The sequence below is a fragment of the Pseudomonas sp. SLFW genome (genome assembly GCF_009905615.1).
Classification (GTDB): domain Bacteria; phylum Pseudomonadota; class Gammaproteobacteria; order Pseudomonadales; family Pseudomonadaceae; genus Aquipseudomonas; species Aquipseudomonas bambusae.
This window is the reverse complement of the sequence record NZ_JAAAKW010000001.1, coordinates 576,379-634,049: the sequence shown is the minus strand read 5'-3', so window position 1 is coordinate 634,049 and position 57,671 is coordinate 576,379. Positions and strand designations below refer to the sequence as shown.

Sequence of the window (57,671 nt, the reverse complement as noted above, 5' to 3'; positions counted from 1 at the left end):
AGCCCGATGGGCACGGCGGTACTGGCCAACTCAGCCTATCCATTGAATCGCGAGCGCATGGCCGAGCTGCTGGGTTTCGACGGGGTACGTGAAAACTCGCTGGATTCCAGCCAGGTTTCCACCTACGACATTCCCATCGAGGCGGCCAACGTGGCCTCGTCATCCGCGATTCGGATCGGTGCGCTGATCGGCGACATTCACACGCAATATCACCAGATTCGTCCTTGGTTGTTGCTGGACGAGGAAAAGACCTACACCAGCAGCGCCATGCCGCAGAAACGCAATCCGGGTCTTCTGATGCGTGCGCGTGAAACGGCGTCCGATGTTGTAGGCCTGGCACAGACCGTGACCTTGCGCGCCCATAACGTCACCACCGGCATGACCGACTACAAGTTCGCCTTCGACTCGCTGGGCGTCTTCGATTCCACCAAGGACATGTTCGGCGCGATGGATGCCGTGCTCGATGCTTTGCAGGTCAATCCGCAGCGCGCGCGGGAAGAACTGGAAAACGAATGGACCACTTCCATGGAGCTGGCGGACACACTGGAGCGCACGCAGAAAGTGCCATTCCGTATCGGCCACAGCTTCGCCTCGCTGATCGTCGAGCAGGCCCGCGATCAGGGGCTGACGCCGAAGACCTTCCCGTACGCCGACGCGCAGAAGCTCTACACCAAAGCCGCCGACAAGTACCAGTGGAAACCGAACACCCTGCCGCTGGATGAGGCCACCTTCCGCGGGTCGTTGTCGCCGGAGAACATGGTCAAGACCCGCAAGGGCACCGGCGGCCCGCAACCGGAAGAGGTCAAGCGCATGCTGGCGGAGGCGCACAAAAATCTGGAAGGCGATCAGACCTGGCTGCGTGAGCGTCGGGACAAGCTGACTCAGGCGGAAGGCAATCTGGATCGGGCTTTCGAGAAGCTGTTGTCGTCCAAGGGCTGAGGTCGGCCTCTGAAAACTGCCTGATGGATTGACCAAGATCCTGTGGGAGCGGGTTTATTCGCGATTCGTTGTCTTGGGCGGTAGAGAATTGCCGCCCATGCCGCCGTCTCGCGAATGAATTCGCTTCCACAGGTTTAGTGCATTCTGCCACCGCGCAATTGCCAGGCAGGCTACGCAATTGCCCAGCACGTTGGTGAGTACGCGGCACTTCATCAATCGCTCCACACCCAGCAGTAAACCCACGCCCTCCACAGGCACGATGTGCAGCAGATTGAGCGTGGCGATCAGCGTAAAGAACGCCGAGCCAGCCATGCTGGTCGAACCCAGCGACGTCACCAGCGAAATCAGCAGTAGGGTCAGCAGATCCGAACCTGTCAGTTCGATGCCCGACATCTGAGCCAGAAACAGGACTGCCGTGATCAAGTAGATATTCGAGCCGCTCAGGTTGAAGGTGTAACCGGTGGTAAGCACTAATCGGGTCAACTGTCGGTCGCAACCTAACGTCTGCATTTTTTCGATCAGGCCGGGGAGGGCGGCGACGGACGACCCGGTGAAGGTCACCAATAGCAATTCATCCTTGACGTGTTTCACCAGCGACCAGAGCGACACGCCGGACAACTGCGTCACCGGAATCAGCACCAGTACAACAAAGGCGCCACTGGCCAGATACATCACCGCGACGAACTTCAGCAACGGCAGCGCTGAAGCAGGACCAAATTTCCCGAGGGTAAATGCGATGGCGCCAAACGCGGCGAGGGGTGCGAAACGCAGAATGATCCTCAAGCCCTTGAACAGCAGCTCTACCAGCTTTTCCAGCAATGCGTGCAAGCGGTCAGCCTGGCGATGGCCTCTGGCGCGCATCATCAAAAAGCCTGTCACCAAGCCCGCGAGCATGACCTGCAAGATCGGGTTTTGAGTGAGCGCGCGGAACAGAATGGAACCGACAGCGGACCAGGAAAAGCCTGACGTCGCTGGAGGAATGTGTCCGAGGTACAGGGGAGCGTTCGAGGTGCCAAGCGGCGCGCCCCCGCCGGGATGAGTGAGTGCCGCGATCAGGCAACCGAGGCACAGCGACACCAGCGCCATCGCCTGAAAGTAAATCCACACCTTGCCCGCCAACCCGCGTTGCCTGACCTTGAGACCCGCAACGCCCGAAGCGATCAGCAGGAACATCATGAACGGCATCAGCCAGCCAATGACCCTGATAAACCCGTCGCTTAGCGGTTTCATCTCAACGGCGAGCTTCGGATCTAAGACACCCAGCAGCGCGCCACAGAAGATGGCCAATAGAAGTTGCAACGTGGCACTGCTCAAAAGCCTTGTCGGCATCGGCGTTCCGGAGATGTTGTATTTATTGTCATGAGCGTGGCTTGTCAGCACGGTGGCGATTGGGCACGCTTGCCGGCCTGCTGTCGCAATGACCGGGCGGCAATCATAAAACCTCGCTGCGGGATAGACCACCATGGAGCTTCGTCATCTGCGCTATTTCGTCATGGTGGCCGAAGAGCGACATTTCACCCGTGCGGCTGCGCGATTGAACATGCAGCAGCCTCCGTTGAGCCAGCAGATCCGGGCACTGGAAGACGAGTTGGGGTTTGAGCTGTTCAAACGCCATCCCAAGGGAGTGGATCTCACGGCAGGCGGGCAGGTCTTCCTGCAGGAAGCGCAGGACATTCTGGCGCGGGTCAAAGAAGGATCGCTCAAGGCTTCCCGCGCAGCCCACGGCATTGAGGGACAGTTGGGGGTGGGATTCACCAGTTCGGCCGCAGCCCATCCATTGATCCCGCGCATCATTCGCGCCTACCGTGAGCGCTTTCCTGGCGTTGCCGTGATGCTCAAAGAAGGCAGCGCTCAGCAACTGACCGAAGCGGCCATTGAAGGCAGCGTCGACGTCGGGATTCTGCGTGCGCCGGTAGGGCGGCATCAAAGCATCGAGTTCCACCGTTTGCTTAACGAGGAGATGTTGCTGACATTGCCGGTGGGTCATCGTCTATTGGCGGGGCGCGATACGGGCAATGGGGCGCCTTCCATTTCGCTCAACGATCTGGCCGACGAGCAGTTCATTCTCGTCCGTCGTCCCGGAGCGCCGGGGATGTACGCCAATCTCATCAAGGCCTGCCAGAACGCGGGCTTCAATCCGAAGATCGCCTTTGAGGTTGAGCGAATGCTGACCAACGTCAGTCTGGTGGCCGCGGGCGCGGGGATTTCCATCGTGCCCGCGTCAATGAAGGACGTGCACAAAGAGAGCGTTGTCTATTGCCCGATCGTCGACGCCAAGCCCCGACTGCATGCGCCGATCACGCTGGTGTGTCGCAGCTTCAATCAGCTGCCACCGCTGCAGAACTTCATCGGTTTGTCCCGAGAGTTGAGCGGGAGGCGCCACCGCCGATGATCAACCTGTCCGTTTGTAGCCGTTAGCGCCGTGGAGATTCACAGGCATAAAAAAACCGGCACATGGCCGGTTTTTTTGCAGCATCAACGCTTAGCGCTTGAGCGACGCAGGCACGAACGGTGCGATCGAGGTCAGCACGGCTTTGAAGCACTTGGTGTTGCCCGCAACGATGTGGCCTTTTTCAAGGAATTCGTGGCCGCCGTTGAAATCGCTGACCAGGCCGCCGGCTTCCTGAATCAGCAGGGCGCCCGCGGCCATGTCCCACTCGGATAGACCCGACTCCCAGAACGCGTCGAAACGACCGGCTGCAACATAAGCCAGGTCCAGGCTTGCGGCGCCTGCGCGACGGATGCCTGCGGTCTGGCCGACCAGCGAGCGGAACATGTTCAGGTAGTTGTCCAGGTTGTCGAGCTGGTTCTCGCGGAACGGGAAGCCGGTGCCGAGCAGGGCGCCTTCCAGGCTCTTGCGCGGGCTGACACGCAGGCGGCGGCCGTTCAGCTGAGCGCCACGACCACGGGAGGCGGTGAATTCTTCCTGGCGAACCGGGTCGAGAACCACGGCGTGTTCCAGGCGACCGCGATATTTGCAGGCAATGCTGACTGCGAAATGCGGCACGCCGCGTACGAAGTTGGTGGTGCCGTCCAGCGGGTCAATGACCCACAGGTAATCGGCGCCTTCGCCAGTGCCTTCTTTGAGGCCGCTTTCTTCGCCAAGGATGCCGTGATTCGGGTAAGCCTTAAGCAGCGCTTCAATAATGGTTTTTTCAGCGGCGCGATCGATCTCGGTTACGTAGTCTTTCGCGTCTTTTTCGTCGACCTTGATGGTATCCAGGCGCTCGATGGAGCGGAAAATCAATTCGCTGGCGCTGCGGGCGGCGCGCAGCGCGATATTCAGCATGGGCTGCATGGATGTAATCACCTAGGTCGTTAAAGAGAGCCGGGCATTCTAGGGGTTCTTGTCGATGATTTCCAGCGCGAAGACGGCCTTTCCTCCGCGTCTCGTCGCCTCATGCGCGACGGGCGGTCGCGAATTCGTGGCGGTTTCAGGGCCTATCCAGGGGCGTTGGCGCAAGGGTTCATAGCCTTGGGCCGGGCGCTTCTGTAAGATTCGTCCCCCTTTCCAGCTGCTAGCGAGACTGCCCCAGTGCTGCAAAACATTCGTGTCGTTCTGGTCGGAACCAGTCATCCGGGGAATATCGGTGGTGCGGCGCGTGCCATGAAGAACATGGGGCTAACGCGGCTGGTATTGGTCGACCCTGCGCATTTTCCCCATCACGAAGCCGATGCCCGTGCCTCCGGGGCCGGCGACATTCTGGAAAGCGCCCAGGTGGTCGCGACACTCGAAGATGCGCTGGTGGGCTGCAATCTGGTCATGGGCACCAGCGCCCGGGATCGTCGTATCCCCTGGCCCTTGCTCGACCCTCGTGAAGCGGGCGTCAAGACCATCGAACACGCCGCTCAGGGTGAAGAGATCGCTCTGGTATTTGGCCGTGAATATGCCGGCCTGACCAATGAGGAGCTGCAACGCTGTCATTACCATGTGCACATTCCGTCCGACCCTGAATTCAGCTCGCTCAACCTGGCGGCCGCTGTTCAGGTGCTGAGCTACGAGGCACGCATGGCGTGGTTGGCGGCGGAAGGGCAGGCGAGCAAGGTCGAGAAATACGAAGTGACGTCCGTACGCAGTAACGAGCTGGCGACCATGGATGAGATGGAAAAATTCTATGAGCATCTGGAAGCGACATTGGTCAGCATTGGCTTCCTTGATCCCGAGAAGCCTCGTCATCTGATGGCGCGGTTGCGCCGGCTTTATGGCCGCTCTGCTGTCAGTCGCTCCGAAATGAACATTTTGCGTGGCATCCTCACCGAGACCCAGAAAACGGCCAGCGGCGAGCCCTACAAGCGGAAGGATCAGTGATGTTCGAGCGTTTGCGAGAAGACATTCAAAGCGTGTTTCACCGTGACCCGGCAGCCCGTAACGCATTCGAAGTGTTGACCTGCTACCCCGGCATGCACGCGATCTGGCTGCATCGGTTATCAGGCTGGCTGTGGGGCAAGGACCTGAAATGGCCTGCGCGCATGGTCTCGAACTTCGGGCGCTGGTTGACGGGCATCGAAATTCATCCGGGGGCCAAGGTGGGGCGACGCTTCTTCATCGACCATGGCATGGGGATCGTCATTGGCGAGACCGCTGAAATCGGCGACGACGTGACGCTCTATCAGGGTGTGACGCTGGGCGGCACCAGCTGGAATAAAGGCAAGCGCCATCCGACGCTGGAATCCGGTGTTGTGGTAGGGGCGGGCGCGAAGGTGCTTGGCCCATTCACCGTCGGTGCGGGTGCCAAAGTCGGTTCCAATGCGGTCGTCACCAAGCCGGTACCGGCAGGCGCGACGGTGGTGGGCATTCCTGGGCGCATTATCGTCAAGGCCGATGAAGACGATACCCATGCCAAGCGCAAGGCGATCGCCGAAAAGATCGGCTTTGACGCGTATGGCGTCAGTGAGGACATGCCGGACCCAGTGGCCAAGGCCATCGGCCAGTTGCTCGATCACCTTCAGGCGGTCGACGTGCGCATGGAAGACATGGGCAAGGCGCTCAAGAGCCTCGGTTGCGAGTATCGCGAACAGGAGCTGCCGGAGCTGCGAAAAGACGTGTTCGACTGCATTGAAGAGCGCAACGCGACCAAAGTGGGTCAAGGAATTTGACGCAAACGACTCTAAAAGGGTCGTTGGAACATGCCATTTGACCTCTGAACTTGCTATTATGCCGCCCGCTCTTTGCGGGTAATCCCGACTGCTTTGCTAGGTCTTATAGTTGACTTAAATACTCGGAAATAGCATACTCGCCCTCATTCCGAACCTCCGCGGTACACGTCATGCGACTGACTACAAAGGGCCGATACGCCGTCACTGCCATGCTTGATCTGGCGTTGCACGCGCAGCATGGGCCAGTGTCTCTGGCCGATATCTCCGAGCGGCAAGGGATTTCCCTTTCCTACCTCGAACAACTGTTCGCCAAGCTGCGTCGCAGCAATCTGGTGTCCAGCGTGCGTGGTCCAGGTGGCGGCTACCAGTTGTCCCGCGACATGCAGGGCATCCAGGTGGCGCAAGTGATCGATGCAGTCAACGAATCGGTCGATGCGACGCGCTGTCAGGGGCTCGGTGATTGCCATGCTGGCGATACCTGTCTCACCCACCATCTGTGGTGCGACCTCAGCCAGCAGATTCATGAATTTCTAAGCGGTATCAGCCTGGCCGACCTCGTCACTCGCCGTGAAGTGCAGGAAGTCGCCCAACGTCAGGACCTGCGTCGTTGCAATACCAAGACGCAGTTTCTGGACAAGATTGAAACATCCGCCGTTGAGTGAACGCAGATGAACGCGCGGCGCGCCTGCCCGATAGGAGATATTCAATGAGATTGCCGATTTACCTCGATTATTCCGCGACGACCCCGGTCGATCCGCGTGTTGCGCAGAAAATGAGCGATTGCCTGCTGGTGGATGGCAACTTCGGTAACCCGGCGTCGCGCTCCCACGTTTTCGGCTGGAAAGCGGAAGAGGCGGTTGAGAACGCTCGTCGTCAGGTCGCTGATCTGGTTCATGCTGACCCGCGTGAAATCGTCTGGACCTCCGGTGCCACCGAGTCCGACAACCTGGCCATCAAGGGCGCCGCGCATTTCTATGCGACCAAGGGCAAGCACCTGATCACCAGCAAGATCGAACACAAGGCTGTCCTCGACACCATGCGCCAACTGGAGCGTGAGGGTTTCGAAGTCACCTACCTGGACCCGACCGAAGACGGTCTGATCACGCCGTCCATGATCGAAGCCGTGCTGCGTGACGACACCATTCTGGTCTCGATCATGCACGTCAACAACGAAATCGGCACCGTCAACGACATCGCTGCGATTGGCGAACTGACCCGTTCGCGCGGCGTGCTGTTTCATGTTGACGCCGCTCAGTCCACTGGCAAGGTCGAGATCGACCTGTCCAAGCTGAAAGTCGACATGATGTCCTTCTCGGCGCACAAGACTTACGGTCCTAAAGGCATCGGCGCGCTGTACGTCAGCCGCAAGCCTCGCGTCCGTATCGAAGCGACCATGCACGGTGGCGGTCACGAGCGCGGCATGCGTTCCGGCACCCTGGCCACTCACCAGATCGTCGGCATGGGCGAAGCATTCCGTATCGCGAAAGAAGAGATGGCTGCTGAAAACGTTCGCCTCAAGGCGCTCAGTGACCGCTTCTACAAGCAGGTCGAGCATCTCGAAGAGCTGTACGTCAACGGCAGCCTGACAGCACGCGTACCGCACAACCTGAATCTGAGCTTCAACTACGTCGAAGGCGAGTCGCTGATCATGGCGCTCAAGGATCTGGCGGTGTCGTCCGGTTCTGCGTGCACCTCGGCTTCCCTGGAGCCTTCCTACGTTCTGCGTGCCCTGGGTCGCAACGACGAACTGGCACACAGTTCGATCCGTTTCACCTTCGGCCGCTTCACCACCGAAGAAGAGATCGACTGGGCTGCGCAGAAAGTCTGCGAGGCTGTCACCAGGCTGCGCGCTCTGTCGCCGCTGTGGGACATGTTCAAAGACGGCGTCGACATCTCGAAGATCGAGTGGGCCGCACACTAATTTCAAGTCGCCACATGAATGCGGCGCTTTGAAAACCGGGTTTTTGAAGTGTCGCCAGAGCGACAAACTGATGAGGATTGCACCATGGCTTACAGCGAAAAGGTCATCGACCACTACGAGAACCCGCGCAACGTCGGCAAGATGAACGCGGAAGATCCTGATGTCGGCACTGGCATGGTCGGCGCTCCGGCGTGCGGTGACGTCATGCGCCTGCAAATCAAGGTCAACGAGCAAGGCATCATCGAAGACGCCAAGTTCAAGACCTACGGCTGCGGTTCGGCCATCGCCTCCAGCTCCCTGGCTACCGAGTGGATGAAAGGCAAGACTCTGGATGAAGCAGAGACCATCAAGAACACTCAGCTGGCTGAAGAACTGGCCCTGCCGCCGGTGAAAATTCACTGCTCCGTACTCGCCGAAGACGCCATCAAGGCCGCCGTTCGCGATTACAAGCAGAAGAAAGGCCTGCTCTGAGCAGTCCTCATCCCGCTTGCACGTAAGGAGTCACGATGGCTATCAGCATGACCGAAGCGGCCGCCAATCACGTACGTCGTTCCCTTGATGGGCGCGGCAAAGGTGATGGCATTCGTCTGGGCGTTCGCACCACAGGCTGTTCCGGCTTGGCGTACGTACTTGAGTTCGTCGACGAACCGGAAAGCGAAGACACCGTTTTCGAGTACCACGGCGTCAAGGTGATCATCGATCCCAAGAGCCTGGTTTACCTCGACGGCACCGAACTCGATTTCGTCAAGGAAGGGTTGAACGAAGGCTTCAAGTTCAACAACCCCAACTCGCGCGGTGAATGTGGCTGCGGCGAAAGCTTCAACGTCTGAGGCTTGTCGTGGGTACTCCTTGTCATTTCGCTCTATTCGATCTGCAGCCGGGTTTCCGTCTGGATCTTGACCTGTTGGCTACGCGTTATCGCGAGCTTGCCCGTGGCGTGCACCCCGACCGCTTCGCTGACGCTTCCGAGCGTGAGCAGCGCGTTGCGCTGGAGCGCTCGGCGAGCTTGAACGATGCCTACCAGACGCTGAAGAGCGCGCCTAAACGGGCGCGTTATCTGTTGGCGCTCAAAGGTGAGGTGCCGCTGGAGGTCACGGTTCACGACCCCGAGTTCCTGATGCAGCAGATGCAATGGCGCGAAGAGCTCGAAGACCTGCAAGACGAGGCGGATCTGGACGGTGTCGCGACCTTCAAGCGTCGGCTCAAGGTGGCGCAGGAAGAACTGAACGATAGCTTCGCAGCCTGTTGGGACGATGCTGCACAGCGCGAACAGGCCGAACGCCTGATGCGTCGCATGCAGTTCCTCGACAAGCTTTCCTACGAAGTGCGCCAGCTGGAAGAGCGCCTCGACGATTAACCCCGCGCCGCCTTTTGGGCGGCGCGCCAGTGATATCAGAAAAGCAATGGCTCTACTGCAGATCGCCGAACCCGGCCAAAGTCCAAAACCTCATCAGCGTCGTCTGGCCGTCGGGATCGATCTCGGCACCACCAACTCGCTGGTCGCTGCCCTGCGCAGTGGCATCAGTGAGCCTCTTCCCGATCAGAACGGGCAGGTCATCCTGCCGTCGGCGGTGCGTTATCACGCCGATCGTGTCGAAGTCGGCCAGTCCGCCAAGGACGCCGCCGCCTCTGACCCGCTGAACACCATTATCTCGGTCAAGCGTCTGATGGGGCGCGGCATCTCCGACGTGAAGCATTTGGGTGAGCAGCTGCCTTACCGCTTCATCGGCGGCGAGTCGCACATGCCATTCATCGAGACCGTTCAGGGCGCGAAAAGCCCGGTTGAAGTCTCCGCTGACATCCTCAAGGTGCTGCGTCAGCGCGCCGAAGCGACATTGGGTGGCGAGTTGGTGGGCGCGGTAATCACCGTGCCAGCGTATTTCGATGACGCACAGCGGCAAGCCACCAAAGACGCCGCCAAGCTGGCGGGCCTGACCGTGTTGCGCCTGCTCAATGAGCCCACGGCGGCGGCAGTGGCTTACGGCCTGGACCAAAACGCCGAAGGCGTTGTCGCCATTTACGACCTCGGCGGTGGCACCTTCGATATCTCGATTCTGCGCCTGACCGGCGGCGTTTTCGAAGTCATGGCAACTGGCGGCGACAGCGCGCTGGGGGGCGACGATTTCGACCATGCGATTGCCAGCTGGATCATTGCCGAGGCCGGTCTGTCCGAAGACCTCGACCCTTCGGCCCAGCGCCGTCTGATGCAGACGGCTTGCGCAGCCAAAGAAGCCCTCACCGATACCGATTCCGTGGACGTCGTTCACGGCGCCTGGACTGGCGTGCTGACCCGCGCCGCGTTCGACGCCCTTGTCGAGCCGATGATTGCCCGCAGCCTCAAAGCCTGCCGTCGTGCCGTACGCGATTGCGGCATCGAGCTGGACGAAGTGGAAGCGGTGGTCATGGTTGGCGGTTCCACTCGCGTGCCGCGTGTGCGCGAAGCGGTCGCCGAGCTGTTCGGTCGTCAGCCGTTGACTGAAATCGACCCGGATCAAGTGGTTGCCATCGGCGCGGCGATTCAGGCCGATACACTGGCGGGCAACAAGCGTGACGGCGGCGAACTGTTGTTGCTTGACGTGATCCCGCTGTCCCTTGGTCTTGAGACCATGGGCGGGTTGATGGAGAAGGTGATCCCGCGCAACACCACGATTCCGGTGGCTCGCGCCCAAGAGTTCACCACCTATAAAGACGGCCAGTCGGCCATGATGATTCACGTCCTGCAAGGTGAGCGTGAACTGATCAGCGACTGCCGTTCGCTGGCGCGTTTCGATCTTCGCGGCATTCCCGCGATGGTCGCGGGTGCGGCGAAAATTCGTGTCACCTTCCAGGTCGATGCCGATGGTCTGCTGAGCGTTTCCGCTCGCGAGCTGGCGTCGGGCGTGGAATCGAGCATTCAGGTCAAGCCTTCCTATGGCCTGACCGACGGTGAAATCACCCGCATGCTCAAGGATTCGTTCCAGTACGCCGGTGACGACAAGGTCGCGCGTGTGCTGCGCGAGCAGCTGGTCGACGCCCAACGCCTGGTCGAGGCCGTCGAAGGCGCGTTGCAAGCTGATGGCGAGCGTTTGCTCGACGCCGAGGAACGCGTGGTCATCGAGATGCAGGTGGATGAACTCCGTGAATTGATCAAGGGCACCGACGGTGCGGCCATCGAGCAGCAGACCAAGCGTCTGTCGCAGGTGACCGATGCGTTCGCGGCCCGCCGCCTGGACTCGACGGTGAAAGCCGCCCTGTCAGGACGCAACCTGAATGAGATTGAGGAATAATTGATGCCGCAGGTGATTTTTCTCCCCCACAAGGAGTTTTGCCCGGACGGGTTGGTGGTCGAGGCTGCGCCAGGCACATCCATCCTCGAACTGGCTCATGAGCACCATATCGAGATGGAAAGCGCGTGCGGCGGTGTGTGCGCGTGCACCACGTGCCATTGCATCATCCGCGAGGGTTTCAATTCGCTGGAAGAGGCCGACGAGCTGGAAGAAGACTATCTTGATCGTGCGTGGGGCCTGGAAGCGACTTCCCGCCTGGCATGTCAGGCCAAGGTCGGTACCGAAGACCTGACCGTCGAGATTCCGAAATATTCGCTTAACCATGCCGCCGAAGCGCCGCACTGACTGAGGGATTGTCATGAGCTACGGTTGGAATGACGTACAACGCATTGCCGAAGAGTTGGCCGAGGCCCATCCGGGGCTCGATCCTTACTCGGTAGGCTTCGTCAAACTGCAACAGATGATCCAGCAATTGCCTGATTTCGACGACACGTCGGGTCGGGTCGGCGAGAAGGTACTGGAAGCGGTCCAGACCCTTTGGGCCGATGAAATAGACTGATCATCTCTGCACGTTAGGCAATACACCAGAACCCGCGTATAATTCGCGGGTTTAATTTTTCGCAATAATCACCGTTTCTGGAGTTACACCATGGCTGTTCAACGTACTTTCTCGATCATCAAGCCTGATGCTGTTGCTAAAAACGTAATCGGCGAGATCACCACCCGCTTCGAAAAAGCCGGTCTGCGCGTCGTCGCTTCGAAACTGAAGCAACTGTCCAAGGCCGAAGCAGAAGGTTTCTACGCTGAGCACAGCGCCCGTGGTTTCTTCGGCGACCTGGTTGCTTTCATGACTTCCGGTCCGGTTGTCGTTCAGGTGCTGGAAGGCGAAAACGCCATCCTGGCAAACCGTGAGCTGATGGGCGCTACCAACCCTAAAGAAGCTGCTGCCGGCACCATCCGTGCTGACTTCGCCGAGTCCATCGACGCCAACGCCGTTCACGGTTCGGACTCCGAAGCCGCTGCTGCTCGCGAAATCGCTTACTTCTTCGCTGCTACCGAGGTAACCACTCGCTAAGCTGCTGCTGCGAGTGAGGGTGAATCCATGACTGATACGACTGGCAAAATCAACCTGTTGGGTCTGACCCTGCAGGAAATGGAAAAATTCTTCGAGTCCATCGGGGAGAAACGCTTCCGTGCCGGTCAGGTCATGAAGTGGATTCACCACTATGGCGTCGATAATTTCGAAGCCATGACGAACGTCGGCAAGGCGCTGCGCGAAAAGCTTGAGCGTCGTGCCGAAATTCGGGGTCCCGAAGTCGTCAGCGAGGACATCTCAACCGACGGCACCCGTAAGTGGGTCGTGCGCGTGGCGTCTGGCAGCTGCGTCGAGACTGTTTACATCCCGCAGGGCAAACGCGGCACCTTGTGTGTCTCTTCCCAGGCGGGCTGCGCGCTGGATTGCAGTTTCTGCTCCACCGGCAAGCAAGGCTTCAACAGCAACCTCACCGCCGCCGAAGTCATCGGTCAGGTGTGGATTGCCAACAAATCTTTCGGCAGTGTCCCGGCGACCGTCGACCGTGCCATCACCAACGTGGTGATGATGGGCATGGGCGAGCCATTGCTGAACTTCGACAATGTCATTGCCGCCATGCGTCTGATGATGGACGACTTCGGCTATGGCATCTCCAAACGTCGGGTGACGCTGTCCACCTCTGGCGTGGTACCGATGATCGACGTGCTGGCACAGCACATTGACGTGTCGCTGGCGCTTTCGCTGCACGCGCCGAACGACGCGCTGCGCAACCAGTTGGTGCCGATCAACAAGAAATACCCGTTGAAAATGCTGCTCGAATCCTGCCGCAACTACATGTCGGCATTGGGTGAGAAGCGCGTCCTGACCATCGAATACACCCTGCTCAAGGACGTCAACGACAAGCCTGAGCATGCCGTGGAGATGATCGAGCTGCTCAAGGACACGCCGTGCAAGATCAACCTGATTCCATTCAACCCGTTCCCGCATTCGGGTTATGAGCGTCCGAGCAACAACGCGATCCGTCGTTTTCAGGATTTGCTGCATCACGCTGGATTCAACGTCACTGTGCGCACCACGCGCGGTGAGGACATCGATGCTGCCTGTGGCCAACTGGTCGGGCAGGTAATGGACCGCACTCGCCGCAGCGAACGCTACATTGCTGTGCGCGAGCTCAGTGCCGAGACCGAAGGGGCTCAGGTCGCTGGGGCTCGCACCTGACTGCGAAATTGACTGAGAGGATCTCTATGTCCCTGCGCGCTGCGCTGCTGCTGTGTGTTGTCACGCTGCTGGCTGGCTGTGTTTCCACCGGCAACGTCGATCCGATGAGTACCGGCAAGGGACGTGAAGATGCTCGTCAGGCTTATGTGCAGTTGGGGATCGGCTATCTGCAGCAGGGGCAGATGGAGCGTGCGAAGGCGCCGTTGAAAAAAGCACTGGAGCTGGACAGCTCCGACCCTGACGCCAATGCTGCGCTGGGGCTGGTGTTCCAGGCCGAGGCCGAGCCTGAGCTTGCAGATCAGTATTACAAGAAAGCGTTGTCCTCTCGCCCCAAGGATGCTCGCATCCTCAATAATTACGGCAGCTTTCTCTACCAGCAAAAACGCTACAAAGACGCTTACGAGCGCTTCCAGCAGGCTGCGGACGACAATCTCTACGCCGAGCGTGCCCGGGTGTTCGAGAACCTCGGCATGACCTCCGTGATGCTGGGCAATCGGGATCAGGCGCTCGACGAGTTCACCAAGGCCCTCAGGCTCGACGCCCAACAGCCACGTGCGTTGCTGGAAATGGCTGAGTTGTCTTACGAAGACAGGCATTATGTGCCGGCGCGTGATTACTATGACCGTTTCAGCCAACTGAGCGAGCAGAATGCACGTAGCCTGTTGCTGGGTACGCGCCTGGCGAAGATCTATGACGATCGCAACAAGGCAGCCAGTTATGGCCTGCAACTAAAAAGACTCTATCCCGGCACGCCGGAATATCAGCAATACCTGTCGGAGCAATGATGAAAGCGGCGCATCCCGAAGTTGTAGCAGCCACTCGTACGAACCCTGGTGAAACCTTGCGCCAGGCTCGCGAGAGTAAAAACTGGTCGCTGCCAGATGTGGCTTTGAGGTTGAACCTCACCGCGACTTCCCTGGGCTATGTGGAGTCGGGCGATTTTGAGAAGCTTCCGGGCCACACGTTCGCCCGGGGCTATATCCGTGCCTACGCGAAATTGATGGGCCTTGACCAGACCGCACTGGTTGCTCAGTTCGATCAATACACCGGCACCGACGGACAGGGCAGCAACGTTCACGCCTTGGGCCGTATCGAAGAGCCTGTGCGTCTGTCCCACAATATTCTGCGTATCGTCAGCCTGTTATTACTGGTTGCGTTGATTGGTGGCGGTTTCGTGTGGTGGCAGGATCAGGCGACTTTGCGTGGCAAGGAGCCGACCAGTCTGGGCATGGAGCACGTCGAAGTCGAAAGCGCCGACGGCACCACCCAGATTCACCCGCTGGACGAGCCTGAAGATCAGGCGGTCGCAGAAGGGCAGAACAACACGGCGCCACTGCCACTGAACAACACCGATTCGTCCTCCACTGCACCGACGACCTCCGCTGCGCCGACCACGACTGCGCCAGCGACCACTGCGCCAGTCGCTCCGGTTCACGGCACTACAGCGACGCCTGCTGTGCCTGCGCACACTGTTCCGATGCCAGGTGCAACCTCCGCACCCGCCACAGCGGCTGTCCCTGCGCCAGCTCCTAATCCTGCCGATACAGCGCCGACCCCGGCTGGTTTCGGACAGGTCCAGTTGCAGTTCACCGCCGATTGCTGGTTTCAGATCACCGACGCCAACGGCAAGGTGCTAAGCACCGGCCTCAAGCACTCGGGCGACAACGTCAGCGTCAGCGGCAAGCCGCCTCTGTCGGTCCGTCTGGGCGTGGCCCGTGCCGCACAGGTCAGCTACAACGGCCAGCCGGTGGACGTCACACCTTTCACATCGGGCCAGACGGCTCGCATGAAGCTGGGGCAATAAGTCATGCACGGCGAATCTCCGATCAAACGTCGCGAATCTCGTAAAATCTGGGTCGGCTCCGTCCCGGTCGGCGGCGACGCGCCGATTGCGGTACAGAGCATGACCAACAGCGACACCAACGACGTCGCCGCTACCGTTGCCCAGATCAATCGTCTGGAAGCGGCGGGCGTGGACATCGTTCGTGTGTCCGTTCCCGACATGGACGCCGCCGAAGCGTTCGGGCGTATCAAGCAGTTGGTCAAAGTGCCGCTGGTGGCCGACATCCATTTCGACTACAAGATCGCGTTGCGCGTGGCTGAGCTGGGCGTTGATTGCCTGCGCATCAACCCGGGCAACATCGGTCGTGAAGACCGGGTACGCGCGGTGGTCGATGCAGCACGCGACCGGGGCATTCCAATCCGTATTGGCGTGAACGCCGGTTCGTTGGAAAAAGACCTGCAGAAAAAGTATGGCGAACCGACCCCGGCTGCCTTGGTGGAGTCGGCGTTGCGCCACGTTGAACACCTCGATCGCCTGGATTTCCAGGACTTCAAGGTCAGCGTCAAGGCGTCGGACGTGTTCATGGCCGTCGAAGCCTATCGCCTGCTGGCCAAGCAAATCGTCCAGCCGCTGCACCTTGGGATCACCGAAGCGGGTGGTTTGCGTTCAGGCACAGTGAAATCGGCCGTCGGCCTAGGTATGCTGCTGGCCGAAGGAATTGGCGATACCATCCGTATCTCGCTGGCCGCCGATCCTGTTGAAGAAGTGAAAGTCGGCTACGACATCCTCAAGTCGCTGCACCTGCGTTCCCGTGGCATCAACTTCATCGCCTGTCCGAGCTGCTCGCGGCAGAACTTCGATGTGGTCAAGACCATGAACGAACTGGAAGGGCGACTTGAAGACCTGCTGGTCCCGCTGGATGTGGCGGTGATCGGTTGTGTGGTGAACGGTCCGGGCGAAGCCAAGGAGGCCCATGTCGGCCTGACGGGCGGCACGCCGAACCTGATCTACATCGATGGCAAGCCATCGCAAAAGCTGACCAATGACAATCTGGTGGACGAGCTTGAACGCCTGATCCGTCAGAAAGCGGCCGAAAAGGTCGAGGCCGACGCAGCGCTGATCGTTCGCGGCTAACCCAGTTTCCAAGGAATTTTTGTGAGTAAGTCTCTGCAAGCCATTCGTGGCATGAACGACATCCTGCCGGACCAGACCCCGCTGTGGCGCTACTTCGAAGGCACCGTATCGCGTTTGCTGGATAACTACGGTTATCGCCAGATCCGCATGCCGATCGTCGAGTTCACCGATCTGTTCAAACGCTCCATTGGCGAAGTCACCGACATCGTCGAAAAAGAGATGTACACCTTCGAAGACCGCAACGGCGATTCGCTGACCCTGCGCCCTGAAGGCACAGCGGCCTGCGTGCGCGCGGTACTTGAGCACGGGATCACCGGCGGCGGCCAAGTGCAGAAGCTCTGGTACATCGGCCCGATGTTCCGCCACGAACGTCCACAAAAAGGCCGTTATCGCCAGTTCCACCAGATCGGTCTGGAAGTGTTCAACCTCGACGGTCCGGACATCGATGCCGAGCTGATCGTGCTGACGTGGCGTCTGTGGGAATTGTTGGGCATTCGCAGTGCGGTGAAGCTTGAACTCAACAGTCTGGGCACCAGCGAAGCCCGTGGGCGTTACCGCGAGGCGCTGGTCGAGTACCTGTCGGCGCGTCACGACCAACTGGACGAAGACAGCCAACGCCGTCTGAAAACCAACCCGCTGCGCGTGCTGGACACCAAGAATCCTGAGACCCAAGCCGTTCTGGTGGATGCGCCGAAGCTGGCGGATTACCTGGATGAAGAATCGCGGATTCACTTCGAGGGTCTGAAAGCGCGTCTGGATGCTGTTGGCATTCCTTATGTGATCAACCCGAAGCTGGTCCGTGGCCTGGATTACTACAGCAAGACCGTTTTCGAATGGGTCACCGATCAGCTCGGGGCTCAGGGCACCGTCTGCGCGGGTGGCCGTTACGACGGCCTGGTCGAGCAAATGGGCGGCAAGCCCACCACGGGCGTCGGTTTCGCCATGGGGATCGAGCGTCTGGTCCTGCTGCTGGAAACCCTCGACAAAGTCCCGGAAGAAATCTCCCGTACCGTTGACGTCTACGTCTGCGCGTTCGGTGAAGCGGCTGAACTGGCGGCACTGGCCTTGTCCGAGCGCCTGCGCGATCAGGCGCCGAACCTGCGTCTGCAGGTCAACGCCGGGGCGGGCAGCTTCAAGAGCCAGTTCAAGAAGGCTGACAAGAGCGGCGCATTGTTTGCGCTGATCCTGGGAGACGAAGAATTGGCCCGCAAGGAAGTGGGCGTCAAGCCGCTGCGCGGTCAAGGCGAACAACAAACTGTTGCATGGGATGCTCTTTCCGAGCACCTGGCCACCTGCATCGTGCAGGGCTGAAGCGAATAAATAGCCGGATTGGATAGGAGTAGTGGCGTGTCGAGTACCGATGATGAACAGCTGGCGGCGGTAAAGGACTGGTGGCAGCGTAACGGCAAGCCTTTGGTCACCGGCGGTCTGCTGGCGGTGATCGTGGTGTTGGGCTGGCAGGCCTGGCATCGCTATCAGAACAACCAGGCACAAGGTGCTTCGGCGTTGTACCAGCAATTGCTGGAAACGGCCCTGACGCCAAGTGGCCAGGCAGATGCCGGTCAAGTGGCGGCCATCGCTGGCAAGCTGAAAAGCGATTTCGGTGGCACGGCCTACGCTCAGTACGGCAGCCTGTTCGTGGCCAAGGTGGCGGTCGACACTGGCAAGCTGGACGATGCGGTCAGTGAACTGAAAGCGGTCAACGACAAACCGGTCAACCCGACCTTGGGTGAAATCGCCCGTCAACGTCTGGCTCGCGTGCTTGCGGCCCAGAACAAGGCGGAAGATGCGTTGAAGCTGCTCGACGGTCAGGTCGACAAGTCTTTCGAAGCCAGCCGTGAAGAGCTGCGTGGCGACCTGCTGGTTCAGTTGGGTCGTACCGATGATGCGTACGCTGCATACAAGAAAGCCAAGGCTGCGCTGTCCGAGCAATCGGCAGTGGGCGGCCTGCAAATGAAGCTCGACGATCTGGCGAAAGGGGATGCGTGACGTGATTCGTTGGAAACATGCAGCATTGCTGGCTCTGGCCGTTCTGGCCGCGGGTTGCAGCAGCAACAGCAAAAAGGAATTGCCTCCGGCCGAGCTCACCAGCTTCAAGGAAGAAGTGATCCTGCAGAAGTTGTGGAGCCGCTCGGTCGGTGACGGCCAGGGCGATATCTACAACATGCTCGTTCCAGCCATCGACGGCGACAACATCTACGCTGCCGACGCTAAAGGTCTGATCATGGCGATCAACCGCAGCAATGGCGACGTGGTCTGGAAGAAAGAGCTGGAGCAACCTGTTTCCGGCGCGGTCGGCGTAGGTTCCGGTCTGGTCATGGTCGGTACTCTGCGTGGCGAAGTGATCGTCCTCGACGAATCCACCGGCGAGCAGAAGTGGAAAGCCAAGGCGACCAGCGAAGTGCTGTCCGCTCCGGCCACCAACGGTGATGTGGTTGTCGCTCAGACTCAGGACGACAAGGTTATCGGTTACGATGCCGCCACCGGTAACCAACGCTGGATTTACGAAAGCAGTCCTGCGGTGTTGACGCTGCGTGGCACCGGCGCCCCGATCGTGACCAGTCAGTTGGCAGTCGCTGGCCTTTCGACCGGCAAGGTCGTGGCCCTAGACACCACCAACGGTGTACCGGTCTGGGAGCAGCGCGTTGCGATTCCCCAAGGTCGCTCGGAGCTGGATCGCGTGGTCGATATCGACGGCGGCCTTCTGTTGTCCGGCAGCACCTTGTACGTGGCGACCTACCAGGGGCGTGTAGCCGGTCTGGAGCTGCAAAGCGGCCGCGTGCTGTGGCAGCGTGATGCGTCGAGCTATTCGGGCGTGGCACAAGGCTTCGGCAGCGTCTACGTTTCGCTGGCCAACGGCACCGTTGAAGGCGTCGATGAGCGTTCTTCCACGGCGCTGTGGAGCAACGACTCGCTGGCCCGTCGTCAACTTGGCTCTCCGGAAGTGTTCTCCAGCTATGTGGCGGTCGGTGACTTCGAAGGTTATCTCCACCTGCTCAGCCAGGTCGACGGTCACTTCGTCGGGCGTGAAAAGATCGACAGCGACGGCCTGCGTGCGCGTCCGCTGGTCTCCGGCAACACTATTTACGTCTTTGGCAACAGCGGCAAGCTGGAAGCCCTGACGATCAAGTAGTGGCTGTCTATGCTAGAGGAGGCCGCTCGGCGGCTTTCCTCTGGCGGCCCCGCGTTGACGGGGCTTGCGGCGTGTTGAATGCCGCTCCGAACTCCGGCCGCTGCCTTGCAGCGGCTTTTGTATTTTCTGAAATAACGAAGTGGAGAGCCGCATGGTTCCCGTAATCGCCCTGGTGGGTCGACCGAACGTCGGCAAGTCCACCTTGTTCAACCGCCTGACCCGTAGTCGCGACGCCATCGTCGGCGACTTGTCCGGTCTGACCCGTGATCGCCAGTACGGCGAGGCCAAGTGGCAAGGGCGCACCTACATTGTGATCGACACCGGCGGTATTTCCGGTGATGAACACGGCATGGACGAAAAGATGGCCGAGCAGTCGCTGCTGGCCATCGAAGAAGCCGATGTCGTGCTGTTCCTGGTGGACGCCAAGGCCGGTTTCACCGCTGCCGACCAAATGATTGGCGAGCACTTGCGCAAGCGCAACAAGACCTCGTACGTGATCGCCAACAAGGTCGACAACATCGACCCTGACATGGCACGTGCCGAGTTCGCGCCACTGGGCATGGGCGACGCGATCCCGATCGCTGGCGCCCACGGTCGCGGCATCACGCAGATGCTGGACATCGCCCTGCGCGAATTCCCCAAAGACGCTGATGAAGTGGAAGAGGGCGAAGAGGAAGACGTCGCTGAAGGCGAGGAAGCCAAGCGTATTCCGGGTCCTAGCGAGAAGGACGGCATCAAGATCGCGATCATCGGTCGTCCGAACGTTGGTAAATCGACGCTGGTCAACCGCATGCTCGGTGAAGACCGCGTGATCGTCTACGACCAACCCGGCACGACACGTGACAGTATCTACATCCCGTTCGAACGCAACGACGAGAAGTACACGCTGATCGACACCGCCGGCGTGCGCAAGCGCGGCAAGATCCACGAAGAAGTCGAAAAATTCTCGGTGGTGAAAACCCTGCAGGCGATCAAAGACGCCAACGTGGTGATCTTCGTCATGGACGCCCGCGAAGGCGTGGTCGATCACGACCTGAACCTGCTGGGCTTCGCGCTGGAAGCCGGTCGCGCACTGGTCATCGCACTGAACAAGTGGGATGGCATGGTCCCGAGCGAGCGCGACTACGTGAAGACCGAGCTGGAGCGCCGGTTGTTCTTCGTGGACTTCGCGGACATCCACTTCATCTCCGCGCTGCACGGCACGGGCGTCGGGAACCTGTACCAATCGGTGCAGAACTCGTTCAAGTCGGCAGTCACTCGCTGGCCGACCAGCCGCCTGACCCAGATCCTCGAAGACGCGGTCACCGAGCACCAGCCGCCGATGGTCAACAGCCGTCGGATCAAGCTGCGTTATGCCCACTTGGGTGGTGCGAACCCGCCGATCATCGTGATCCACGGTAACCAGGTCGAGCGCGTACCCAAGTCGTACGTACGCTATCTGGAAAACACCTACCGCCGCGTGCTCAAGCTGGTTGGTACGCCGATCCGCATTGAGTTCAAGGGTGGCGATAACCCGTATGAAGGCAACAAGAACACGCTGACCGACCGCCAGGTCAACAAGAAGCGTCGCTTGATGTCGCACCACAAGAAAGCCGAGAAGAAGCGCAAGGACAAGCGTTGATTCAGTAACGGACTTTCTTCGAAAAAGGCGCCAATGGCGCCTTTTTTTATGCGCCAAGGATGGGCTATTCTGCGGGTCCCCGTGCCGTTCTGGAGCCGGGTGTGGAGCAGGAAACCCCGATGATCACCAGCAAATTGCCGAACGTTGGCACCACCATTTTTACCGTGATGTCCCAGCTTGCAGCCGATACCGGCGCGATCAATCTTTCCCAGGGTTTTCCCGACTTCGACGGGCCTGACGCGCTGCGCGAAGCCCTTTGTCGCCGCACCATGGACGGCTTCAACCAATACGCTCCGATGGCGGGCCTGCCCGCGCTGCGTCAGCAAGTGGCTGCCAAGATCGCGCGTGCGTACGGCCGTGACGTCAACGTCGACACCGAGGTTACCATCACCCCCGGCGCGACCCATGCCATCTTTTGCGCCATTCAGACCGTGGTTCGGGCTGGCGACGAAGTCATCGTGTTCGATCCCAGTTACGACAGCTACGAGCCCTCGGTGGAGCTGGCCGGTGGCCGTTGCGTGCACGTGCAACTCAAGCCGGGTGACTTCTCCATCGATTGGGAGCAGCTCACCGCCGCGTTGAGTCCGAAGACGCGCATGATCATCATCAATACCCCGCACAACCCGAGCGGTGCGTTGATCAGCCGCGCCGAACTCGACCAGTTGGCGGCACTCATTCGTGACCGTGACATTTACCTGGTCAGCGACGAGGTGTACGAGCACTTGGTGTTCGACGGCGTGAAACACGCCAGCGTCTTGGCTCACGATGAGCTGTATGCGCGAGCATTCGTGGTCAGTTCGTTTGGCAAGACCTACCACGTGACCGGCTGGAAAACCGGCTATCTCATCGCACCGCCTGCGCTGACCGCCGAGATGCGTAAGGTTCACCAATTCGTCGGCTTCTGTGGCGTGACCCCTTTGCAGTGGGCGTTGGCCGATTTCATGGCGGCCTGTCCAGAGCACGTCGATGAGCTGCCAGCGTTCTACCAAGCCAAGCGCGACTTTTTTTGCGACCGCCTCGAAGGCTCGCGTTTCACCTTCACCCGCGCCGCCGGGACGTATTTCCAACTGGTCGATTACTCACAGATTCGTCCTGATCTGAACGACGTGGACATGTCGCTGTGGATGACTCGCGAGCATGGCGTGGCGAGCATTCCCCCGTCCGTGTTCTATCAGAATCCGCCCGAAGGCCAGCGCCTGATTCGCCTGTGCTTTCCCAAGCGAGAGGAGACGTTGCGTCTGGCAGCGGAAAAACTATGCGCGATTTGAGTTCATTGCCAAACCTCAACCTGGCGTTGGTGCAGACCACCCTCGTCTGGCACGACTGTCAGGCGAATCACGCGCACTTCGAGGAGCTGCTGTCCCAAGCCCAGGGTGCCGATCTGGTGATCCTGCCGGAAATGTTCACCACCGGATTTTCGATGGAGTCCGAAGCATTGGCTGAGCCTGAAAACGGCATCACGTCGCGCTGGTTGCTCGATCAGGCCAAGCGCCTCAATGCGGTCGTGACGGGCAGCGTCATCATTCGGGCGGAAGACGGCACCCATCGCAATCGCTTGCTGTGGGCCCGTCCGGACGGCGAGCTGTTGCACTACGACAAACGCCATCTGTTTCGCATGGCGGGCGAGCACGAGCACTACAGTCCAGGCGAACGTCAGGTGCAGTTCGAACTCAAGGGCTGGCGAATCCGGCCGTTGATCTGTTACGACCTGCGGTTTCCAGTGTGGAGCCGAGGTGCTCAAGACACCGATCTGCTGCTGTACACCGCCAACTGGCCCGGGGCCCGGCGTCAGCACTGGAATCGCCTGTTGCCTGCTCGGGCCATTGAGAATCTGTGTTACGTGGCGGCGGTGAACCGCGTGGGTACCGACGGCAAAGGCTTCGCCTACACCGGCGACAGTCAGGTGCTGGATTTTCAGGGCGAAAGCCTGCTGAATATTGGTGGGGCCGACGGGGTTTTTCATGTCAGCCTGTCCGCTGAAAGCCTGGATGCCTATCGCCAGAAATTCCCGGCATATCTCGACGCCGATACATTCGAGATACACTAACGTCATAGAGTTGGAGGGGGTGGCGGTCGATAGCGTTGTACCCAAACAGGAGATCGGTATGACCACCATCAGCACTTCTTCACTCGCTTCCTACACCAGCAGTTTCTCGGTTGCCGTCAAGAAAGGCACCTCGACGGCCTCTACTGACAGCGACGCCTCCACCACTACCGCTGCGGCGGGCTCTACCACCGCGCAGGCAGGCGGAGCCGGGGCTGCGGGTGGCGCAGGGGCAGCGGGCGGCAGCTCCAGTTCTTCCAGCGAGAGCGAGCAGGCCATCGAGAAGCTCGAAGAGCAGATCAAGGAAACCCAAAAGCAGTTGCAGCAGCAAGAGCAGCAATTGGCAGCGGCCAACGCCAGCAGCGGCTCTGATGAAGAGAAAGCTCAGCGCGCCATGGCGATCCAGGGCCAGATTTCCACGACCACTTCTACGCTGGCGACCCAGCAGGCCGCGCTGGCCCAGTTGCAAAAGTCTGGCAGCATCAACACCACGGCCTGACATCTCCCCCGTAAAAGCGCTCCGTGACGAAGGTCATGGGGCGTTTTCGTGTGCGTAAAGAATGGGCTTCAGTTCTTTGTACCTTGGCCGATACAAAGTGCACAGAACAGGAGTTCATCATGACGACGATCAATACAAGCACGTTGAGTCCTTACGCCAATCCTTTTACGGTCGCGCTCAAAAACGATCAGGCCACCAAGAGCGATGTGGTGACCGCCAGCGTGAACCTGCGCGGCACGGCGTACACCGAGCCCGGTAAGAAAGCGGGAGAAGCGGAGGCGCCCCAGTCGCCACGCGAGCAGATGATCAAGCAACTGCAAGATCAGATCAAAGAGACGCAAAAGGTGCTTGAGCAACAGCAGCAGCAGCTCGCCGCCGCGTTGAACAGCAAGGCTCCAGAGCAGGAGAAGGCTGCGCAAGTCATGGCTATCCAACAGCAGATCGCCGGGACCATGGCGCAACTCACCGCTCTTCAGGCGTCATTGCTGGAATTGATGAAAGGCTCCGTCAGCACCAAGGCCTGACCCACACGCCACACATAAAAAGGCCCTGGAGCGTGAGCTTCAGGGCCTTTTTTGGGTTCAAAAAACATCATCTGTAGGAGCGAATTTATTCGCGAAAGATGTAACGGGCGACACAGATGCATCGCCTGGCGTCCTTGCATCGCGAATGAATTCGCTCCTCCAGGTCTGTCATCACCGATCCTCGGGGATCAAGCAGCCTGTGCTGCGACCTCAGCCTGAATCAGTGCACGGTTCAGCGCGCTGAACAGGGCCTTGAAGCTGGCGGTGGTGATGTTTTCATCGATGCCCACGCCGTGGACCGCACGCTCGCCGTTCACGCGCAGTTCGATGTAGGCAGCAGCCTTGGCCGTGGTGCCCGCGCCGATGGCGTGTTCGTTGTAGTCCATGATCTCCGCCTTGACCGGCAGACCGGCCACCAGTGCCTCCAGCGCGCCGTTACCGCGGCCCTTCCAGTGCAGGTTGCTTTCGCCGTCACCTTTGCCCGTGACTTCGACTTCAACGGCGCTGTGACCGTTTTCTTCCTGGAGACGATGGCTGACCAGCGCGTAGGGCTTGTTGGCTTGCAGGTATTCAGTCTTGAACAGCGAGTAGATCTGCTGCGCGGTCATCTCCAGGCCCAGACGGTCGGTCTCGCCCTGAACCACTTGGCTGAACTCGATCTGCATGCGACGTGGCAGCGAGATGCCGTATTCCTGTTCCAGCAGGTAAGTGATGCCGCCTTTGCCGGACTGGCTGTTCACCCGAATGACCGCTTCGTAGCTGCGGCCGATGTCCGCCGGGTCGATCGGCAGGTATGGCACTTCCCACAGCGCGTCTTCTTTCTGCTGAGTGAAGCCCTTGCGAATCGCGTCTTGGTGCGAACCGGAGAACGCGGTGTGCACGAGGTCGCCGACGTACGGGTGGCGAGGGTGAACCGGGATCTGGTTGCACTCTTCGACCACCTTACGAACGCCGTCGATGTCGGAGAAGTCCAGTTGCGGGTTCAGACCCTGGGTGTACATGTTGAGGGCAACGGTCACCAGATCCACGTTACCGGTGCGCTCGCCATTACCGAACAAGCAACCTTCGACACGGTCAGCGCCCGCCATCAGGCCAAGCTCGGTAGCGGCCACGCCAGTGCCACGGTCGTTGTGGGTGTGCAGGCTGATGATCACGCTGTCGCGGCGGGTGATGTTGCGGCAGAACCACTCGATCTGGTCGGCGTAGATATTCGGCGTGGCGACTTCGACAGTGGCCGGCAGGTTGAGGATCACCTTGTTCTGCGGCGTGGCGTTCCACACTTCGATCACGGCGTCACAGACTTCCTTGGCGAAATCCAGTTCGGTGGCGCTGAAGGTTTCCGGCGAGTATTCGAACTGCCACTGGGTTTCCGGCTGCTGAGCGGCGTATTTGACGAACAGCTTGGCAGCGTTGACCGCGATGGCCTTGATGCCGTCCTTGTCCTGATTGAACACGATGCGGCGGAAGGACGGCGAGGTCGCGTTGTACAGGTGGACGATGGCTTTCTTCGCGCCGCGCAGGGATTCGAACGTGCGAGCGATCAGGTCTTCACGGCCTTGGGTCAGCACCTGAATGGTGGTGTCGTCCGGGATGTGGCCGTCTTCGATCAGGGTGCGCACGAAGTCAAAGTCGGTTTGCGAAGCCGCTGGGAACGAAGCTTCGATTTCTTTCACGCCCACTTGAACGAGGGTTTTCCAGAAGCGCAGCTTTTTGACCGAATCCATTGGCTCGATCAGCGATTGGTTACCGTCGCGCAAGTCAGAGCTGCACCAGATCGGCACTTCGGTAATGGTCTTGGAAGGCCAGGTGCGATCGGGCAGGTCGATGACAGGGAACGCGCGGTACTTCTTCGAGGGATCTTTGAGCATGGTCATGAGAATAATCCTTTGTGGACTCAAGGCCGAAAGAAGGCGGCCAGCCGATTAACGAGAAACGCAGATGAAGGGTCGAGGCACCGCGATTTCAGCCTGGCAGTCGTGCACTGACGAGGCTGAGGCAGCGATGTTGACGCATCAGAATGAGGGTTTGAGAGGTTTTCATGTGTCCAACCGTAACCAATGAGGTGAAAGCTGGCAAGCAGTTGGAAAAAATTGAGAGGGAATTTCAAAAGTAGCGGTATGCAGCTATTTTTTGACGGATTGCTACGTGCTTTCAGGATTTTATTGCTGGCCCGTTTCAGGTCGTGCAACCGGGGTCAACTGTAGGAGTGAGCTTGCTCGCGATAGCGTGGTGTCAGGCACTGAGCCGCTGCGGCAACGTTGGTATCGCGAGCAAGCTCACTCCTACAGCTGAAAGCCGCGTCTAGGGCTGAAACGCGTTAATGAAAATCGCCGGATCGACCCGTGCATCGTTCAGGCTCACGTTCCAGTGCATATGCGGCCCGGTGGCACGCCCGGTCGAGCCGACGCGACCCACCACGCCGCCACGGGGTACGGCGTCGCCCACTTTCACGTCAATCTTCGACATGTGGCAGAACATGCTGATGAAGCCTTGGCCGTGGTCGACGAACACCGTATTGCCGTTGAAAAAGTAATTGCCGATCAGGATGACCTTGCCCGCTGCAGGCGACTTGATCGGGGTGCCCGCAGGTACCGCGAAATCCAGGCCTGCGTGAGGGTTGCGTTCCTCACCGTTGAAGAAACGACGCACGCCGAACTTGCTCGATAGCGGTCCGTCGACAGGCTTGTCCAGCAGCAGATTGCTCGGCGTCACCGGGCTGAACGTGCGATAGGCGCGGACCTGCACGTCCAGCTCCTGCTCGATGCGTTTCAGATCATCCGGGTTCGGATTGACCTGCCGCTGATTCTTCAGAGTGATGTGCTGCTCTGGGTATTTCTTGCTACCCACAGTGAACGGCAGATTGCGACCACCGCTGCTCACCTGTTGTGACGTGCCCGGTTTGACGGTCAGCGGAATGCCGACGATGGCCTGCCAGCGCGCATCGGAATCCTTGACCACCAGCACCGGTTTGCCTTGCCACGTGGCCTTGGGCGCCTGAGCCGCAGGGCCGAGGTCCACCACCGCAACGCCGCCTGGCACCGGTTTGTTCAGCAGCCGCGAGAGGTAGCTGTCAGCGTGGGCGGGAAGGGCGAGACACAGGGCAAACGCGGCGCCTGCCAGAGAGCGGGAGATAAAAGGCAGCATCGATCAATCCAGAAGAGAAAGGGTGACAGGCGTCAGGTGATTGTCCTCAACACGGACTTGCAGTTCGCCCTCGGCCAGCTTTGCGGTGAGGCGTTGGCCGGTGTGGGTCTGTTCGGCGGCACGGATCGCCTTACCGCGCTCGTCGAGCAAAATGCTGTAACCGCGTCCGAGGGTGGCGAGGGGGCTGACCACGTTCAGCGTCTGCATCTGACCTTGCAATTGCAGGCGCCGAGACTTGAGGTTTTCCTTGATTGCCCGAGGCAAGCGCTCGGCCAGCACGTTCAGACGTTGACGCAGAAACGCTAAGGTGCGGCCGGGGTGTTGAGCCGCCAATCGGCTTTCAAGATGGCTCATGCGTACGTGGCGTTTGTGCATGTGTTGTTCAAAGGCGCGACGCAGGCGCATGTCCAGATCGTCCAGCCGTTGCGCGCGTTGACGCAGACGCTCACCGGGATGACGCAGGCGGCGGGAAATGCCGTCCAGACGCAGTTGCTCGCGCATCAGCCGATCGCGCATCCGCGTGACGAGCCGACGCTGCAGGTTCTCGACCCGGCGGTGCAGGTCGCTGGAATCTGGAGCCAGCAGCTCGGCGGCGGCGGACGGCGTGGGGGCGCGAACGTCGGCTACGAAGTCACTGATCGACACATCGGTCTCATGGCCAACGGCGCTGACGATGGGCGTCACGCAGGCATCGATGGCGCGGGCGACGGCTTCTTCGTTGAAGCACCAGAGGTCTTCCAGGGAGCCACCGCCTCGGGCCAGGATCAGTGCATCGAAGCCTCGGGAGTCCGCGAGTTTCAAAGCGCGGACGATCTGGTTGATCGCCTCGCGGCCTTGCACTGCAGTGGGGATCAGTGTCAGTTCAACTTGCGGGGCGCGACGGCGGAACACGCTGATGATGTCGCGGATCACCGCGCCCGTCGGCGAACTGACGATGCCGATACGCTGCGGGTGCAAGGGCAGGGCGACCTTCCGCTCGGCGCTGAAGAGGCCTTCGGCATTGAGCTTTTCTTTCAGCGCATCGAAGGCCAGACGCAGGGCGCCATCGCCAGCAGGCTCGACCGTGTCGAGGATCAACTGATAGTCGCCGCGACCTTCGAAGAGCGAGACCTTGCCACGCACTTTGACGGCCAGACCGTCTTTCAACGCCTGACGAACCCGAGCGGCGTTGCTGCGAAACAGCGCGCAACGGACCTGGGCGCCACTGTCTTTCAGGCTGAAATAGACGTGACCCGATGCCGGACGAGACAGGTTGGAAATCTCCCCCTCGACCCAGATGTTCGAAAACACATCTTCCAGCAACACGCGGGCGCGGCCGTTGAGCTGGCTGACAGTGAGGACTTCCCGGTCAATGCCGAGTCTTGCGAAGGGGTCTTTGATCATGGCGGGCATGATAAAGGCATTGGGGCGTGGGTCACCACATTAATAGACCTGTACGCCGCCCCTGCGGGCGCGAATTCATTCGCGAGACGTCGGCATGACCGAAACAGATGTGCCGGGCGAATGGCCAATCGCGAATGAATTCGCTCCCCCAGGGGGCGTTTTTTCTTCCGGTGAAGCGGCAGTCTCAGGATATGCTGTGCGCCGCCGCTTATCCACGGAGGACGCAATGCTCACCACCCTCGCCGAATTGTCGGGCGTCGTCGATTCACTGGGGCTCACCCCCACCGACTGGCTGTTCATTGAAGGTGGCGTTATTGCCGCCTATCTGGTCTTCGCTATTGCCGGTTTTGGCACGGCCTTGGTCGCAGGCCCCGTCCTCATCCATTTCATGCCGCTCTCGCGGATCATCCCTTTGTTGGTGATGCTGGATTTTCTCGCCGCATTCAGCCATTTGCTCCCCTCGCGGCAATCGGTGGTGCGTTCCGAGCTGTTTCGCATGGTGCCGTGCATGGCGGTCGGCTGTACGTTGGGCGTTCTCTTTCTGCTTAACCTGAAATCCGACGTCCTTCTATTAATGATGGGACTGTTTCTGATCGGTTATTCGATCTACAGCCTTGCGGTGAAAGTCAGGCCAACGCAGCTATCTGCCGCGTGGTCGATTCCGATGGGCACCATGGGTGGTCTGTTCGGGGCCCTGTTTGGGAGTGGCGGCTTTTTATACGCGATCTATCTCAATGGCCGCCTGACCGACAAATTCCAGGCCCGCGCCACGCAAAACGCGCTGATCAGTTGCAGCACCATCGTGCGCCTGAGCCTGTTTGTGATCACCGGGGTGTACGCGCAAATTTCGCTGCTGGTGCTGGCGGTCTGCCTGTTGCCTGCGATGATCGTCGGCTCCTGGATCGGGCGGCGGCTGGTCATGCGTCTGTCGCGAGAAATGTTCGTGCGGCTGGTGACCTGGATGGTGCTGATCAGCGGCATCACGTTGATCGGTCGCTACCTCGCGGGCTGAAGGCCATACTTGACGTCGTCGGCGGTGGTATTAAGCTGCCGCCCCCCGATCACGCGTCAGACAGGCCCGTCATGAACACCCAGAGCATCATCGTCCCGCAAATCTCCAGCTTCCCGGCCCATGAAGCCAAGGCGCGGGCGATCCTGCGTTGGCTGGTGAAGCTCGGCGTGGTCGAGGAATCGCTGACCACCTGCGGGCGCAGTTTCAACCGCATGGCCTACGCCATCGCGCCCGGTGCGCGGCGCTTCGTCGAAAACCCCGATGCGCTGCCTTATGGCCAGGCAATCAACGGCCTGGAGATCGTGCTCAAACGCTGCATTTATACCCCGCAGGTCGGCTTTAAAGAGGAAGCCGGATGCCCCGAGTGTCGGCGCGAAATCGGCGAGGCATTGTTCGACAGCCTGGAAGAGTGGATGCCGGGCCACACCGACAACTTCATGTGCCCGGAATGCCGCCACGAAGACGACATCAATGGCTTCCTTTTTCTCGACCCGTGCGGCTTTTCCAACCTCGGGTTCATCTTCAACAACTGGCTGGACGCGGGGTTCAAGACCAGCTTCGTGGAAGAGTTCGCCGAACGTCTGGATCGTCCGGTGTCTTTCGTCAAAGTCCGGCTATAACACTAAAAACCTGTGATAGAGCAGCACGATCACGCTGATTATCAAATAGGCTGATCTTTACATTGAGCAAGGGCAGGTGTCTGGGTATAATGGCGCGCTTCCATTTTCCCGCTCGGGAGCCCAGCGATGCTGCGTATCAGCCAAGAAGCCCTTACATTCGACGACATTCTCCTTGTGCCCGGTTATTCCGAGGTGCTTCCCAACGAAGTCAGTCTGAAAACCCGATTGACCCGTGGCATCGAACTGAACATCCCCCTCGTTTCCGCCGCTATGGACACCGTCACTGAAGCCCGTCTGGCAATCGCCATGGCTCAGGAAGGCGGCATCGGCATCATCCACAAGAACATGACCGTCGAGCAGCAGGCTGCCGAAGTGCGCAAGGTCAAGAAGTTCGAAGCGGGTGTGGTCAAGGACCCGATTACCATCGAGGCAGACGCCACCGTTCGTGACCTGTTCGAACTGACCCGTCAGCACAACATCTCCGGCGTTCCGGTCCTGCACGACGGCGAGCTCGTCGGCATCGTGACCTCCCGTGACGTGCGCTTCGAAAACCGTCTGGATGTGCCCGTCCGCGAAGTGATGACCCCGAAAGAGCGTCTGGTCACCGTGCACGAAGGCGCTGACAAATACGAAGTCCGCGAGTTGCTGCACAAGCACCGTCTGGAAAAAGTCCTGATCGTTGACGACAAGTTCGCGCTCAAGGGCATGATGACCGTCAAGGACATCGAGAAATCCAAAGCCTACCCGCTGGCCAGCAAGGACGATCAAGGTCGTCTGCGCGTCGGCGCTGCGGTCGGCACCGGCAAGGACACCGGCGAGCGCGTCACCGCGCTGGTCGCAGCAGGCGTTGACGTCATCGTCGTCGACACCGCTCACGGTCACTCCAAAGGCGTGATCGACCGCGTTCGCTGGGTCAAGCAGAACTTCCCCGACGTGCAGGTCATCGGCGGCAACATCGCCACCGGCGCTGCCGCTCGTGCATTGGTCGAAGCTGGCGCTGACGGCGTCAAGGTCGGCATCGGCCCCGGCTCCATCTGCACCACCCGTATCGTCGCAGGCGTGGGCGTTCCGCAAATCAGCGCGGTTGCCAACGTGGCTGCTGCACTGGAAGGCACAGACGTTCCCCTGATCGCCGACGGCGGCATCCGTTTCTCCGGTGACTTGTCCAAAGCGATCGTGGCCGGTGCCTACAGCGTGATGATGGGTTCGATGTTCGCCGGTACTGAAGAAGCACCGGGTGAAATCGAACTGTTCCAGGGCCGTTCGTACAAGGCGTATCGCGGCATGGGGTCGTTGGGCGCCATGTCCCAGGCCCAAGGTTCTTCGGACCGTTACTTCCAGGACTCCTCCGAAGGCGCCGAAAAACTGGTGCCGGAAGGCATCGAAGGCCGCGTTGCCTATAAAGGCTCGCTGTCCGCGATCATCCATCAACTGATGGGCGGCCTGCGTTCTTCCATGGGCTACACCGGCAGCGCCGACATTCAGGAAATGCGTACCAAGCCTGAATTCGTTCGCATCACCGGTGCTGGCATGGCTGAGTCTCACGTCCACGACGTGCAGATCACCAAGGAAGCACCGAACTATCGGGTCGGCTAGCCTCCCGGCGGCAAGTTATAAGCTACAAGCTGCAAGCCGATCGTAGTGCCAGCGCTTTCAAGGCCAAGCACCACATACGGCTTGCAGTCTCCCTACATCTTGCGGCTTGGACCTGAAGCTTGCAGCTGCGCCACTTGCAGCTTGAAGCTTGAGGCTCGAAGCTGCTCTAGAAGAGTCTCCCAATGGCCCTCGACATTCACGCCCACCGCATCCTGATCCTGGACTTCGGTTCCCAGTACACCCAACTGATCGCCCGTCGCGTACGTGAGATCGGCGTGTATTGCGAACTGCACCCGTTCGACATGGACGACGAAGCGATTCGCGAATTCGCACCGAAGGGCGTCATCCTCGCCGGTGGCCCCGAGTCCGTGCACGAAGCCAACAGCCCGCGCTGCCCGCAAGCCGTGTTTGACCTGGGCGTTCCGGTGTTCGGCATCTGCTACGGCATGCAGACCATGGCCGAGCAGCTGGGCGGCAAGGTCGAAGGTTCCGAACTGCGTGAATTCGGTTACGCCCGTGTCGACGTGGTCGGCAAGAGCCGTCTGCTCGACGGCATCGAAGACCACGTCGACGCCGACGGCCTGCTGGGTCTCGACGTCTGGATGAGCCACGGTGACAAGGTCACCAAGCTGCCGTCCGAATTCCACATTCTGGCCAGCACCCCGAGCTGCCCGATTGCCGGTATGGCGGATGACACCCGTGGCTACTACGGCGTGCAGTTCCACCCGGAAGTGACCCACACCAAACAGGGCGGCCGCATCCTGTCGCGCTTTATCCTCGACATCTGCGGCTGTGAAGCGCTGTGGACCCCGTCGAAGATCGCGGAAGACGCCATCGCTCAAGTTCGTGCCCAGGTCGGTACCGACAACGTGCTGCTGGGTCTGTCCGGTGGTGTTGACTCCTCCGTGGTCGCAGCCCTCCTGCACAAGGCTATCGGTGATCAACTGACCTGCGTCTTCGTTGACAATGGCCTGCTGCGCCTGCACGAAGGCGAGCAAGTGATGGCCATGTTCGCTGAGAACATGGGCGTCAAGGTGATCCGCGCCAACGCCGAGGACCAGTTCCTCAACAACCTGGCTGGCGAAAGCGACCCGGAGAAAAAGCGCAAGATCATTGGCCGTACTTTCATCGACGTGTTCGATGCCGAGTCCACCAAGCTGCACAACATCAAATACCTGGCTCAGGGCACCATCTACCCTGACGTGATCGAGTCCGCTGGCGCCAAAAGCGGCAAGGCACACGTCATCAAGTCGCACCATAACGTGGGCGGCCTGCCGGAAGAGATGAACCTGAAACTGGTCGAGCCACTGCGCGAACTGTTCAAGGACGAAGTCCGTCGCCTGGGGCTGGAACTGGGCCTGCCGTACGATATGGTCTACCGTCACCCGTTCCCGGGCCCAGGCTTGGGCGTACGCATCCTCGGTGAAGTGAAAAAGGAATACGCCGACCTCCTGCGTCGCGCCGACCACATCTTCATCGAAGAACTGCGCAAGGCCGACTGGTACCACAAAGTCAGCCAGGCCTTCGTCGTGTTCCAGCCCGTGAAATCCGTGGGCGTGGTCGGCGACGGTCGCCGCTACGCCTGGGTTGTCGCCCTGCGCGCCGTCGAGACCATCGACTTCATGACCGCACGTTGGGCGCACCTGCCTTACGAACTGCTGGAAACCGTCAGCGGCCGCATCATCAACGAAATCGAAGGCATCTCCCGCGTGACTTACGACGTGTCGAGCAAGCCGCCTGCGACGATTGAGTGGGAATAAACCCACTTTGTCGCTGCCTGATCTTGCATCGCATCATCAGGCAGTGACCCGGTTGCATCGGCGGTGCGGGCGGTTCTCCGCTGCACACGCCGTCTGGTGACTATGCCCATGCATGGCCTCGCTCCGGGTTTCGTAGGGGTGAATCTACCGCTCCACCACCGCCATCGCCGACCAGTCCTTCTCCCCCCATCCCTCCGCGATAGCCTGCTCCATGGTCTTCTTCACCTCCTGCGCAGCCGGCAAGTGACAACCCTTTTCCTGGGCGGCATCCAGCGCCAGGTTTACGTCTTTCAAACCCAGTGTCAGCGTGAAACCCGGTTCGAATTCTGCCTGGGCGATTTTCGCGCCGTAGCGTTGGTAGCTGGGGCAGGCAAACAGGGTTTGGGTGATGATTTCGAAGAAGGCGCCGGGGGCGAGGCCGTGGCTTTTTACCAATGCGGCACCTTCGGCCAGTGACTGGATCGCCTGAGTGATCATCAGGTTGCCGGCCAGTTTGGCGATGCTGGCTTGGCTGGGTTTATCGCCGAAGCGCCAGGTCTTTTTGCCCATCACCTCGAACACGGGACGGACGCGCTCCAGGGCATCGGGAGCACCGGCGGCGAGGATATTCAGCTGACCCTGGGCGGCGACGGCAGGAATGCCGAAGACCGGCGCCGCGACGAAGCCAATACCGGCCTTACGATGAAGCGCTTCGAGTTCATCCACCAGCGTCGGCGACAGCGTGGACATGAGGATATGCACGGTGCCGGGTTTGGCGGCTTGCCAGGCTTTTGTCGCGATGAGGGTTTCCCGTACGGCGGCGTCGTGGCTGAGCAGGGTGATCACGATGTCCTGCTCAAAGGCCTGGCTGACATCGTCCAGAACGCGAACTTCATCGAGATCGGCGAAGGCCTGGCGGCTGCGGTTCCAGGCGCTGACGTGGAAACCTGCGCGAACCAGGTTGGGGATGATGGCGCGGGTCATGCTGCCGACGCCGATGAATGCAATGTTCATGAAGTGCTCCTGAATCAAGTGTGCGAGTGGTTCGGGCTTGAACAAAGCCGGGATTCGGTTGCGTCATCAGTGGGCAATGACACTCGTCGAGCTCTGGCGACTTCCTGCCGGGAACCCCTTTCGGCGAGCAGTCGAGGCGGTGATGAATGCGATCAGCAAAAGTCCCAGTAACGCCCACGGAAATGAGCTGACGCCGAGGCTGTCGAGCAGAAGTCCGCCGAGAACTCCGGCGCCTGCGATGGCGCAGTTCCAGACCACGACGTTCATCGACAGCGCGGCATCGGCTGAATCCCCCGCAGCATCCGCCAAGGCGGTTTGTAACAGGGTCGCGGCGCCGCCGAATGACAACCCCCAGATGAACACGGCGGCGTACAGACCAGCGGCTGAAAACTGGAACAGCGCCAGCAGCAAAGAAATCAGGGCAAAGCTGCCCAGGCTGATCAACACGGCGCGGCGCAGGTGGTGATCGACCAGGCGGCCGGTGATCCAGATACCCATTAGCGACGCAGCGCCGAAGACCAGCAGAATCAAATCGACGCTTTCTTCAAGTCCGAACCGGGCCGCGAACGGTGCGATGTAGGTGTAGAGAATGTTATGCGCGAGCATCCACGCAAGGACGACTGCGAGGACCGGACGAATGCCGGGTTTGCTGAGCACCGCGAGAACAGACTCGCGCTTGCTGGCGATCTGACCGGGGTAATCCGGCACTTTGACAAGGATCCAGGCCACCAGCCCTACCGTCATCAACGACATGACGGCAAAGGACCAACGCCAGCCCAGCAGGTTGCCCATCCAAGTCCCCAGCGGCACACCCAGTGACAGCGCGACGGGCGTGCCGACCATGGCCATCGCAAGCGCTCGGCCCTGATTGACCGGCGCCACCATGCGACGCGCATAACCGGCGAGCAGACTCCAGGCCAGTCCCGCTGCGGCACCCGCGAAAAAACGGGCGGCGAGGGTCAGGACGACATTGCTCGACAACGCGGTCAGTGAGTTGAACAGCAGAAAGCCGATGACGGTGGCGAGCAGCACCCGACGGCGACGCCAGCCTTGCGTGGCCAACGTGAGAGGAATTGCTGCAGTCACCGAGCCCAGCGCGTACGCGGTCACCATCTGCCCAGCAAGAGAGGGTGAGATGTCCAGGCCACTGCTGATCGCCGGTAACAGTCCTGCAGGCAAGGTCTCAGTCATGATGCAGATGAAGCCGGTCATCGCCAGCGCCAGCAAAGCGCCGACCGGTAATCTCTCTCGATCATCGTGCATAGTTTCAGAATCCCGTGATTTATGTATCGATTGGTATTAATCTAATCGGGCATCTCGAACGGGGTCAACAACTTCTGTATCGAGCAGTATTTAAGTCCTGAACTCAAGGAGACCAACGATGGCTCAGATGGGGCGTCCACGGACATTCGACCGAGCCCGTGCAATTGACGAAGCCATGCTGCTGTTCTGGGAGCATGGTTACGATTCCACGTCGCTCAGCCAGTTGAAGGCAGGCATCGGAGGTGGCATCACGGCGCCGAGCTTTTATGCGGCGTTCGGCTCCAAGGAAGGGCTGTTCAACGAAGTCGTCGACCGGTACCTGGACACGTACGGTCGAGTCATGGACCCGGTTTTCGACCCCGATCTCGCGCCTAGAGATGCGGTCGCGAGCGCGTTGAAATTGTCAGCGCGGATGCAATGTGCCGACGGCCATCCAAAAGGGTGCATGGTTGCCTTGGGAACGATGGGCGCTTGCGCGCTGGCCAGTGACAGCGTCCGAGCACCACTGGATACCGCCCGTGCGCGCAACAGGGCGGGGCTGCGCGCGTGCGTCGAGCGTGGAATTTTTGCCGGGGAGTTGCCAGCGCACACCGATGCGATGGAATTGGCTGCCGTGTTCGAAAGCTTCCTGCTCGGCATCTCGACGTTGGCCCGAGACGGCATTGCGCTGAAAGTGATCGAAGGCGCCATCGATCGGCTCATGCTGGTCTGGGACGCGCCGACCGCTCGCTGATAAACCAGGCTTCTTTGAAGCCTGGTCAGCTTTAAGCATCTACCTTCGCAAGCCGGATGCCGTCTCAACGACGCATCCGGCTTCGTCGTTCAGGCGACCTGTTTCAACCCCATCAACGCCAATGCCTTGGCCAATTCATCGAAGCTTTGGAAGCGGCGTTGGCTTAGCAGGGGCCATTCCGCGCGCTGGATGAAAACCTCCGTTTCCTCGACGATGATCGGCGTATACACCAGTGCGCCGGTACGACTGCGGTGGATGAGTTCGGGTACTTGGCTGTCTCGCTGGATGGTGAAATTCCCGGTTTTCGGCAGCCGGGATTCGAGAGAGGGTGGGCGCGTCAGCGAGACGGCGCGGCGGCCGGGCACGGCCATGCGCAGGCGGATGTCGCTTTTGACGGTGCCAGCGGGTTGCCCCATGACATCCGTGACCTCGGCTCCAGGATCGATGCCATAGCCGGTGGTCTCGCTCACACTGACGTCCTCAATGCGCAATCCGATCACGCCTTCCAGTTCGGACAGCCCTGTGGCGCCTTTCATGGTGTTGACATGGGCGTTGCCGACCAGCGCGATCCATTTGCCGCCGCGCAGCGCGGCCTGATCCGCGCGAATGACGGTGTAAGCGAAGTAATTCATCATTTTCAGACGCATGTTGTCCGCCGGGTCAGGCATACCCGCCGTGCGATAGCTGGCCATGCAGTCGATGGCGCGAATCCGGATGCGGTGGCGTTGAGCTGTTTTGACCAGGTTCAAGAAGGTGTAGCGCCCCGATTGGTCGGTGAGGTGGCCCCGGTCGAGTTCGTTCAGGTACGACTCCAGGTTTTCCGGCATTTTTCCGGTCTGGGCGAAGAGGTCGAGATCGGCCTGATGCAGATCGGTCATCACGTGTTCCAGATACAGCGTCCTGACGTTCTGCTTGGCGAATTGCCCCATGTTATCGATAAGAAACTGTTTGCTGCCGACACTGCTGTGGCTCTCACCGATCACCAGCCCCTGAGCGTCTTTGTAAAGCTGTTTGAGCGCGACCTTGGGCGAGGCTTCGGCGGCAATGTCCGGTATCGCCGGGCGTTGGGGCAGGTGCAGGTCGGCGTAAAACGCGTTGACGTCGCTCACCAGGCGTTGGCGAATCTCAAAGAAACGGTCAATAGGGTCGTTCTTTTGCAGGGAAAAATATTGCCCGGTGAAGGGCTTGTTGTCGGGGGCTTCGACGCGGTAGCGCATGCCTTCCCTCAATTCCACCGGCATGTCGTAGGGCGTCGGCAGGGCCGCTGTCGAGGGCGCGACCGACGCCCCAGAGGTCGGCAGTTTGCCCATCGCACCGCCCCCGCCGCGCAGGCCTTGGCGGGTCATCGCCTCCCATTGACCTGCTTCGTTCAGGCGCACCGGCAGATTGCGGGCGAAGGAAAAAGGGTATTCGGGATCGACGATGACCCAATGCTTCAGCTCCGCGACGTAACGCACACGGTAGGCAATGTCCTCAATCGATATGAAAGTCTGGCCGGTCTCCGACGCGTAAATGCCACGCATTCGACCGGCTTGAGCAGGCAGGGCGTAGCTGTCGAGCAGCTCGTTGGTTTCGAATGGCGCGAGCGGGTGAGAAGTTACGGTCGGTTCTGCGGGGGCGGCGCTCACGATTTCTTCCTCAGCAGCGGGCAGACCTGCGGTCTCCGGAAGCACGGCTGGTTCCTCTGCCACGGGGATCTCGGGAAGCTCCCCTGCGGCGCCTTGCACCACAAACAGCCCATTGAACAACACGTCGATGCTGCCAAAGATCGCCCCCAGCACGCCATTTTTACGTTCGGCGGTGGTGTGCCCATGTATCGCTTGATCGATGTTCAGGCCCACATCCGCCAGCCCCGCGCCCACGGCGGCCAGTGCAATCGGCCAGTCCAGCGCTGCCAGTGAACCGAAGGTCTTGGCAAACGCCTTGAGGTAGCCCATCCACATCAGCTCACGCAGTTCGCCGTTGGAATGCAACGCAAACGCGGCATCGTCCGCCATGCGGGTTTGCGTGGCATTCCGGAGGTGAGCGAAGGGGTCTCCTGTGATCGATTGGTTATCGCGATTGACGATCCGCTCCGTGCCCGCGCCCCAGTGGCTGAACATTAGATCGATCGCGTGGTGTAGCCCTGTCTGGTGATCGGTCTCGGCGTGGGTGGACAGTGTGAAATGCGACATGAAACGTGCGCGGTTTTCGACTTCGTTGGTGTGCGTCATGAGCCACCATTGCAGGTCATCTGGCGTGTCGAAGACATGGAAAGCATCGACCTCGCCCGGCAGGTAGAGAAACTGCCGCCCGCTGTCCTCGACGATGCGCAGGATATCGCTGGCGGCGTAGCCTGCAATGTCCAGTTTCGCGAATCGCACGCCCTCCGGCGGCGCGGTTGGCGCCTGCAGCATGGCCAAGGTGATCGGTTGGCTTGGGTCCAGGCCGATGGCGTGCATGAGGGTGTTGAACTGCTCAGACGTCAGGGCATTGCTGTGCCGATCCTCGACGGCTTTGGCGATGAAGTTGGCCTTGGCCAGTGTTTTGAAATCATCTGCGCAGTCGTGCCAGAACGCGGTCATTTTTTCGTCGAAACGGGTCTTGAAATCCAACGCCCAGAACTCGCCCATGACGTCGCCCGGCAGCAAGCGCACTTCGTTGGTTTCGTTGAACACTTCGCTGTCAGGGCCTGCCGTGTAGAAACCGCTCATGGCCTGCAACGCATCGGCATTGTCCTGGTCGTTGGCGTTGAAACGGCGCATGACCAGCTGCGGCAAGGTCAGGGATTCGACCGGCGGGTCCAGATGTTCCCAGCCATTGAAGGTGCGCGGGCTGGTTCCGGTGCGGTCGAAGCGGTGCCAGTAAACGGCGTCCGGCTCCAGCGAGTCGAGGCCATGTTTGCGCAGAATGCCGTTTGCGGCTTCGCGCGCCATCTCACGCATGTCCGGGCAGCCCTCGACCACGTGGCGACTGATGTTGTTGAGGGCTTGTTGGTCTGCGCTGATGGCGGGGGTGTCGCGGGTAATGGAAGGCATGATCGTCGTCCGTGATGAATGAGTCTTCAGCTTCCTGATTCACGCCACTCAGAGGGTGTTAAATATGTATCGCACCGTTCCGTCACTTGCCGTTCGCGACGGGGTCTTCTGAAGCCGGACGCCGGATGCAGGCACATCCGGCCTCCTTTTCCTTTACGTCATCCCTGACATCTTCAGCGCGAAGGCCAATTCGTCAAAGCTGCCATAGCGCCGCCCGCTGATCAGCGGCCAGTCGGGGCTTTGGATGGACAAGTGCTCTCCGCTGACGGATATCGGCACGTAGGTCACTTCGCCTTCCTGGTTCTTATAAATCAGCTGTGGCGACTCCCCAGAACGCTGAATCGCGAAGTTGCCGGGGCGTCGCAGGCGATACCCCAACGAGGTCGGCGTGCGCAGGAAGTGCGTTCTGATACCGGTGGTGACCATTTGGAGTCGCAGGTCGCTTCTGACCCGGCCTGCCGGCTGACCCATCGCAGTCAGTACGTCCTCGCCGGGGTCTGGCTCGAAGCCGATCACGCCGCCCGTTGGCACGTCGCGGACACGCAGGCCAATCGCGCCTTCGATTTCCGCCATACCTGGAACACCTTTGAAGGCATTGGCGTGAGCGTTTCCGACCAGCGCAATCCATTTGCCGCCTGCCCGTGCGGATTCGTCGGCGGCGATAACGGTGTGTGCGAAATAATTCATGAGCTTCAGTCGCACGTTGCGTTCGGGGTCGGATATGCCAGCGACGCGGTAGCTCGTCATGCAGTCGATGGCCCGGATGCGCACGCCGCATTTGTTGGCCGTTCGCACGAGATTCTGAAAGGTGTAAGTGCCAGTCGAGTCGGTGAAATGCCCCCAATCCAGGTCTTCCAGGTACGACTGCAAGGCTTTTGGCATGCGGCCGGTGCGGGCAAACGTGTCCAGATCCACCTGATGCAGGTCGGTCAGCACATGCTCAAGGTAAAGGGTTCGCACTTTCTGTTTGGCGAGCTGCGCCATGTTGTCCATCAGGAATTGCTTGCTGGCGACGCTGCTGTGGCTTTCGCCGATCACCAGACCTTGATGGTGTTCGTAGAGTTGCTTGATGGCTGCCTTGGGCACGGCATCGCGGGGAATGTCGGGAACGGGAGCGCGCTCAGGGAATTGCAGGTGGCTATAGAACGCATTGGCGTCGGCTGTCAGGCGTTCCCGGATTTCAAAGAATCGATCGAGGGGGCCGTTGTCGGTCAGCGAGGCGTAGTACCCTTCGAACGGCTTGTTGCTGGGGCTTTCGACAAAACCGCGTATGGCCGGCCGCAGGTCTTCCGGCATGTCGTAGGGGGTCGGCGACGCCGCAGCGGATGGCGCAATCGTTGCGCGACCCGACAGCGTGCTGAACGCCTTGCCGCCGCCCCGCAAGCCACGCCCGACGATGGGCTGCCATTTGCCGTCGGCGCCGAGTCGCACCGGGATGTTGCCGTGGAAGGAGAACGGATTGTCAGGATCAATGACCACCCACGTGTTCAGTTCGTTGACGAAGCGCACGCGATACACCTCGTCGGCGATAGCGATGTAGGTCTTGTCAGTGCCCTCCAAGTAGACGCCTTGCATCCGACCCTCGGCGGGCGGGGGCGTCAGGGTGTCGAGCAGCTTGTTGCTTCTGAATGCGCGTAACCCCGTGTCGGTTTCGACTGACGGCATAACGCTGGATGACACCGGGGCGGCTGCATCGAGCGCGGGAGGTGGCGACGGCTCTGGCACCTCTTCGAGCGGGGGACTGACGGAACGCTGCGACGCAATTTCACTCACTTCGGGCGCCACGGCTTGCAGCAGAAAGACGCTGTTAAACAACACGTCAACACTGGCGAAGATCGCGCCCATCACGCCGCTTCTACGCTCCGCGGTGGTGTGGCCATGAATGGCCTGATCGATGTTCAGCCCGACGTCAGCCAACCCTGCGCCGACGGCGGCCAGCGCGATGGGCCAGTCCAGTGCGGCCAAGGCACCAAACGTCTGACCGAAGGCTTTGAGATACCCCATCCACATCTGCTTACGGAGTTCGCCGTTCGAATGAAGTGCGTAGTCGGCGTCCGCTTGCATGCGGCCTCGCGTGCAATCGCGCAGGTGCGTGAACGGATCGCCTGCCACGGTCTGGTCATTGAGGTTGATCACCTTGAGCGTATGCGGCCCCCAATTGCTGAACATCATGTCCAGCGCGTGGTTGAGGCCGGTGGTGTGATCGCTCTCGGCGTGCATGGCGAGTGGAAAATGCGACATGAATCGGGCGCGATTGCTGGCCTCGTTGGTGTGGGTCATCAGCCACCATTGCAGATCATCGGCCGTATCGAAGACCTGAAAGGCATCGACCTCCCCCGGTACGTACAGAAATTGACGGCCATCCGGTTCCACAAATCGCAGGATATCGGAGGCGTCGTACCCGGCAATGTCCAGCTTGGCGACACGGACCCCTTCGCCCAGTCGGCCCTCTGCTCGAAGGGTTGAAAGGGTGATGGGTTTTATCAGGTTGATGCCCACGGCGGCCATCAGCGAGCTGAACTGCTCACTGGTCAGGTGCGCACTGCGGTGGTCTTCGATGGCCTTGGCGATGAAGTTGGCCTTGGCCAATGTTCTGAAGTCTTCAGCGCTGTTTTGCCAGAACGCGGTCAGTTGAGTGTTGAAACGCGTCTTGAAGTCCAGCGTCCAGAACGCCTCCATGACGTCTTGGGGCAGCAGGCGTATTTCATTGTGTTCGTCGTACGCCTGAGCCTCCGGCCCGCCGGAGTAGAAACCGCTCATGGCTTGCAGGTCGTCGGCGGCGTCCTGATCGTTGGCGTTGAACCGGCGCATGACCAGTTGCGGCAGCGTCAAGGATTCCACGGGTGTGTCGAGGTGTTCCCAGCCGTTGAACGTGAGCGGGCTGCTCGCGGTGCGGCTGAAACGGTGCCAATAGACGGTGTCCGGCTCCAGATTGCCAAGGCCGCGTTTGCGCAGGATATTTGCGGCGGCCTCACGGGCCATCTGGCGCATGTCTGGACAGCCTTCGACCACGTTTTGGCCGATGGTATGGAGCGCTTGTCTCTCTGCATTGACGGCAGTGGAGGCGCGGGTAACAGGAGGCATGATCGTCGTCCTTGATGAATGAGCCTAGAGCTTCCCGATTCGCCTCGCTCAATTGGTACTAAATATGTACCGCAGTCACTGTTCGCTTATCTTCGTGTAAATGCATGTGTATCGTGTTCGCCCCTCGCATATGCCCGCGTTAGCGGCGGCGTTCTGATTTTTGTTTTTTTGAGGTTTTGCGCTGATGTCCTTCACCCGTCGACAAATTCTCGGAGGTCTCGCAGGTCTGGCCGTGGTGGGGCTGGGCGCGGGTGGGGCTTCGCGGTACTGGCTCGGTAAACTTGGGCCGGGAGAAGGTCACGACTTCGAGCTGATCGCGGCACCGCTGGATGTGGAGCTGGTAGCCGGGCATCAGACTCCAGCATGGGCTTTCGGCGGCTCGGCCCCGGGCACCGAACTGCGGGTTCGTCAGGGCGAGTGGCTGCGGGTGCGCTTCATCAACCAGTTGCCGGTCGAGACGACCATTCATTGGCACGGGATTCGTCTGCCGCTGGAAATGGACGGCGTGCCGTACGTCTCGCAACTCCCAGTCAAGCCGGGGGAATACTTCGATTACAAATTCCGTGTCCCGGATGCGGGCAGCTATTGGTATCACCCCCACGTCAGCAGCAGCGAAGAGCTGGGGCGCGGTCTGGTGGGACCGCTGATCGTCGAGGAGCGTGAGCCGACCGGTTTTCTGCATGAGCGCACGGTCAGTCTGAAAAGCTGGCACGTGGACGAGCAGGGGGCTTTCACGGAATTCAGCGTGACCCGCGAAGCCGCGCGGGAAGGTACGGCCGGGCGGCTGTCGACGATCAACGGGGTGCCTCAGGGTGTGATCGAACTGCCTGCCGGGCAGATCACCCGCGTGCGCATTCTTAATCTCGACAACACCGTGACCTACCGCCTGAACCTGCCGGACGCCGACGCGATGATCTACGCGCTGGACGGCAACCCTGTCAAACCGCGCCCGCTGGGCAAGGATTACTGGCTGGGGCCGGGCATGCGGATTTGTCTGGGGATCAAGGCGCCTGCCGCTGGTAAGGAACTGTCGTTGCGCAACGGGCCGGTTCGCCTGGGAACGTTCCGTTCTGTGGCAAATCACGAGGCGCCGAGCGACTGGCCGCCCGAGCTGCCTGCCAACCCGGTGGCGGAACCGGACCTGGACAACGCGGAGAAGCTCAACTTCAACTTCGAATGGGCGGGCGCGGTGTCGGTCAACGTCGAGAACGGTAAGCCGCCGAGCTTGTGGCAGATCAACGGCCAGGCTTGGGACATTACCGACAAGACCTGCGCCGATCGGCCCATCGCCAAGTTGGAAAAGGGCAAGAGCTACATCTTCGAGTTGAAGAACATGACCCAGTATCAGCACCCCATTCATTTGCATGGCATGAGCTTCAAGGTCATCGCCTCCAATCGCAAGGAGGTGATCCCGTATTTCACCGACACCTATCTGTTAGGGCGAAACGAGCGCGCACGGGTCGCGCTGGTAGCGGATAATCCCGGCGTGTGGATGTTCCACTGCCATGTGATCGATCACATGGAAACCGGTCTTATGGCAGCTATCGAGGTTTCGTAATGCGGCAGCCGCAAATCATTGATCGCAGCCGCGATCAGCATTTCATGCGCGAAGCACTGGCGCTGGCCGCCGAAGGGGCGATGCTGGGCGAGGTGCCGGTGGGCGCGGTGGTGGTTCACGATGGCGTCATCATTGGCCGAGGCTTCAACTGCCCGATCAGCGGCAGCGACCCCAGTGCCCATGCCGAAATGGTCGCCATTCGCGCAGCCGCCCAGGCGCAAAGCAACTACCGCCTGCCCGGCAGCACGCTGTACGTCACCCTGGAGCCGTGCAGCATGTGTGCGGGTTTGATCGTGCACTCGCGCATCACCCGCGTGGTCTATGGCGCGACCGAGCCGAAAGCGGGAGTGGTGCAGAGTCAGGGGCAGTTTTTCACCCAGCCGTTTCTCAACCATCGGGTGTTGTTTGAGGGCGGCGTGCTGGCGGAGGAGTGCGGGACGATGCTGAGTGAGTTTTTCAGGATGAGAAGGGCGAAGGGGTAGGGCGGGGCTCAAGACAGAGCGGCAATTTTCAATACGCCGCAATTTCTGTGGGAGCAGCCGGAGGTTACGACGGCCGCGAAAGCGGCCTCTCAGCTGCAAATGAACTGTCTGATAAACCGCTATCGCTGCCGTTGTAACCTCCGGCGTCTCCCACAGGTATCGGCGGCGTGTTGACGTTCAAGAACGGCTCAAATCCCTTGGGCGTGAGGACTTAAAGCGGTGCTTTGTCTTCCGGCGGCTTGGTCTTGTCCACGCCCGGCACATGCAACGCCCCTTCGGCCACTTGGCTGCCTTCCAGCTGAGGCTGGGTTACCCACGTCAGAATGTCGTAATACCGACGGATGTTGGCCACGAAACTCACCGGCTCGCCCCCTCGGGCATAGCCATAACGCGTCTTGCTGTACCACTTTTTCTGCGACAGACGCGGCAGCATCTTCTTCACGTCCAGCCACTTGTTCGGGTTCAGCCCCTCGTTTTCTGCCAGCTTGCGCGCATCGTCGAGGTGTCCGGTGCCGATGTTGTAGGACGCCAGCGCCAGCCACGTACGATCCGGCTCCTGAATCGTGTCATCCAGTTGTTCTTTCACGTAGGCGAAATACTTGGCGCCGCCCTGAATGCTCTGCTTGGCATCCAGCCGATTGGAGACTCCCATCGCCTGTGCCGTGCTTTGCGTCAGCATCATCAACCCGCGCACGCCAGTCTTCGACGTGACCGCCGGTTGCCACAGCGATTCCTGATAGCCGATCGCTGCCAGCAGACGCCAATCCACCTGTTCTGCTTTCGCGGCGGCCTGGAAGTGCTTTTCGTATTTGGGCAGCCGTTCCTGCAGATGCTGGGCGAAGGTGTAGGCGCCCACGTAGCCGAGAACGTCCACATGCCCGTAATAGCGGTCCTTGAGCCGCTGGAGCATGCCGTTCTTCTGCATTTTGTCGAGGAAGGTATTGATCTCGTTCAGCAGGCTGTTGTCATCGCCCAACGCCACGGCCCAACGCTGGTCGCGGCCGTCGCCGAGGTCAAACGCCACGCGTACGTTCGGGAAATACACCTGATTCATCGCCAGTTCGTTGGAATCCACGAGGGTCAGGTCGATCTGACCCTCGTCCACCATGCGCAGCAGGTCGACGACCTCGACCTGATCGGACTCTTCGTAGTTGATACCCGGATACTTGACCTTCAGTGCGGCGAGTTGCTCGGCGTGGCTGCTGCCCTTCAGCACGAGGATTTTCTTGCCCACCAGATCGCCGGGATCGGTCGGACGGTTCTGGCCGTTGCGGTAAATGACTTGGGGGGTGACTTCGAGGTACGAATGGGAGAAGCGCACCTGTTTGGCGCGATTTTCGGTGCTGACCAGACCGGCTGCCGCCAACACAGGCCCACCGGGTTTATTCATCTGGTCGAACAGGTCGTCGAGATTGTCGGCCGTTTCGATCTTCAGTTCGACGCCCAGATCGTCGGCGAAACGCTTGACCAGTTCGTACTCAAAACCGGTTTCACCGTTACGATCCTGGAAATAAGTCGCGGGGCTGTTGCGGGTGACGACGCGCAGGACGCCATCCTCCTTGACTCGTTCCAGTGTGTTGGGTTTCTCAACACACGCGCCGAGCAGCAGGAAGATTCCGGTTGCGATGAGCCACTTGGCACAGCGTGGGCGGAAATCTGATGGGGAAAACATCGGTGCAGTATACGCAAAGCGCGCTGACCGCCATATCTCGACAGCGAGAGCGGCGTCTGATAGAGCAAAGGTTTTTTCCGCTATTGGTGTAAGAAACCGTCTCGCACCGACATTCGGGTAGCTGTAACCCTTCGTTTCGGGTGCCGAAAGGTCGTGTTTAGGCTAGAATGCACGGCCTCAAAGCACACCCCCTTCCCCGAGGCTGTCCCGACGATGTTGATCCTGCGTGGTGCTCCCGCCCTTTCCGCCTTCCGCCACAAGAAATTACTTGAGCAGCTGAACGATAAAGTTCCGGCTGTCAGTGGCCTGTACGCTGAATTCGCCCACTTCGCTGAGGTTGCCGGCGTTCTGACCGAGGAAGAGCAACACGTCCTCGCGCGACTGTTGAAATACGGCCCGAGCGTGCCGGTTCAAGAGCCTCGCGGTCGCCTGTTTCTGGTGTTGCCGCGTTTCGGCACCATTTCGCCGTGGTCGAGCAAGGCCACCGACATCGCCCGCAATTGCAGCCTGACCAAGATTCAGCGCATCGAGCGCGGTACTGCCTTTTATGTAGAAGGCCAGTTCAGCGACGCCGATGCACAGCTCATCGCCGACGCGCTTCACGACCGTATGACCCAGTTGGTGTTGGGGGGGCTGGAAGAGGCCGCCGGGCTGTTCAGCCACGCCGAGCCGAAGCCGCTGACCGCCGTTGACGTCTTGGGTGGCGGTCGCGCCGCGCTGGAAAAGGCCAACGTCGAGCTGGGCCTGGCCCTGGCGGAAGACGAAATCGATTATCTGGTCAACGCGTTCGTCGGCCTCAAGCGCAATCCGCACGACATCGAACTGATGATGTTCGCCCAGGCGAACTCCGAGCACTGCCGCCACAAGATCTTCAACGCCAGTTGGGACATCGACGGCCAGAGCCAGGAAAAAAGCCTGTTCGGCATGATCAAGAACACCTACCAGATGCACAACGAAGGCGTGCTGTCCGCTTATAAGGACAACGCCTCGGTGATCGTCGGCTCGGTGGCCGGCCGCTTCTTCCCGAACCCTGAAACCCGCCAGTACGGCGCGGTGCAGGAGCCGGTGCACATTCTGATGAAGGTCGAGACCCACAACCACCCGACCGCGATTGCCCCGTTCCCGGGCGCGTCCACCGGCTCCGGCGGCGAGATTCGTGACGAAGGCGCCACCGGCCGTGGCGCGAAGCCTAAGGCGGGCCTGACCGGTTTCACCGTGTCCAACCTGAACATTCCGGGTTTCGAGCAGCCGTGGGAAAAGCCGTACGGCAAGCCTGAGCGCATCGTCACTCCACTGGACATCATGATCGAAGGCCCGCTGGGCGGCGCGGCGTTCAACAACGAATTCGGTCGTCCGGCCCTGACCGGGTACTTCCGTACCTTCGAGCAGTCCATCAATACCCCGCACGGCGAAGAAGTCCGCGGCTACCACAAGCCGATCATGTTGGCGGGTGGCATGGGTAACATCCGTGAAGACCACGTGCAGAAAGGAGAAATCACCGTCGGCGCCAAGCTGATCGTGCTGGGTGGCCCGGCCATGCTGATCGGTCTGGGCGGCGGTGCTGCGTCCTCCATGGCCACCGGCACTAGCTCGGCGGACCTGGACTTTGCCTCGGTTCAGCGTGAAAACCCTGAAATGGAGCGTCGTTGCCAAGAAGTCATCGACCGTTGCTGGCAGCTGGGCGACCACAACCCGATCGCCTTCATCCACGACGTCGGCGCGGGCGGTCTGTCCAACGCCTTCCCTGAGCTGGTCAACGACGGCGGCCGTGGCGGTCGTTTCGAACTGCGCAACGTGCCGAACGACGAGCCGGGCATGGCCCCGCTGGAAATCTGGAGCAACGAGTCCCAGGAGCGTTACGTCCTGGCCGTCAGCGCACCGGATTTCGAACGTTTCAAAGCGATCTGTGAACGTGAGCGTTGCCCGTTTGCGGTCGTCGGTGAAGCCACCGAAGAGCCACAACTGACCGTCACCGACAGCCACTTCGGCAACAGCCCGGTGGACATGCCGCTGGAAGTGCTGCTGGGCAAGGCCCCGCGCATGCACCGTTCGGCCAGTCGCGAAGAAGAGCTGGGCGACGATTTCGACCCGAGCACCCTTGATCTCGAAGAAAGCGTGCAGCGCGTGCTGCATCACCCGGCCGTGGCGAGCAAGAACTTCCTGATCACCATCGGCGACCGCAGCATCACCGGCATGGTCAACCGCGACCAGATGGTCGGCCCGTGGCAGGTGCCCGTGGCTGACGTGGCCGTGACCGCCACCAGCTTCGACGTCTACACCGGCGAATCGATGGCGATGGGCGAGCGCACGCCGCTGGCACTGCTGGACGCTCCGGCGTCCGGTCGCATGGCGATTGGCGAAACCCTGACCAATATCGCGGCTTCCAGCATCGCGAAGATTTCCGACATCAAACTGTCGGCCAACTGGATGTCCGCAGCCGGTCACCCCGGTGAAGACGCCCGTTTGTACGACACCGTAAAAGCGGTCGGCATGGAGCTGTGCCCTGAGCTGGGCATCACCATTCCAGTGGGCAAGGACTCGATGTCCATGAAGACCCGCTGGAGCGACGAAGGCACGGAAAAAACCGTCACTTCACCGCTGTCGCTGATCGTCACCGGTTTCGCGCCGGTCACCGATATTCGCAAGACCTTGACCCCGCAACTGCGCATGGACAAGGGCGAAACGGACCTGATCCTGATCGACCTGGGCCGTGGCCAGAACCGCATGGGTGCGTCGATTCTCGCGCAGACCCACGGCAAGCTGGGCAGCGCCGCACCGGACGTCGATGACGCGGAAGACCTGAAGGCGTTCTTCGCCGTGATTCAGGGCCTCAACGCCGACGGCCACCTGCTGGCCTACCACGACCGCTCGGACGGTGGCCTGATGACCACCGCACTGGAAATGGCGTTCGCGGGTCACTGCGGTCTGAACCTGGAACTCGACACCCTCACCAGCAAGCGTGAAAAAATCGCGGCCATCCTCTTCAACGAAGAGCTGGGTGCGGTCATTCAGGTGCGTCAGGACGCGACCCCGGTCGTGCTGGCGCAGTTCAGCGCTGCAGCCCTGGGCGAAGACTGCGTCGCGGTGATCGGCAAGCCGGTCAACAACAGCGAAGTGGCCATCAGCCTCAACGGCGAAGAGCTGTTCAAGGGCGACCGCCGTCTGCTGCAACGTCAGTGGAGCGAAACTAGCTACCAGATCCAGCGTCTGCGCGACAATGCCGACTGCGCCGATCAGGAATTCGACGCGCTGCTGGAAGAAGACAACCCGGGCCTGAGCGTCAAGCTGGGCTACGACGTCAACGACGACATCGCTGCGCCTTACATCAAGAAAGGCGTGCGCCCACAAGTGGCGGTCCTGCGTGAGCAGGGCGTGAACGGTCAGGTCGAAATGGCCGCCGCGTTTGACCGCGCCGGTTTCGCGTCGGTTGACGTGCACATGAGCGACATTCTCGCGGGCCGCGTTGACCTGAACGAGTTCAAAGGTCTGGTAGCGTGCGGCGGCTTCTCTTACGGTGACGTTCTCGGCGCCGGTGAAGGCTGGGCCAAGTCCGCGCTGTTCAACAGCCGTGCACGTGACGCGTTCCAGGGCTTCTTCGAACGTAACGACAGCTTCGCGCTGGGCGTCTGCAACGGCTGCCAGATGATGTCCAACCTGAGCGAACTGATTCCGGGCAGCGAGTTCTGGCCGCACTTCGTGCGCAACCGCTCCGAGCAGTTCGAAGGGCGTGTGGCGATGGTCGAAGTTCAGAAATCAGCGTCGATCTTCCTGCAAGGCATGGCCGGTTCGCGCATGCCAATTGCCATCGCCCACGGCGAAGGCCATGCGGAATTCAAATCGGCTGACGCGCTGCTCGAAACCGACGTCTCCGGCACCGTGGCAATGCGCTTCGTCGACAACCACGGCAAAGTCACCGAAACCTACCCGGCCAACCCGAACGGCTCGCCGCGCGGGATCACCGGCCTGACCACCCGCGACGGTCGCGTCACCATCATGATGCCGCACCCGGAGCGTGTGTTCCGCGCCGTGACCAACTCGTGGCGTCCGGATGAGTGGACCGAAGACGGTGCGTGGATGCGTATGTTCCGCAACGCTCGCGTCTGGGTGAATTGATAAGGGATGTACAAGCTCGCCTTCTTCGTACCGCCGAGCCATGTGGAAGCGGTCAAGAGTGCATTGTTCGCCGCCGGTGCGGGACGGATCGGCGCGTATGACAGCTGCTCATGGCAGGTGCTCGGCCTTGGCCAGTTTCGCCCGCTGCACGGCAGTCAGCCGTTCATTGGGCAAACCGGCGAGATCGAGCGGGTGGAAGAGTGGAAGGTCGAGCTTGTCGTCGCTGATGAGTTGATTCAGCAGGCCGTGGCTGCCCTCAAAAGCAGCCACCCCTACGAAACCCCGGCCTATGACGTGTGGAAGCTTGAGAGTTTTTAAAGCAGATTGAGTGCCTCTGGCACACCGCAAAACCTGTATGGGTGTTTCCCACAGGAGGTTGTGTCGCCTGTCAGGTCGGTTTGACCATCCCCGGCATCGCATCGCATCGCATCGCTCAGCCCCTGCGCTCCATCTCCCAACGTTCAGTTGCTGTGGTTTTGCGGACATAAGAGAACGCTCTTATGAACGCTCACCGACCACGTTGTTTTTACTGACACTCGTTTCAGCACCTTTTCTAAGGCGCTAGCTGTTGCCCGGTTCCGAAGGGAAAGTTTCACCTTTGCCGGCTGTAACAGGGCCTGCCGCCTGCGGGAGCAATCAGCCCGTAAGCGGCGGCAGCACCCACTGCCTGCTGCCGGCTGACCGAGCCGAGTTTGCGACGAGCATTGAGCAGGTGGAAGTCGATGGTGCGTTCAGAGCGTGTGAGGATGTGACTGATCTCCCAACTCGTCTTGCCAGCACTTGCCCAATACAGGCACTCCATTTCTCTGGGTGTCAGGCCTTGTCGCTCCGGCATCGAGTTTTGAAATTGATGACCCATGCCGTCCAGTAAGTAGGGTACGAGCATGAACAGCTGGCTTACTGCAGGATGGGGGAAAACCGTTTGCTCTGCAGCCTGAACGTCGTCAAAGGCCACGCTAAGGGTGCCTCTGAACAATTCATAGCGCAGGGGGATGCTCAGGCCATTTCGTAGTCCATGTTGTTCGCGCAGCTCCCAGAATTGGCGCGACCGGCCGCGTGCCCGACGGCGTTCGGTTGACCAGAAATACGGTACAAGTTCCTGATGGCAGTGTTTAAGGATGGGGTCAATTTCGATGAGCCTATTACTGCGGTAATGCTCCAGCCACTGCTTAGGGAACGTTGTGAGGACGTCGTTCAGAGGATCGTTGTCGCATGCTCTGGCTGGACCGAGACTTACCAGAAACCTGGCGAAGCCTAGTTCACGAAAAGTTTTTTTCAGCAAACGCTCCCAGTCGCACCGGTGGATGTCTTTGGCAAGACCCCTGAAAGTGTTGAATGTTGCAGCATGCTCGGCTTGCTTGTCCGCAGAGGCCGACGCGTTGTAGTTATCCATAAACATCTCGCTCTCGTTGATACTGCAATTGACGTGGCACCTACATTGTCTGCACCTGTTCCAAGGTGTGCCCGCACTGGTGTGAGGCGCTGATTTGGCACATCCGTGTTAGCCAATGCACAAACCCTGGAATACGAGCGTCCGCTGGTGCGGGGCAAAGCTTCACAGGTGAGGCTCATCCCGCCGCCATAAAGGTCAGTTGAGGTAATGCTTGATGAAGCTGCGGAACAGGTCCAGGCCGTTTTCCGTGAGGATACTTTCGGGGTGGTACTGAACCCCCTCAATGGGCAACGTGCGATGCCGAACGCCCATGATGTAGCCATCGTCGGTTGACCTGGAGGTCACCTCCAGGCAGTCCGGCAAACATGCGTCTGTAAGCATGAGGGAGTGATAGCGAGTCGCGTTGAAAGATCGACCCTCTGTGTGGGCATAGACCCCCTTGCCATCGTTTTCTATCTGGCTCACCTTGCCATGCATGACGTGAGGAGCGCGGCAGACCTGAGCCCCGAATGCTAGCCCCACGGCTTGATGGCCGAGACAAACGCCTAGCAGCGGCAGGCGGCGCTCGAAATGCCGAATGAGTTCTATGTAGCCGACCTCCGACGGATGGCCAGGTCCCGGGCCGAGTACGCAAAAGTCTGGTGCGAACGCCTCGATCCGCTGAATGAGGTCAGGCTGGTCATGACGCTCGACACGCGTTTCCAGCCCAAGTTGCTCAAGGTATTGGCTGATGATGAAGACGAAGCTGTCGTAAGCATCGATCAAAAATACTTTCACAGCGCAATCTCCTTTCCAGTCACCGCTCGGTAAACGGATCCGATCTTGTAAAGTGTTTCTCTCCACTCCATTTCGGGTGTCGAGTCGGCCACCACGCCAGCAGACGCACGCAGGGAGTAGACGCCTTGGTCATACACGGTCGATCGAATGCACAAAGCGGTATTAACGCTACCATCGAATCCGATCAGCCCAAGGGCGCCTGCATAGATGCCCCGTCGGTTACTTTCCATGGCCTCAATCAGCTCCATCGCTCTGACCTTGGGCGCACCCGACATCGTCCCGGCGGGGAATGAGGCCTTGATCACGTCGTAGGCATCCAGGCCTGGGCGCAGTAGCCCCCGAACGTTCGAAACCATGTGGTAAAGGTGCGAATACTCCTCCACCAGCATGAACTCATCGACCTCCAGAGATCCCGGCTGACAGACCCGTCCTATGTCATTGCGACACAGGTCGATGAGCATGAGGTGCTCCGCACGTTCCTTCTCCGAACGCGTCAGCTCCAACATCAGCTCGGTGGAATCGACGCCGGGCCGTTTACCTACTGTCCCGGCGATCGGGCGCATTTCGATCAAATTGTCCTTGATCCTGACGAACAGTTCGGGGCTCGCACCGATTAGGTCGATTCCGCCGACGTGTGCCAGGTACATGTAGGGGGACGGATTACGCATGCGCAAGCTCTTGTAAACGTCGAGCGGCGTGACCTCGGAATGAATACGGATCTCATGACCGAGTTGGATCTGGTACACGTCTCCAGCTCGTATATGCTCCATTGCCACTTCTACCCGCTGCGCGAACTGTGCGGGAGTGACTGTGCGGGTTTCTTCGAAGACCTGCGGATAATGAGGCTGTTCATGCAGGCTCACCGGATTTGGGGCTCGCAGGAACGGGTAGTCTTCCAGCCCGCGCGTCTCCCACAAGGCGTGGTTATTGATCAGTGTTTCGACCGTGCCATTGCTGTGGAGGTAGAGCAGTGTCTGGTAAACCGACAAAGCAATCAGAGGGTAGTCGTGGGTCTGCTCCGCCAAATCGGGCAGGCGTTCGATCAATCGCACGCTGTCGTATGAGAAATAACCGAAGTACGCAAGGCTTTGCGGCTTGTCAGGAGCCACCTGGAACAGGTTCTGGATGTATCGGAGCAGGTTCCAGGCGGCTTCGCTGTCGGGCAATTCGATCTGCTGCTCGGGCCCGATCTTCATCCCTCGCTGGCGCAGGCAGCTGTAGAGGTGTTGACAGAGTTCAGGCCGACCGCGCAAACGGGCATGTCTTTCATCAATGCACACTTCAAAAAGTGGTTCCATGCCAATGATCGTCGCCCGTCGGTCTCGGCTGGGCCCTGAGAGTGACTCAAGGATGAATACCGAATGACGATCCAATTGCGCAAGTGCATGTGTATAAACACTGAGTGCATCGATTGTTTGACGCTCTTCGTGTCGAATAACATCTACCCTGAGAATATTACTGTCCATCGATAATTCCATTTTCAATATAGGTTGATGCGATAGGCGATAGAAGGCACTAAATAAATATCAAGCGCAAAGGCGCGTTAGTTTGCACCGGTGCTGATGATTTTAAATGTCGGTCGAATACTGTCGGTACCAAGCATGTTGCAGCCGTAGTTGGCATGCAGACAAGCGGCAGCAATGCTTAAAGCAGAGGCGCCCGATTTGGAAAAAGGTGAAGAGCATCTATTGGACAGCCACACCTTTTCTTTTGAGTGTTAGCGGCGCCAGATATTACTTTTGAAGATGGCCAGGACGGCGCGAGAGCATCGAGAAGGGCAGTTGTGCAATGAGCGTATAGCAGAAAGGTGATAATACATATCTAGACTTCCTAGTCTTGGCTAATCCTTGCGGTGGAAGACCACAGGGGCTGAAAGTATCAGCGTGTCTATAGAGTGTCAACCGCAATTACGTCAGTCATCAATGGAGCCACCGATAAACGTAATGAAAGATTTTGTTGTGATGCGTCGCGTCGTGGCATAACAAGATTTGAACTCGCGCGCAACTGTGGAATACCAAAGCTGTGTAACAGAAAGTTCGAACTTTAATGTGTCGGCCAGTTGCAGTCCCCACAACCGGAGCGCCTGGCATGAATGAACAGTTGGACACATTCAAGAAACGATATGACCCGATCCACCTTGCCTACTGGACGGGCGCCCTCAACGACCAGGCCCTTGCCGATTGGCACCAGCAGCAGTTGCGGAAGGTGGTCAGCCACGTCAAGTGCCATTCGCCCTTCTACGCTCGTCGTCTGGCTCACATTGATGCCAGTAGCCTGACTTTGGCCGATTTGACAGCCTTGCCTTTCACCACAAAGGATGATTTGCGCGAAGCGGGCTTCGACATGCTGTCCGGCCCGTTGGAAGAAGCGATTTTCTACTACGAAACCACCGGCACGACGGGCCCGGCAACACCATGCCCTCGGGATCGTAAGGAGAGCTACGCCAGCAACCGCCAATTGGCCATGGCCTATCAAGCGGTGGTCGAAAAGCACTTCCCGGGTCAGAAGACTGTGATTGGTATCATGGGGCCGACCGAAGTCCACTCCTTTGGGGATACCTTGGGTGATGTCTGTACCCAGCTCGACTTATGCAACGCCAAGCTATGGCCGCATTCCCCAGTCATAGGCTGGCCCAAAGCGCTGCAACTGCTGAAAGATCTGAACATCGGAGTGCTCGCGTCGGCGCCTGGCCTCTTGCTTGCTATGGCCAAAGAGGCTGAGCGACAAGGCTTCAATCCCCGTAAAGATTTCAGCTTGCGGGCTTTCATGATGAGTGGCGAGCTGTGTACGCCAGCGCTGAAGAACAACCTGTTCAGTCTGTGGGGAGTGCAAGCCTACGACAGCCTGTATGGGTCGCAGGAGGCGATGATTATTGCTGCTTGTAATGCCAATGACCAGTTGATGCCTCATCGCCTCAATTACCTCATCGAGGTGCTGGATCCAGTGACCGGTCACAGTCTGGGTGCAACCGGCGAGGGTGAGCTGTGCGTGACGATGTTGATACCGGGTACCAAGCCGCTCATTCGCTACCGCACTGGCGATCTGGTATCGATTCAATCGCGCCAGGGCTATCCGCAGCCCACGCGTCACGTGATCAAGGTGGTGGGCCGCGTCAAAGATGCCGTGCAACTGAACGACCGCGCGTTTTCCGCAGCACAGATCGAGCAGGCATTGCTTGAAGGGGTCGAGCAGTGCTTGGGCTATCAGATAGTCCTCAGCCGTGCCAGCGATCGGGACACCGTCATCGCGAAACTGGAAATGTCACGCTTCTTTGAGGGCGACCAGGCGCGCCTGGTGCTGCTGATCAAAGAGCGGCTGCGCGAGCGCCTAGGGGTAGATGCCACGGTCATGGTTGTCAATGACCTGGCTGAGCATGTCAATCTGGGTAGCTGGTTCAGTTGGAAAGAGGCCCGTATCGTAGATCAGCGTAAAGGCAGGTAATTGCAGTCATGGGCCTTTCAGTACGCGTAATTGATTCCACCTGCGAATTGTTCGAAGCGGTCAAAAACCTTCGGGCGCTCCATTTGGGGGAGAACCCTGCCCAAGAAGACGATTACGAGCGCCGCGAAGCGCTACGTGATGCTCTTTCCTATCACTTGGTCTATCTGGACGACGGCGATGTTGTCGGCACGCTGCGGGTCACCCCGTTGGGACACGGCTTAAGTTTCGTGGAGCGAGCGGTCGATGTGCAGGCGCATTTCGCAGTTCCGACCGATGCCTTCGACGCTAATCGCCTGGTACTGGACGCGCGTTATCGCGGAGGCCGTCACCTGCGCACCTTTTTGCTCCACGCGGCGATCTGGCTGAGGGGCAACACCCATTTGCGATTCATTTCGGCGCTCTGCCGCGAGCAGTTGGCTGCGCTCTATATCGGTATCGGTGGGCGAGTGCTCTCAGATGATATTACCTGGTCCACAGGTCAGGCTGAGCGTCGCTACAGCTGGGTATATCTGGAACTTGAAAATGTTTACCACACCGTCCAAGGAGGCAAATGAAATGCAAGTGTTCTTCAATGAACTCGACGCTATCGTCGAGGCGGGCTGGGCCCGGATCAAACAGGGTGAGTACTGGAAATTCAGCGTGACCAATACCACGCCTGCAGCGCTTTACCAGCAGGTGATGCTGCAGGTGTACCACTACACCCGCTACAACTCGGTAAACCAGGCCGCGTGTGCATTCAGCGCCGATCCCGAGCAAACCTCGTTACTACGCTTCGTATACAAGCACGCGCTAGAAGAGCTGGGCCACGAACGCATGGTATTGCGCGATCTGGAGTCCGTGGGCTTATTGCCTGAAGAGATGCCCGCGCCGTTAGCGCCCACTCAGGCGCTCGTTGCTTTCCTTAATGACGTAGCGATTCGAAAGGGCCCGATCGCCCGCTTGGGCTACAGCTACTGGGCCGAGGACGTGTATGACCACATCCAACCCATACTCGACCGCTTCCGCAATGACCTGAACCTCAGTGATGAACAGATGACGTTCTTCGTCGCGCATTCGACTATCGACGAAAAACACTCCGAGGAGGTTCGCCTAGCCATGGAGCGGGCCGTGAAGACGGAGGAGGACCGTCAGTTGGTAAGGGAAGTCGCTCGCGTCACCTTATGGCTCACCGGGCAGTTGCTGGAGGAGGCGTTGCGTGCCTATCTGGCGGGCGAGCAGAACATGAGGGAGGCTTCCTGAGTGATGAAGCTGGCCGTCATAGTAGGGTCAAGTCGGCCTTGCGGCGTCAGTGCTCGGGTGGTGGCGCTTGTGCATCGCCACCTGGGTGAGGAGGCTACAGTCGAGGAAATCTGGCTCAAGGATTACCGCATCGATTACTGCGATGCAGACAATGCGTGTTCCACGGAGGATTGCGCCCT

The 57,671-nt window shown here is 59.8% G+C and carries 51 protein-coding genes (2 of these 51 only partly in view); 38 read left to right on the top strand and 13 right to left on the bottom strand.

Annotated features, from left to right (window positions below; all coding sequences use genetic code 11):
• Window positions 1-939, top strand: the 3' portion of a protein-coding gene (locus tag GVN17_RS02665; protein ID WP_166593667.1) for an argininosuccinate lyase. It extends 660 nt beyond the left edge of the window; 939 of the gene's 1,599 nt are visible here — the last part of the coding sequence; its start codon lies beyond the left edge, outside the window; its stop codon occupies window positions 937-939.
• Between the two features lie 54 nt (window positions 940-993).
• Here GVN17_RS02665 and GVN17_RS02660 read toward each other — a convergent pair whose 3' ends face one another.
• Complete coding sequence (locus GVN17_RS02660) at window positions 994-2,268, bottom strand: cation:dicarboxylate symporter family transporter (RefSeq protein ID WP_166593666.1); 1,275 nt, start codon at window positions 2,266-2,268, stop codon at window positions 994-996.
• A gap of 133 nt (window positions 2,269-2,401) precedes the next feature.
• Here GVN17_RS02660 and GVN17_RS02655 point away from each other — a divergent pair, with 133 nt between their 5' ends.
• A complete protein-coding gene (locus GVN17_RS02655; protein WP_166593665.1) occupies window positions 2,402-3,331 on the top strand; it encodes a LysR family transcriptional regulator in 930 nt (309 codons plus the stop codon).
• 90 nt (window positions 3,332-3,421) lie between these two features.
• Here GVN17_RS02655 and suhB read toward each other — a convergent pair whose 3' ends face one another.
• Window positions 3,422-4,237 carry an inositol-phosphate phosphatase gene (gene suhB / locus GVN17_RS02650; protein ID WP_166593664.1) on the bottom strand — a complete coding sequence of 272 codons (816 nt, stop codon included), beginning with the start codon at window positions 4,235-4,237 and terminating at the stop codon, window positions 3,422-3,424.
• Between the two features lie 237 nt (window positions 4,238-4,474).
• Here suhB and trmJ point away from each other — a divergent pair, with 237 nt between their 5' ends.
• From trmJ to GVN17_RS02535, 23 genes are all read left to right on the top strand, one after another.
• Window positions 4,475-5,248: a tRNA (cytosine(32)/uridine(32)-2'-O)-methyltransferase TrmJ gene (gene trmJ / locus GVN17_RS02645; RefSeq protein ID WP_166593663.1), complete on the top strand. Its 774-nt coding sequence runs from the start codon at window positions 4,475-4,477 to the stop codon at window positions 5,246-5,248.
• Window positions 5,248-6,036 carry a serine O-acetyltransferase gene (gene cysE, locus GVN17_RS02640; protein WP_166593662.1) on the top strand — a complete coding sequence of 263 codons (789 nt, stop codon included), beginning with the start codon at window positions 5,248-5,250 and terminating at the stop codon, window positions 6,034-6,036. The genes trmJ and cysE overlap by 1 nt, the downstream gene beginning before the upstream one ends.
• 170 nt (window positions 6,037-6,206) lie before the next feature.
• The gene (gene iscR / locus GVN17_RS02635; RefSeq protein WP_166593661.1) at window positions 6,207-6,698 is read left to right on the top strand and encodes a Fe-S cluster assembly transcriptional regulator IscR; all 492 of its coding nucleotides are present in this window, start codon (window positions 6,207-6,209) and stop codon (window positions 6,696-6,698) included.
• 44 nt (window positions 6,699-6,742) lie between these two features.
• Window positions 6,743-7,957 (top strand): IscS subfamily cysteine desulfurase, encoded by a 1,215-nt coding sequence (locus tag GVN17_RS02630; protein WP_166593660.1) that lies wholly within the window; start codon window positions 6,743-6,745, stop codon window positions 7,955-7,957.
• An 84-nt stretch (window positions 7,958-8,041) separates the two neighbouring features.
• The gene (gene iscU / locus GVN17_RS02625) at window positions 8,042-8,428 is read left to right on the top strand and encodes a Fe-S cluster assembly scaffold IscU (RefSeq protein WP_062383507.1); all 387 of its coding nucleotides are present in this window, start codon (window positions 8,042-8,044) and stop codon (window positions 8,426-8,428) included.
• A 35-nt stretch (window positions 8,429-8,463) separates the two neighbouring features.
• The gene (iscA, locus tag GVN17_RS02620) at window positions 8,464-8,787 is read left to right on the top strand and encodes an iron-sulfur cluster assembly protein IscA (protein WP_065990022.1); all 324 of its coding nucleotides are present in this window, start codon (window positions 8,464-8,466) and stop codon (window positions 8,785-8,787) included.
• A gap of 8 nt (window positions 8,788-8,795) precedes the next feature.
• Window positions 8,796-9,314, top strand: a complete 519-nt coding sequence (gene hscB / locus GVN17_RS02615; protein WP_166593659.1) for a co-chaperone HscB — start codon at window positions 8,796-8,798, stop codon at window positions 9,312-9,314.
• 46 nt (window positions 9,315-9,360) lie between these two features.
• Window positions 9,361-11,223 carry a Fe-S protein assembly chaperone HscA gene (hscA, locus tag GVN17_RS02610; protein ID WP_166593658.1) on the top strand — a complete coding sequence of 621 codons (1,863 nt, stop codon included), beginning with the start codon at window positions 9,361-9,363 and terminating at the stop codon, window positions 11,221-11,223.
• 3 nt (window positions 11,224-11,226) lie between these two features.
• Window positions 11,227-11,568, top strand: a complete 342-nt coding sequence (gene fdx / locus GVN17_RS02605) for an ISC system 2Fe-2S type ferredoxin (protein ID WP_166593657.1) — start codon at window positions 11,227-11,229, stop codon at window positions 11,566-11,568.
• Window positions 11,569-11,581: 13 nt separating this feature from the next.
• Window positions 11,582-11,782, top strand: a complete 201-nt coding sequence (gene iscX, locus GVN17_RS02600) for a Fe-S cluster assembly protein IscX (protein WP_166593656.1) — start codon at window positions 11,582-11,584, stop codon at window positions 11,780-11,782.
• 90 nt (window positions 11,783-11,872) lie between these two features.
• On the top strand, window positions 11,873-12,298 hold the full coding sequence (gene ndk, locus GVN17_RS02595; protein ID WP_081565735.1) for a nucleoside-diphosphate kinase: 426 nt from the start codon (window positions 11,873-11,875) through the stop codon (window positions 12,296-12,298).
• Window positions 12,299-12,325: 27 nt separating this feature from the next.
• Entirely contained in the window at window positions 12,326-13,474 is a 1,149-nt protein-coding gene (gene rlmN, locus GVN17_RS02590; protein ID WP_166593655.1) for a 23S rRNA (adenine(2503)-C(2))-methyltransferase RlmN, read from the top strand.
• Window positions 13,475-13,500: 26 nt separating this feature from the next.
• On the top strand, window positions 13,501-14,259 hold the full coding sequence (gene pilW / locus GVN17_RS02585; protein WP_166593654.1) for a type IV pilus biogenesis/stability protein PilW: 759 nt from the start codon (window positions 13,501-13,503) through the stop codon (window positions 14,257-14,259).
• Window positions 14,259-15,278: a RodZ family helix-turn-helix domain-containing protein gene (locus GVN17_RS02580; RefSeq protein ID WP_166593653.1), complete on the top strand. Its 1,020-nt coding sequence runs from the start codon at window positions 14,259-14,261 to the stop codon at window positions 15,276-15,278. The genes pilW and GVN17_RS02580 overlap by 1 nt, the downstream gene beginning before the upstream one ends.
• 3 nt (window positions 15,279-15,281) lie before the next feature.
• Window positions 15,282-16,391, top strand: coding sequence for a flavodoxin-dependent (E)-4-hydroxy-3-methylbut-2-enyl-diphosphate synthase (gene ispG, locus GVN17_RS02575; RefSeq protein WP_166593652.1), 1,110 nt, complete (start codon window positions 15,282-15,284; stop codon window positions 16,389-16,391).
• A 21-nt stretch (window positions 16,392-16,412) separates the two neighbouring features.
• Window positions 16,413-17,702, top strand: coding sequence for a histidine--tRNA ligase (gene hisS, locus GVN17_RS02570; protein WP_166593651.1), 1,290 nt, complete (start codon window positions 16,413-16,415; stop codon window positions 17,700-17,702).
• A 36-nt stretch (window positions 17,703-17,738) separates the two neighbouring features.
• Window positions 17,739-18,380, top strand: a complete 642-nt coding sequence (locus tag GVN17_RS02565) for a YfgM family protein (RefSeq protein WP_166593650.1) — start codon at window positions 17,739-17,741, stop codon at window positions 18,378-18,380.
• Window positions 18,373-19,524 carry an outer membrane protein assembly factor BamB gene (bamB, locus tag GVN17_RS02560; RefSeq protein WP_166593649.1) on the top strand — a complete coding sequence of 384 codons (1,152 nt, stop codon included), beginning with the start codon at window positions 18,373-18,375 and terminating at the stop codon, window positions 19,522-19,524. Before GVN17_RS02565 ends, bamB begins: the two co-directional genes overlap by 8 nt.
• A gap of 151 nt (window positions 19,525-19,675) precedes the next feature.
• A complete protein-coding gene (gene der, locus GVN17_RS02555; RefSeq protein WP_166593648.1) occupies window positions 19,676-21,145 on the top strand; it encodes a ribosome biogenesis GTPase Der in 1,470 nt (489 codons plus the stop codon).
• 119 nt (window positions 21,146-21,264) lie between these two features.
• A complete protein-coding gene (locus GVN17_RS02550; RefSeq protein WP_166593647.1) occupies window positions 21,265-22,413 on the top strand; it encodes a pyridoxal phosphate-dependent aminotransferase in 1,149 nt (382 codons plus the stop codon).
• The gene (locus GVN17_RS02545; RefSeq protein WP_166593646.1) at window positions 22,401-23,192 is read left to right on the top strand and encodes an amidohydrolase; all 792 of its coding nucleotides are present in this window, start codon (window positions 22,401-22,403) and stop codon (window positions 23,190-23,192) included. Before GVN17_RS02550 ends, GVN17_RS02545 begins: the two co-directional genes overlap by 13 nt.
• A gap of 58 nt (window positions 23,193-23,250) precedes the next feature.
• Window positions 23,251-23,688 carry a hypothetical protein gene (locus tag GVN17_RS02540; protein WP_166593645.1) on the top strand — a complete coding sequence of 146 codons (438 nt, stop codon included), beginning with the start codon at window positions 23,251-23,253 and terminating at the stop codon, window positions 23,686-23,688.
• Window positions 23,689-23,807: 119 nt separating this feature from the next.
• Complete coding sequence (locus GVN17_RS02535) at window positions 23,808-24,212, top strand: hypothetical protein (RefSeq protein WP_166593644.1); 405 nt, start codon at window positions 23,808-23,810, stop codon at window positions 24,210-24,212.
• A 188-nt stretch (window positions 24,213-24,400) separates the two neighbouring features.
• Here the strand turns inward: GVN17_RS02535 and leuA are convergent, their stop codons facing one another.
• The 3 genes from leuA to xseA form a co-directional block, all read right to left on the bottom strand.
• Window positions 24,401-26,086, bottom strand: a complete 1,686-nt coding sequence (gene leuA / locus GVN17_RS02530) for a 2-isopropylmalate synthase (RefSeq protein ID WP_166593643.1) — start codon at window positions 26,084-26,086, stop codon at window positions 24,401-24,403.
• A 427-nt stretch (window positions 26,087-26,513) separates the two neighbouring features.
• Window positions 26,514-27,356: a M23 family metallopeptidase gene (locus tag GVN17_RS02525; protein WP_166593642.1), complete on the bottom strand. Its 843-nt coding sequence runs from the start codon at window positions 27,354-27,356 to the stop codon at window positions 26,514-26,516.
• A 3-nt stretch (window positions 27,357-27,359) separates the two neighbouring features.
• Complete coding sequence (gene xseA, locus GVN17_RS02520) at window positions 27,360-28,739, bottom strand: exodeoxyribonuclease VII large subunit (RefSeq protein WP_166593814.1); 1,380 nt, start codon at window positions 28,737-28,739, stop codon at window positions 27,360-27,362.
• Window positions 28,740-28,965: 226 nt separating this feature from the next.
• On the opposite strand from xseA, the gene GVN17_RS02515 reads away from it, so the two are divergent.
• From GVN17_RS02515 to guaA, 4 genes are all read left to right on the top strand, one after another.
• Window positions 28,966-29,751 (top strand): sulfite exporter TauE/SafE family protein, encoded by a 786-nt coding sequence (locus tag GVN17_RS02515; protein ID WP_166593641.1) that lies wholly within the window; start codon window positions 28,966-28,968, stop codon window positions 29,749-29,751.
• 71 nt (window positions 29,752-29,822) lie between these two features.
• Complete coding sequence (locus GVN17_RS02510) at window positions 29,823-30,371, top strand: sugar ABC transporter ATPase (RefSeq protein ID WP_166593640.1); 549 nt, start codon at window positions 29,823-29,825, stop codon at window positions 30,369-30,371.
• Between the two features lie 126 nt (window positions 30,372-30,497).
• On the top strand, window positions 30,498-31,967 hold the full coding sequence (guaB, locus tag GVN17_RS02505; RefSeq protein ID WP_166593639.1) for an IMP dehydrogenase: 1,470 nt from the start codon (window positions 30,498-30,500) through the stop codon (window positions 31,965-31,967).
• Window positions 31,968-32,149: 182 nt separating this feature from the next.
• Window positions 32,150-33,727 (top strand): glutamine-hydrolyzing GMP synthase, encoded by a 1,578-nt coding sequence (gene guaA, locus GVN17_RS02500; RefSeq protein WP_166593638.1) that lies wholly within the window; start codon window positions 32,150-32,152, stop codon window positions 33,725-33,727.
• Window positions 33,728-33,871: 144 nt separating this feature from the next.
• On the opposite strand, the gene GVN17_RS02495 is transcribed toward guaA, so the two are convergent.
• Window positions 33,872-34,720 (bottom strand): NAD(P)-dependent oxidoreductase, encoded by an 849-nt coding sequence (locus tag GVN17_RS02495; protein WP_166593637.1) that lies wholly within the window; start codon window positions 34,718-34,720, stop codon window positions 33,872-33,874.
• Between the two features lie 66 nt (window positions 34,721-34,786).
• Window positions 34,787-35,983, bottom strand: coding sequence for an MFS transporter (locus GVN17_RS02490; protein ID WP_166593636.1), 1,197 nt, complete (start codon window positions 35,981-35,983; stop codon window positions 34,787-34,789).
• Window positions 35,984-36,101: 118 nt separating this feature from the next.
• Between GVN17_RS02490 and GVN17_RS02485 the strand changes: the two genes are divergently transcribed.
• Window positions 36,102-36,716, top strand: coding sequence for a TetR/AcrR family transcriptional regulator (locus GVN17_RS02485; RefSeq protein ID WP_166593635.1), 615 nt, complete (start codon window positions 36,102-36,104; stop codon window positions 36,714-36,716).
• Between the two features lie 89 nt (window positions 36,717-36,805).
• On the opposite strand, the gene GVN17_RS02480 is transcribed toward GVN17_RS02485, so the two are convergent.
• On the bottom strand, window positions 36,806-39,733 hold the full coding sequence (locus GVN17_RS02480) for a membrane-targeted effector domain-containing toxin (RefSeq protein ID WP_166593634.1): 2,928 nt from the start codon (window positions 39,731-39,733) through the stop codon (window positions 36,806-36,808).
• Between the two features lie 153 nt (window positions 39,734-39,886).
• Window positions 39,887-42,817, bottom strand: coding sequence for a membrane-targeted effector domain-containing toxin (locus GVN17_RS02475; protein ID WP_166593633.1), 2,931 nt, complete (start codon window positions 42,815-42,817; stop codon window positions 39,887-39,889).
• A gap of 184 nt (window positions 42,818-43,001) precedes the next feature.
• On the opposite strand from GVN17_RS02475, the gene GVN17_RS02470 reads away from it, so the two are divergent.
• The gene (locus tag GVN17_RS02470) at window positions 43,002-44,375 is read left to right on the top strand and encodes a multicopper oxidase family protein (protein ID WP_166593632.1); all 1,374 of its coding nucleotides are present in this window, start codon (window positions 43,002-43,004) and stop codon (window positions 44,373-44,375) included.
• Entirely contained in the window at window positions 44,375-44,857 is a 483-nt protein-coding gene (gene tadA, locus GVN17_RS02465) for a tRNA adenosine(34) deaminase TadA (protein ID WP_166593631.1), read from the top strand. Before GVN17_RS02470 ends, tadA begins: the two co-directional genes overlap by 1 nt.
• A gap of 211 nt (window positions 44,858-45,068) precedes the next feature.
• On the opposite strand, the gene mltF is transcribed toward tadA, so the two are convergent.
• Entirely contained in the window at window positions 45,069-46,529 is a 1,461-nt protein-coding gene (gene mltF / locus GVN17_RS02460) for a membrane-bound lytic murein transglycosylase MltF (RefSeq protein ID WP_166593630.1), read from the bottom strand.
• A 213-nt stretch (window positions 46,530-46,742) separates the two neighbouring features.
• Between mltF and purL the strand changes: the two genes are divergently transcribed.
• The gene (gene purL, locus GVN17_RS02455; protein ID WP_166593629.1) at window positions 46,743-50,642 is read left to right on the top strand and encodes a phosphoribosylformylglycinamidine synthase; all 3,900 of its coding nucleotides are present in this window, start codon (window positions 46,743-46,745) and stop codon (window positions 50,640-50,642) included.
• A gap of 6 nt (window positions 50,643-50,648) precedes the next feature.
• Complete coding sequence (locus GVN17_RS02450) at window positions 50,649-50,960, top strand: YqfO family protein (protein ID WP_166593628.1); 312 nt, start codon at window positions 50,649-50,651, stop codon at window positions 50,958-50,960.
• Between the two features lie 274 nt (window positions 50,961-51,234).
• Here GVN17_RS02450 and GVN17_RS02445 read toward each other — a convergent pair whose 3' ends face one another.
• From GVN17_RS02445 to GVN17_RS02435, 3 genes are all read right to left on the bottom strand, one after another.
• Complete coding sequence (locus GVN17_RS02445; protein WP_166593627.1) at window positions 51,235-52,035, bottom strand: LuxR family transcriptional regulator; 801 nt, start codon at window positions 52,033-52,035, stop codon at window positions 51,235-51,237.
• Window positions 52,036-52,230: 195 nt separating this feature from the next.
• On the bottom strand, window positions 52,231-52,812 hold the full coding sequence (locus GVN17_RS02440) for an aminodeoxychorismate/anthranilate synthase component II (RefSeq protein ID WP_166593626.1): 582 nt from the start codon (window positions 52,810-52,812) through the stop codon (window positions 52,231-52,233).
• On the bottom strand, window positions 52,809-54,278 hold the full coding sequence (locus GVN17_RS02435) for an anthranilate synthase component I family protein (RefSeq protein ID WP_166593625.1): 1,470 nt from the start codon (window positions 54,276-54,278) through the stop codon (window positions 52,809-52,811). The genes GVN17_RS02440 and GVN17_RS02435 overlap by 4 nt, the downstream gene beginning before the upstream one ends.
• 622 nt (window positions 54,279-54,900) lie before the next feature.
• Here GVN17_RS02435 and GVN17_RS02430 point away from each other — a divergent pair.
• The 4 genes in view from GVN17_RS02430 to GVN17_RS02415 are tightly spaced (at most 8 nt apart) and all read left to right on the top strand, a layout consistent with a single transcriptional unit that may run on beyond the window.
• Window positions 54,901-56,253: a phenylacetate--CoA ligase family protein gene (locus GVN17_RS02430; RefSeq protein WP_166593624.1), complete on the top strand. Its 1,353-nt coding sequence runs from the start codon at window positions 54,901-54,903 to the stop codon at window positions 56,251-56,253.
• A gap of 8 nt (window positions 56,254-56,261) precedes the next feature.
• Complete coding sequence (locus tag GVN17_RS02425; protein WP_166593623.1) at window positions 56,262-56,807, top strand: acetyltransferase; 546 nt, start codon at window positions 56,262-56,264, stop codon at window positions 56,805-56,807.
• Between the two features lies 1 nt (window position 56,808).
• Window positions 56,809-57,492 carry an iron-containing redox enzyme family protein gene (locus GVN17_RS02420; RefSeq protein ID WP_166593622.1) on the top strand — a complete coding sequence of 228 codons (684 nt, stop codon included), beginning with the start codon at window positions 56,809-56,811 and terminating at the stop codon, window positions 57,490-57,492.
• A gap of 3 nt (window positions 57,493-57,495) precedes the next feature.
• On the top strand, window positions 57,496-57,671 hold the start of the coding sequence (locus GVN17_RS02415) for a flavodoxin family protein (RefSeq protein ID WP_166593813.1). The gene runs 436 nt beyond the window's last position; the window shows 176 of its 612 coding nt (coding positions 1-176); the start codon lies at window positions 57,496-57,498; its stop codon lies off the right edge, out of view.

Coding starts and splice junctions, on each gene's coding strand:
- ispG (WP_166593652.1), top strand. CDS start 15,282: ATGCACGGCGAATCTCCGATCAAACGTCGCGAATCTCGTAAAATCTGG.
- GVN17_RS02495 (WP_166593637.1), bottom strand. CDS start 34,720: ATGAACATTGCATTCATCGGCGTCGGCAGCATGACCCGCGCCATCATC.
- GVN17_RS02435 (WP_166593625.1), bottom strand. CDS start 54,278: ATGGACAGTAATATTCTCAGGGTAGATGTTATTCGACACGAAGAGCGT.
- der (WP_166593648.1), top strand. CDS start 19,676: ATGGTTCCCGTAATCGCCCTGGTGGGTCGACCGAACGTCGGCAAGTCC.
- hscA (WP_166593658.1), top strand. CDS start 9,361: ATGGCTCTACTGCAGATCGCCGAACCCGGCCAAAGTCCAAAACCTCAT.
- GVN17_RS02515 (WP_166593641.1), top strand. CDS start 28,966: ATGCTCACCACCCTCGCCGAATTGTCGGGCGTCGTCGATTCACTGGGG.
- iscX (WP_166593656.1), top strand. CDS start 11,582: ATGAGCTACGGTTGGAATGACGTACAACGCATTGCCGAAGAGTTGGCC.
- GVN17_RS02655 (WP_166593665.1), top strand. CDS start 2,402: ATGGAGCTTCGTCATCTGCGCTATTTCGTCATGGTGGCCGAAGAGCGA.
- GVN17_RS02535 (WP_166593644.1), top strand. CDS start 23,808: ATGACGACGATCAATACAAGCACGTTGAGTCCTTACGCCAATCCTTTT.
- guaA (WP_166593638.1), top strand. CDS start 32,150: ATGGCCCTCGACATTCACGCCCACCGCATCCTGATCCTGGACTTCGGT.
- purL (WP_166593629.1), top strand. CDS start 46,743: ATGTTGATCCTGCGTGGTGCTCCCGCCCTTTCCGCCTTCCGCCACAAG.
- GVN17_RS02485 (WP_166593635.1), top strand. CDS start 36,102: ATGGCTCAGATGGGGCGTCCACGGACATTCGACCGAGCCCGTGCAATT.
- GVN17_RS02525 (WP_166593642.1), bottom strand. CDS start 27,356: ATGCTGCCTTTTATCTCCCGCTCTCTGGCAGGCGCCGCGTTTGCCCTG.
- GVN17_RS02540 (WP_166593645.1), top strand. CDS start 23,251: ATGACCACCATCAGCACTTCTTCACTCGCTTCCTACACCAGCAGTTTC.
- mltF (WP_166593630.1), bottom strand. CDS start 46,529: ATGTTTTCCCCATCAGATTTCCGCCCACGCTGTGCCAAGTGGCTCATC.
- GVN17_RS02420 (WP_166593622.1), top strand. CDS start 56,809: ATGCAAGTGTTCTTCAATGAACTCGACGCTATCGTCGAGGCGGGCTGG.
- cysE (WP_166593662.1), top strand. CDS start 5,248: ATGTTCGAGCGTTTGCGAGAAGACATTCAAAGCGTGTTTCACCGTGAC.
- iscA (WP_065990022.1), top strand. CDS start 8,464: ATGGCTATCAGCATGACCGAAGCGGCCGCCAATCACGTACGTCGTTCC.
- GVN17_RS02470 (WP_166593632.1), top strand. CDS start 43,002: ATGTCCTTCACCCGTCGACAAATTCTCGGAGGTCTCGCAGGTCTGGCC.
- GVN17_RS02450 (WP_166593628.1), top strand. CDS start 50,649: ATGTACAAGCTCGCCTTCTTCGTACCGCCGAGCCATGTGGAAGCGGTC.
- xseA (WP_166593814.1), bottom strand. CDS start 28,739: ATGATCAAAGACCCCTTCGCAAGACTCGGCATTGACCGGGAAGTCCTC.
- pilW (WP_166593654.1), top strand. CDS start 13,501: ATGTCCCTGCGCGCTGCGCTGCTGCTGTGTGTTGTCACGCTGCTGGCT.
- GVN17_RS02480 (WP_166593634.1), bottom strand. CDS start 39,733: ATGCCTTCCATTACCCGCGACACCCCCGCCATCAGCGCAGACCAACAA.
- GVN17_RS02630 (WP_166593660.1), top strand. CDS start 6,743: ATGAGATTGCCGATTTACCTCGATTATTCCGCGACGACCCCGGTCGAT.
- suhB (WP_166593664.1), bottom strand. CDS start 4,237: ATGCAGCCCATGCTGAATATCGCGCTGCGCGCCGCCCGCAGCGCCAGC.
- tadA (WP_166593631.1), top strand. CDS start 44,375: ATGCGGCAGCCGCAAATCATTGATCGCAGCCGCGATCAGCATTTCATG.
- GVN17_RS02510 (WP_166593640.1), top strand. CDS start 29,823: ATGAACACCCAGAGCATCATCGTCCCGCAAATCTCCAGCTTCCCGGCC.
- GVN17_RS02445 (WP_166593627.1), bottom strand. CDS start 52,035: ATGGATAACTACAACGCGTCGGCCTCTGCGGACAAGCAAGCCGAGCAT.
- GVN17_RS02430 (WP_166593624.1), top strand. CDS start 54,901: ATGAATGAACAGTTGGACACATTCAAGAAACGATATGACCCGATCCAC.
- GVN17_RS02490 (WP_166593636.1), bottom strand. CDS start 35,983: ATGCACGATGATCGAGAGAGATTACCGGTCGGCGCTTTGCTGGCGCTG.
- iscU (WP_062383507.1), top strand. CDS start 8,042: ATGGCTTACAGCGAAAAGGTCATCGACCACTACGAGAACCCGCGCAAC.
- fdx (WP_166593657.1), top strand. CDS start 11,227: ATGCCGCAGGTGATTTTTCTCCCCCACAAGGAGTTTTGCCCGGACGGG.
- rlmN (WP_166593655.1), top strand. CDS start 12,326: ATGACTGATACGACTGGCAAAATCAACCTGTTGGGTCTGACCCTGCAG.
- GVN17_RS02660 (WP_166593666.1), bottom strand. CDS start 2,268: ATGCCGACAAGGCTTTTGAGCAGTGCCACGTTGCAACTTCTATTGGCC.
- GVN17_RS02580 (WP_166593653.1), top strand. CDS start 14,259: ATGAAAGCGGCGCATCCCGAAGTTGTAGCAGCCACTCGTACGAACCCT.
- iscR (WP_166593661.1), top strand. CDS start 6,207: ATGCGACTGACTACAAAGGGCCGATACGCCGTCACTGCCATGCTTGAT.
- GVN17_RS02425 (WP_166593623.1), top strand. CDS start 56,262: ATGGGCCTTTCAGTACGCGTAATTGATTCCACCTGCGAATTGTTCGAA.
- leuA (WP_166593643.1), bottom strand. CDS start 26,086: ATGACCATGCTCAAAGATCCCTCGAAGAAGTACCGCGCGTTCCCTGTC.
- bamB (WP_166593649.1), top strand. CDS start 18,373: ATGCGTGACGTGATTCGTTGGAAACATGCAGCATTGCTGGCTCTGGCC.
- ndk (WP_081565735.1), top strand. CDS start 11,873: ATGGCTGTTCAACGTACTTTCTCGATCATCAAGCCTGATGCTGTTGCT.
- GVN17_RS02475 (WP_166593633.1), bottom strand. CDS start 42,817: ATGCCTCCTGTTACCCGCGCCTCCACTGCCGTCAATGCAGAGAGACAA.
- GVN17_RS02550 (WP_166593647.1), top strand. CDS start 21,265: ATGATCACCAGCAAATTGCCGAACGTTGGCACCACCATTTTTACCGTG.
- GVN17_RS02545 (WP_166593646.1), top strand. CDS start 22,401: ATGCGCGATTTGAGTTCATTGCCAAACCTCAACCTGGCGTTGGTGCAG.
- guaB (WP_166593639.1), top strand. CDS start 30,498: ATGCTGCGTATCAGCCAAGAAGCCCTTACATTCGACGACATTCTCCTT.